50 protein-coding genes (1 of these 50 running past the window's edge) are annotated in these 56,444 nt (G+C 69.1%); 13 read left to right on the plus strand and 37 right to left on the minus strand.

All coding sequences use genetic code 11. The features are described 5' to 3' along the window. Positions 1-1,246 (plus strand): serine hydroxymethyltransferase (gene glyA / locus PARJ55_RS0115270; protein ID WP_028713778.1); only part of this gene is annotated, 1,246 nt, incomplete at its 5' end. An 18-nt stretch (positions 1,247-1,264) separates the two neighbouring features. Here the strand turns inward: glyA and PARJ55_RS0115275 are convergent. Then, positions 1,265-1,624, minus strand: a complete 360-nt coding sequence (locus PARJ55_RS0115275; protein WP_230376230.1) for a hypothetical protein — start codon at positions 1,622-1,624, stop codon at positions 1,265-1,267. A 100-nt stretch (positions 1,625-1,724) separates the two neighbouring features. On the opposite strand from PARJ55_RS0115275, the gene PARJ55_RS0115280 reads away from it, so the two are divergent. Continuing rightward, positions 1,725-2,492 (plus strand): alpha/beta fold hydrolase, encoded by a 768-nt coding sequence (locus PARJ55_RS0115280; protein ID WP_156929502.1) that lies wholly within the window; start codon positions 1,725-1,727, stop codon positions 2,490-2,492. Positions 2,493-2,519: 27 nt separating this feature from the next. Here the strand turns inward: PARJ55_RS0115280 and PARJ55_RS0115285 are convergent, their stop codons facing one another. Continuing rightward, entirely contained in the window at positions 2,520-2,822 is a 303-nt protein-coding gene (locus PARJ55_RS0115285) for a hypothetical protein (RefSeq protein ID WP_028713827.1), read from the minus strand. 112 nt (positions 2,823-2,934) lie between these two features. Here PARJ55_RS0115285 and PARJ55_RS0115290 point away from each other — a divergent pair, with 112 nt between their 5' ends. Next, positions 2,935-3,078: an entericidin A/B family lipoprotein gene (locus tag PARJ55_RS0115290; RefSeq protein ID WP_028713828.1), complete on the plus strand. Its 144-nt coding sequence runs from the start codon at positions 2,935-2,937 to the stop codon at positions 3,076-3,078. Between the two features lie 8 nt (positions 3,079-3,086). Here the strand turns inward: PARJ55_RS0115290 and PARJ55_RS0115295 are convergent, their stop codons facing one another. Next, the gene (locus PARJ55_RS0115295; protein WP_028713829.1) at positions 3,087-3,407 is read right to left on the minus strand and encodes a TraR/DksA C4-type zinc finger protein; all 321 of its coding nucleotides are present in this window, start codon (positions 3,405-3,407) and stop codon (positions 3,087-3,089) included. 263 nt (positions 3,408-3,670) lie between these two features. Between PARJ55_RS0115295 and PARJ55_RS22280 the strand changes: the two genes are divergently transcribed. Beyond that, entirely contained in the window at positions 3,671-3,865 is a 195-nt protein-coding gene (locus PARJ55_RS22280; protein WP_036714297.1) for an entericidin A/B family lipoprotein, read from the plus strand. 510 nt (positions 3,866-4,375) lie between these two features. Here the strand turns inward: PARJ55_RS22280 and lepA are convergent. Next, a complete protein-coding gene (gene lepA, locus PARJ55_RS0115305; RefSeq protein ID WP_028713830.1) occupies positions 4,376-6,175 on the minus strand; it encodes a translation elongation factor 4 in 1,800 nt (599 codons plus the stop codon). A 41-nt stretch (positions 6,176-6,216) separates the two neighbouring features. After that, entirely contained in the window at positions 6,217-7,122 is a 906-nt protein-coding gene (locus PARJ55_RS0115310) for a DMT family transporter (protein WP_036697533.1), read from the minus strand. Between the two features lie 103 nt (positions 7,123-7,225). On the opposite strand from PARJ55_RS0115310, the gene PARJ55_RS0115315 reads away from it, so the two are divergent. The 5 genes from PARJ55_RS0115315 to PARJ55_RS0115335 all read left to right on the plus strand — a co-directional run bounded on the left by PARJ55_RS0115315 (position 7,226) and on the right by PARJ55_RS0115335 (position 10,321). Beyond that, the gene (locus PARJ55_RS0115315; RefSeq protein ID WP_028713832.1) at positions 7,226-7,411 is read left to right on the plus strand and encodes a heavy-metal-associated domain-containing protein; all 186 of its coding nucleotides are present in this window, start codon (positions 7,226-7,228) and stop codon (positions 7,409-7,411) included. A 168-nt stretch (positions 7,412-7,579) separates the two neighbouring features. Then, positions 7,580-7,885 (plus strand): hypothetical protein, encoded by a 306-nt coding sequence (locus PARJ55_RS0115320; RefSeq protein WP_028713833.1) that lies wholly within the window; start codon positions 7,580-7,582, stop codon positions 7,883-7,885. A gap of 7 nt (positions 7,886-7,892) precedes the next feature. Continuing rightward, positions 7,893-8,573, plus strand: a complete 681-nt coding sequence (locus PARJ55_RS0115325; RefSeq protein WP_028713834.1) for an NAD-dependent deacylase — start codon at positions 7,893-7,895, stop codon at positions 8,571-8,573. Between the two features lie 165 nt (positions 8,574-8,738). After that, positions 8,739-9,881 carry an alpha-D-ribose 1-methylphosphonate 5-triphosphate diphosphatase gene (locus PARJ55_RS0115330; RefSeq protein ID WP_028713835.1) on the plus strand — a complete coding sequence of 381 codons (1,143 nt, stop codon included), beginning with the start codon at positions 8,739-8,741 and terminating at the stop codon, positions 9,879-9,881. Between the two features lie 101 nt (positions 9,882-9,982). Next, on the plus strand, positions 9,983-10,321 hold the full coding sequence (locus tag PARJ55_RS0115335) for a carboxymuconolactone decarboxylase family protein (protein WP_028713836.1): 339 nt from the start codon (positions 9,983-9,985) through the stop codon (positions 10,319-10,321). Between the two features lie 65 nt (positions 10,322-10,386). Here PARJ55_RS0115335 and PARJ55_RS0115340 read toward each other — a convergent pair whose 3' ends face one another. The 10 genes from PARJ55_RS0115340 to nadA form a co-directional block, all read right to left on the minus strand. Next, positions 10,387-12,018, minus strand: coding sequence for an alpha-D-glucose phosphate-specific phosphoglucomutase (locus tag PARJ55_RS0115340; protein ID WP_028713837.1), 1,632 nt, complete (start codon positions 12,016-12,018; stop codon positions 10,387-10,389). A 10-nt stretch (positions 12,019-12,028) separates the two neighbouring features. Then, positions 12,029-13,864 carry a 4-alpha-glucanotransferase gene (locus PARJ55_RS0115345; protein WP_028713838.1) on the minus strand — a complete coding sequence of 612 codons (1,836 nt, stop codon included), beginning with the start codon at positions 13,862-13,864 and terminating at the stop codon, positions 12,029-12,031. Next, positions 13,857-15,950, minus strand: coding sequence for a glycogen debranching protein GlgX (glgX, locus tag PARJ55_RS0115350; protein WP_028713839.1), 2,094 nt, complete (start codon positions 15,948-15,950; stop codon positions 13,857-13,859). Before glgX ends, PARJ55_RS0115345 begins: the two co-directional genes overlap by 8 nt. Further along, on the minus strand, positions 15,950-17,350 hold the full coding sequence (glgA, locus tag PARJ55_RS0115355; RefSeq protein WP_028713840.1) for a glycogen synthase GlgA: 1,401 nt from the start codon (positions 17,348-17,350) through the stop codon (positions 15,950-15,952). Before glgA ends, glgX begins: the two co-directional genes overlap by 1 nt. Beyond that, positions 17,347-18,609 carry a glucose-1-phosphate adenylyltransferase gene (gene glgC / locus PARJ55_RS0115360; RefSeq protein ID WP_084637880.1) on the minus strand — a complete coding sequence of 421 codons (1,263 nt, stop codon included), beginning with the start codon at positions 18,607-18,609 and terminating at the stop codon, positions 17,347-17,349. The genes glgA and glgC overlap by 4 nt, the downstream gene beginning before the upstream one ends. 43 nt (positions 18,610-18,652) lie before the next feature. Then, positions 18,653-20,848, minus strand: coding sequence for a 1,4-alpha-glucan branching protein GlgB (gene glgB, locus PARJ55_RS0115365; RefSeq protein ID WP_028713842.1), 2,196 nt, complete (start codon positions 20,846-20,848; stop codon positions 18,653-18,655). A 17-nt stretch (positions 20,849-20,865) separates the two neighbouring features. Beyond that, complete coding sequence (locus PARJ55_RS0115370; protein WP_028713843.1) at positions 20,866-23,262, minus strand: glycogen/starch/alpha-glucan phosphorylase; 2,397 nt, start codon at positions 23,260-23,262, stop codon at positions 20,866-20,868. Positions 23,263-23,508: 246 nt separating this feature from the next. After that, positions 23,509-24,360, minus strand: a complete 852-nt coding sequence (nadC, locus tag PARJ55_RS0115375) for a carboxylating nicotinate-nucleotide diphosphorylase (RefSeq protein WP_028713844.1) — start codon at positions 24,358-24,360, stop codon at positions 23,509-23,511. Then, a complete protein-coding gene (locus PARJ55_RS0115380; protein WP_028713845.1) occupies positions 24,357-25,922 on the minus strand; it encodes an L-aspartate oxidase in 1,566 nt (521 codons plus the stop codon). The genes nadC and PARJ55_RS0115380 overlap by 4 nt, the downstream gene beginning before the upstream one ends. 1 nt (position 25,923) lies before the next feature. After that, positions 25,924-26,976: a quinolinate synthase NadA gene (nadA, locus tag PARJ55_RS0115385; protein WP_028713846.1), complete on the minus strand. Its 1,053-nt coding sequence runs from the start codon at positions 26,974-26,976 to the stop codon at positions 25,924-25,926. A 271-nt stretch (positions 26,977-27,247) separates the two neighbouring features. On the opposite strand from nadA, the gene PARJ55_RS0115390 reads away from it, so the two are divergent. Next, the gene (locus tag PARJ55_RS0115390; protein WP_028713847.1) at positions 27,248-28,012 is read left to right on the plus strand and encodes an IclR family transcriptional regulator; all 765 of its coding nucleotides are present in this window, start codon (positions 27,248-27,250) and stop codon (positions 28,010-28,012) included. A gap of 5 nt (positions 28,013-28,017) precedes the next feature. Here the strand turns inward: PARJ55_RS0115390 and PARJ55_RS0115395 are convergent, their stop codons facing one another. The 14 genes from PARJ55_RS0115395 to PARJ55_RS0115460 form a co-directional block, all read right to left on the minus strand. Beyond that, complete coding sequence (locus PARJ55_RS0115395) at positions 28,018-28,653, minus strand: aminotransferase class IV family protein (RefSeq protein WP_028713848.1); 636 nt, start codon at positions 28,651-28,653, stop codon at positions 28,018-28,020. Continuing rightward, complete coding sequence (locus PARJ55_RS0115400) at positions 28,605-29,738, minus strand: aminodeoxychorismate synthase component I (RefSeq protein WP_028713849.1); 1,134 nt, start codon at positions 29,736-29,738, stop codon at positions 28,605-28,607. Before PARJ55_RS0115400 ends, PARJ55_RS0115395 begins: the two co-directional genes overlap by 49 nt. Positions 29,739-29,842: 104 nt before the next feature. Further along, positions 29,843-31,015, minus strand: a complete 1,173-nt coding sequence (locus PARJ55_RS0115405) for a Gfo/Idh/MocA family protein (protein WP_156929504.1) — start codon at positions 31,013-31,015, stop codon at positions 29,843-29,845. 66 nt (positions 31,016-31,081) lie between these two features. Further along, complete coding sequence (locus tag PARJ55_RS0115410) at positions 31,082-32,131, minus strand: Gfo/Idh/MocA family protein (RefSeq protein WP_028713851.1); 1,050 nt, start codon at positions 32,129-32,131, stop codon at positions 31,082-31,084. Continuing rightward, positions 32,131-32,916, minus strand: a complete 786-nt coding sequence (locus tag PARJ55_RS0115415; RefSeq protein WP_028713852.1) for a ThuA domain-containing protein — start codon at positions 32,914-32,916, stop codon at positions 32,131-32,133. The genes PARJ55_RS0115410 and PARJ55_RS0115415 overlap by 1 nt, the downstream gene beginning before the upstream one ends. 41 nt (positions 32,917-32,957) lie before the next feature. Then, positions 32,958-33,959, minus strand: a complete 1,002-nt coding sequence (locus PARJ55_RS0115420) for an ABC transporter ATP-binding protein (protein WP_028713853.1) — start codon at positions 33,957-33,959, stop codon at positions 32,958-32,960. Between the two features lie 3 nt (positions 33,960-33,962). Further along, the gene (locus PARJ55_RS0115425; protein WP_028713854.1) at positions 33,963-34,796 is read right to left on the minus strand and encodes a carbohydrate ABC transporter permease; all 834 of its coding nucleotides are present in this window, start codon (positions 34,794-34,796) and stop codon (positions 33,963-33,965) included. Beyond that, the gene (locus tag PARJ55_RS0115430; RefSeq protein WP_028713855.1) at positions 34,793-35,755 is read right to left on the minus strand and encodes a carbohydrate ABC transporter permease; all 963 of its coding nucleotides are present in this window, start codon (positions 35,753-35,755) and stop codon (positions 34,793-34,795) included. Before PARJ55_RS0115430 ends, PARJ55_RS0115425 begins: the two co-directional genes overlap by 4 nt. Positions 35,756-35,826: 71 nt before the next feature. Continuing rightward, positions 35,827-37,104, minus strand: a complete 1,278-nt coding sequence (locus PARJ55_RS0115435; protein WP_036697565.1) for an ABC transporter substrate-binding protein — start codon at positions 37,102-37,104, stop codon at positions 35,827-35,829. Positions 37,105-37,552: 448 nt separating this feature from the next. After that, positions 37,553-38,179, minus strand: coding sequence for an SCO family protein (locus tag PARJ55_RS0115440; protein ID WP_028713857.1), 627 nt, complete (start codon positions 38,177-38,179; stop codon positions 37,553-37,555). Beyond that, positions 38,166-39,143, minus strand: coding sequence for a DUF1775 domain-containing protein (locus tag PARJ55_RS0115445; protein ID WP_028713858.1), 978 nt, complete (start codon positions 39,141-39,143; stop codon positions 38,166-38,168). Before PARJ55_RS0115445 ends, PARJ55_RS0115440 begins: the two co-directional genes overlap by 14 nt. A gap of 66 nt (positions 39,144-39,209) precedes the next feature. Then, positions 39,210-39,620: a DUF2946 family protein gene (locus PARJ55_RS0115450; RefSeq protein ID WP_028713859.1), complete on the minus strand. Its 411-nt coding sequence runs from the start codon at positions 39,618-39,620 to the stop codon at positions 39,210-39,212. Between the two features lie 53 nt (positions 39,621-39,673). Continuing rightward, positions 39,674-41,242: an iron ABC transporter permease gene (locus PARJ55_RS0115455; RefSeq protein WP_232215722.1), complete on the minus strand. Its 1,569-nt coding sequence runs from the start codon at positions 41,240-41,242 to the stop codon at positions 39,674-39,676. A gap of 109 nt (positions 41,243-41,351) precedes the next feature. Then, positions 41,352-42,365, minus strand: coding sequence for a Fe(3+) ABC transporter substrate-binding protein (locus tag PARJ55_RS0115460; RefSeq protein WP_028713861.1), 1,014 nt, complete (start codon positions 42,363-42,365; stop codon positions 41,352-41,354). Positions 42,366-42,463: 98 nt separating this feature from the next. Between PARJ55_RS0115460 and PARJ55_RS0115465 the strand changes: the two genes are divergently transcribed. Then, entirely contained in the window at positions 42,464-43,579 is a 1,116-nt protein-coding gene (locus PARJ55_RS0115465; protein ID WP_028713862.1) for an ABC transporter ATP-binding protein, read from the plus strand. Positions 43,580-43,583: 4 nt separating this feature from the next. On the opposite strand, the gene PARJ55_RS0115470 is transcribed toward PARJ55_RS0115465, so the two are convergent. The 7 genes from PARJ55_RS0115470 to PARJ55_RS0115500 form a co-directional block, all read right to left on the minus strand. Continuing rightward, complete coding sequence (locus tag PARJ55_RS0115470; protein ID WP_028713863.1) at positions 43,584-46,187, minus strand: nitrate reductase; 2,604 nt, start codon at positions 46,185-46,187, stop codon at positions 43,584-43,586. 7 nt (positions 46,188-46,194) lie between these two features. Continuing rightward, entirely contained in the window at positions 46,195-47,043 is an 849-nt protein-coding gene (locus tag PARJ55_RS0115475; RefSeq protein WP_028713864.1) for a formate/nitrite transporter family protein, read from the minus strand. Between the two features lie 12 nt (positions 47,044-47,055). After that, complete coding sequence (gene nirD / locus PARJ55_RS0115480) at positions 47,056-47,391, minus strand: nitrite reductase small subunit NirD (RefSeq protein ID WP_028713865.1); 336 nt, start codon at positions 47,389-47,391, stop codon at positions 47,056-47,058. Next, positions 47,388-49,820, minus strand: coding sequence for a nitrite reductase large subunit NirB (gene nirB / locus PARJ55_RS0115485; RefSeq protein ID WP_028713866.1), 2,433 nt, complete (start codon positions 49,818-49,820; stop codon positions 47,388-47,390). The genes nirD and nirB overlap by 4 nt, the downstream gene beginning before the upstream one ends. 15 nt (positions 49,821-49,835) lie before the next feature. Then, positions 49,836-51,044, minus strand: coding sequence for a nitrate/nitrite transporter (locus PARJ55_RS0115490; protein ID WP_028713867.1), 1,209 nt, complete (start codon positions 51,042-51,044; stop codon positions 49,836-49,838). A 284-nt stretch (positions 51,045-51,328) separates the two neighbouring features. Further along, positions 51,329-52,501 carry a CmpA/NrtA family ABC transporter substrate-binding protein gene (locus PARJ55_RS0115495; protein ID WP_028713868.1) on the minus strand — a complete coding sequence of 391 codons (1,173 nt, stop codon included), beginning with the start codon at positions 52,499-52,501 and terminating at the stop codon, positions 51,329-51,331. Continuing rightward, the gene (locus PARJ55_RS0115500) at positions 52,492-53,082 is read right to left on the minus strand and encodes an ANTAR domain-containing response regulator (RefSeq protein ID WP_028713869.1); all 591 of its coding nucleotides are present in this window, start codon (positions 53,080-53,082) and stop codon (positions 52,492-52,494) included. The genes PARJ55_RS0115495 and PARJ55_RS0115500 overlap by 10 nt, the downstream gene beginning before the upstream one ends. Before the next feature lie 239 nt (positions 53,083-53,321). On the opposite strand from PARJ55_RS0115500, the gene PARJ55_RS0115505 reads away from it, so the two are divergent. Together PARJ55_RS0115505 and pdxY are read left to right on the plus strand one after the other, a co-directional pair. Further along, positions 53,322-54,074: an MOSC domain-containing protein gene (locus tag PARJ55_RS0115505; RefSeq protein ID WP_028713870.1), complete on the plus strand. Its 753-nt coding sequence runs from the start codon at positions 53,322-53,324 to the stop codon at positions 54,072-54,074. Next, a complete protein-coding gene (gene pdxY, locus PARJ55_RS0115510) occupies positions 54,071-54,907 on the plus strand; it encodes a pyridoxal kinase (protein WP_028713871.1) in 837 nt (278 codons plus the stop codon). The genes PARJ55_RS0115505 and pdxY overlap by 4 nt, the downstream gene beginning before the upstream one ends. A 66-nt stretch (positions 54,908-54,973) precedes the next feature. On the opposite strand, the gene PARJ55_RS0115515 is transcribed toward pdxY, so the two are convergent. Then, on the minus strand, positions 54,974-56,444 hold the 3' portion of the coding sequence (locus tag PARJ55_RS0115515; protein WP_156929505.1) for a Tex family protein. It continues 842 nt past the right edge of the window; only the last 1,471 of its 2,313 coding nucleotides appear in the window; its start codon lies beyond the right edge, outside the window; its stop codon occupies positions 54,974-54,976.

The raw sequence follows: 56,444 nt of genomic DNA on the forward strand, positions 1-56,444 counted from the left end.
CCGCGACCCTGCCATTTTCGGGGCGATCCGCCAGGAGCTTGGCCGCCAGCGCGACGAGATCGAGCTGATCGCGTCCGAGAACATCGTTTCGAAGGCGGTGCTTGAGGCGCAGGGCTCGGTCCTGACCAACAAATATGCCGAAGGCTATCCCGGCAAGCGCTATTACGGCGGCTGCCAATATGTCGACGTGGTCGAGGAGCTGGCCATCGAACGCGCCAAGCAGCTCTTCGATTGCGGCTTCGCCAATGTCCAGCCGAACAGCGGCAGCCAGATGAACCAGGCGGTGTTCCTGGCGCTGCTGCAGCCGGGCGACACCTTCATGGGGCTCGACCTGAATTCGGGCGGCCACCTGACGCATGGCTCGCCGGTCAACATGTCGGGCAAGTGGTTCAACGTCGTCAGCTACGGCGTGCGCCAGCAGGACCAGCTGCTGGACATGGAGGAGATCCGCAAAAAGGCCCATGAGACGAAGCCCAGGCTGATCCTGGCCGGCGGCACCGCCTATTCGCGGATCTGGGACTGGGCCGAATTCCGCAAGATCGCCGACGAGGTGGGCGCCTGGCTGATGGTCGACATGGCCCATATCGCCGGGCTGGTGGCGGGCGGCCAGCATCCCTCGCCGCTGCCGCATGCCCATGTGGTGACCACGACCACGCATAAATCGCTGCGCGGCCCGCGCGGCGGCATGGTGCTGACCAACGATGCCGAGATCGCCAAGAAGATCAACTCGGCCGTGTTCCCCGGCCTGCAGGGCGGCCCGCTGATGCATGTGATCGCCGCCAAGGCGGTGGCCTTCGGCGAGGCGCTGCGCCCCGAGTTCAGGGACTATGCCGCGCAGGTCGTCGCCAATGCCCGCGCCATGGCGGACGAGCTGATGCGCGGCGGCATCGACATCGTCTCGGGCGGCACCGACAACCACCTGTGCCTGGCGGACCTGCGCCCCAAGGGCGTGACCGGCAAGGCGACCGAGGCGGCCCTGGGCCGCGCCCATATCACCTGCAACAAGAACGGCGTGCCCTTCGATCCCGAGAAGCCCTTCGTGACCTCGGGCATCCGTCTGGGCGCCCCGGCCGGCACCACGCGGGGCTTCAAGGAGGAGGAGTTCCGCCAGATCGCCCGCTGGATCGTCGAGGTGGTGGACGGGCTGGCCGCGCATGGCGAGGCGGGCAATGCCGAGGTCGAGGCCCGCGTCAAGGCCGAGGTCGAGGCGCTTTGCGCGCGCTTCCCGCTTTACAGCGGCATGTGAGCCCGCCGCGGCGCAGGCTCAGACCAGCCCGCGCCGCACCATGATCCACAGCGCAACGCAGGCCAAAAGCAGCAGCCCGAAAAGAACGCTGGACGCCAGGGAGAGCGCGCCGCCCTGCAGCCGCGATCCCTGCCCCAGCGGCCGCAGATAGCCCGTCAGCGCCCTGTGCGCCCGCGCCAGCCGCTCGAAATCGACCTGCCGCGCCAGCTTCGGCTGGCCTGCCATGCGGTCGGCCTCGGCCATGAAGCGCGCCTCGCGCCGCAGGCGCCGCGGCAGCGCCCCGCCGCGCTTGCGCAGCATGCTTTCCAGATCGGCCTGCTGGCCGCGCCGCAGGCCGCCGAACCGCGCCGCCATCAGGCTGGCCACCTCGTCGGCCATCGGCCGGATCCTCTCGATGCCCATCGCCCCCACCAATCCCGTTTTTCGGCAAGGCTAACGCCTCTGGCGCCGCTTCGCCAGTGCCGTTAGGTTGCGGGCCATGATGCTGAACACGACCGTCACAGGAACAGATTCGGATCGGCCGCCGGTGCTGCTGGCACATGGGCTGTTCGGTTCGGGGCGCAATCTGGGCGGCCTCGCCCGCCGGCTGGCCGAGACCCGGCGGGTGATCTCGGTCGACATGCGCAACCATGGCGACAGCTTCCACGACGCCGATCACGGCTATCCCGCCCTGGCGGGCGACCTGGCCGAGGTGATCGCCGCGCAGGGCGGCCAGGCGGACGTCCTGGGCCATTCGATGGGGGGCAAGGCCGCGATGATGCTGGCGCTGACCCGCCCGGAGCTGCTGCGCCGCCTGGTGGTCCTGGACATCGCGCCCTTTGCCTATGGCCACAGCCAGAGCGACCATATCGATGCGATGGAAGCGGTGGACCTGACCGGCCTGCGCCTGCGCTCCGAAGCCGATGCGCGGCTGGCCGAACGGATCGCCGATCCGGGCGTGCGCGCCTTTCTGCTGCAATCTCTGGACCTGAAGGCCGATCCGCCGCGCTGGAAGTTCAACCTGCCCGCGCTGCGCGACCAGATGCCCCGGCTGACCGGCTGGCCCGACGTTCCCAAGGGCAGCTTTACCGGTCCGGCCCTGTTCCTTGCCGGCGCGGAGTCGGACTATTGCCGGGCGCCGCAGGTCCAGGCGATCCGCGAGCATTTCCCGCAGGCCGAGATCCGCGTCATTCCCGGCGCCGGGCATTGGCTCCATGCCGACCGCCCGGCCGAGATTGCCGAGGCGGTCGCGGAATTTCTGGACTGACCGGGCCGCAACGCCCCCGGTGCAGGTTCAGCCGCCGGGACAGCGCAGCGACAGCCGCGCCTCGCCGGTATCGCCGGGAATGCGGCTGCGCAGGCTGTTCGGGATCGCCGTGCAGCCGGTCGTGCGCTCGGCCGCGATCACCATGAGCGCCGGCACCGGCGCGCGTTCGCGGCGCGTCAGATAGCCCAGCCGGATCACCTCTGCCTGGGGGCCGTCGTGAAACACGGCGAAGCGGATCCCGTCCAGCGTGATGTCGTGCCGCGTGGCGCCCAGGAATTGCGGTGCCGGCGAGGCGCAGGCCGAAAGGAACAGGACAAGCATCAGAATCATACGCATGCCGCCTGTCTAGCAGCCCGCGGTTAAGAGGCCGTTAACGCCCGCCGGAACCGGCTTCGGTCGCGGGCGTTATAACCGGAAAGCAAACCCTGGCAGGAGATTGAATATGCAACGAATCCTTCATGCGGCGCCTGTGCTTGCCCTGCTTGCTCTGGCCGCCTGCCAGACGGTGCAGGGGGCGGGACGCGACATTCAGAGCGCAGGGCAGGTGATCACGCGGGAAAGCCACGAGGCCCAATCCGGCATGTGATCGCGGCCTTAACCCCGCGGCGCGCAGCCGGCGCAGAACGGCGTATCGGGCAGCAGGTCCAGCCTTGCCGGCTGGACGGTGTCGCCGCAGCGCGTGCAGAACCCGTATTCGCCCTCTTCCATGCGGCGAAGGGCGGCGTCGATCCGGCGCAACTCGACCTGTTCGGCATTGCCAAGGGCTTGAAGGACCTCGTCATCCTCCTGCTCGACGGCGGCCTCTCCCCACTCCTGCGGCAGCGGGGCGTCGAGCTCGTCCCGGATGCGGGCAAGATCGGCGACGATGGCCTCGCGGCGCGCGGCGAGAGTGGCCTTGCGGGCATTCAGATCCATGCAGATTCTCCTGTCGGCTGCCGATTCAAAGCATGATCCGGCGATGCCGCCTTTGATTTGCATCAATCCGCGACCTTTTTCCTGCGACCGGCCCGGTCCGGCAGGCGGCACCGAGCCGGGCATCGGCCGGGATCCGCCGGAAACCCCGCTGCGGGCGGGTCATTCCTTGCCGATTGCGGCGGGGGACGCCGCGCTCTGGCTTGAGGGGGTTCTTGGCTGGTTTAGGCTTCGCGCAGAAACGAGCAGCAAGAAAGGAACAAAAAATGCGTCGGATTCTGACGATCGGTTTGCTGATGGCAGGGATGGCGGTCGCAGGCTGCGAAACCATGCAGGGCGCGGGGCGCGACATGCAGACCGCCGGGCAACTGCTGAGCGAGCAGGCCGCCAACAGCCAGGTGCAGATGGGACAGGACCCCTATGCGCCGCCGCCAGTGACAGCGGCACCCGCGCCCTACTGACCCAGGATATCGCCGCCGCGAAAACGCTGGCGGGCGGTGCTGCGAAGCCGGGCAGGCGCGGCGGCGGCCATGCGGCCAACGCCGGCCGGTTTGCGGCATCGGCCGACGATGGCCGGCCCCTTCCGGGCAAGGCCAGGGTGTCCAACCGCGCTTCCGGCCGGCCGGGATCGAGATCCCCTTTCAGCGCCGCCGCGCGAGGTCACGAGCCATGGCGGGGATATCGAGGCGCAGCAGGCTGGGACGCCGAACGGGCCGCCCTCGCGGCGATGGGAAGACGGCGCCCCGCAGCACCCGGCGCGCCAAGGCCAAGGCTGCGCAGACCGCCACGCCGCAGCGGATGAACGGTGTGCCCGGCGGTCCCGAGCTGCCGCGAGCGGCAGGAGAGGCCAAGACCGGCGACCGGGACGATGGTGTCAGGTCGCGAAGGCCCGGAGCATGACGGCAAGAGGCATAGCGGGGGGCATGGCCTTGCAGCCTGGTCGAGAGAGAGGGGGACGCGGCCTTGTCTTCTCAGCCGTCCATCTTCAGCGCCTGGATGAAGGCGGTCTGCGGGATCTCGACCTTGCCGAACTGGCGCATCTTCTTCTTGCCGGCCTTCTGTTTCTCCAGCAGCTTCTTCTTGCGGGTCGCGTCGCCGCCGTAGCATTTCGCGGTCACGTCCTTGCGCATCGCCGACAGCGTCTCGCGCGCGATGACGCGGCTGCCGATGGCCGCCTGGATCGGGATCTTGAACATGTGCCGCGGGATCAGCTCCTTGAGCTTTTCCACCATCGCCCGGCCGCGCGATTCGGCGCGGTCGCGATGCACCATGATCGACAGCGCGTCCACCGGCTCATCGTTCACCAGAATCGACATCTTCACCAGATAATCCTCGCGGTATTCGCTGATCTGGTAGTCGAAGCTGGCATAGCCCTTGGTCACGGATTTCAACCGGTCGTAGAAGTCGAACACCACCTCGGCCAGCGGCAGGTCATAGACCACCATGGCGCGGTTGCCGGCATAGGTCAGGTCCATCTGGATGCCGCGCCGGTCCTGGCAGAGCTTGAGCACGTCGCCCAGGTATTCGTCCGGCACCATGATCGTGGCCTTGATGCGCGGCTCCTCGATATGGTCGACATAAGTCAGGTCGGGCATGTCGGCGGGGTTGTGCAGCTCGCGCACCTCGCCGTCGCGCATGTGCAGCCGGAACACCACCGAGGGCGCGGTGGTAATCAGGTCCAGGTCGTATTCGCGCTCCAGCCGGTCGCGGATCACTTCCAGGTGCAGCAAGCCCAGGAAGCCGCAGCGGAAGCCGAAGCCGAGCGCGGCCGAGGTCTCCATCTCGTAGCTGAAGCTGGCGTCGTTCAGGGCCAGCTTCTCGATGGCGTCGCGCAACGCCTCGAAGTCGTTGGCATCGACCGGGAAGAGGCCGCAGAACACCACCGGCTGGGCGGGCTTGAAACCCGGCAGCGGCTTATCGGTGCCCTTGCGCTCATGCGTGATGGTGTCGCCGACGCGGGTGTCGCGCACCTGCTTGATCGAGGCGGTCAGCACGCCGATCTCGCCCGGGCCAAGCTCGGCGATGTCCTGCATCTGCGGACGCAGCACGGCGAGCTTGTCGATGCCGTAGACGGCATTGGTCTGCATCATGCGGATGCGGTCGCCCTTGCGGATCACCCCGTCCATGACCCGGATCATCACCACGACGCCCAGATAGGGGTCATACCACGAATCGACCAGCATCGCCTTCAGCGGCGCGTCGCGGTCGCCCTTGGGGGCCGGCAGGCGGGTGACGATGGCCTCAAGCACGTCGGGGATGCCCAGCCCGGTCTTGGCCGAGATCTCGATGGCGTCATGGGCATCGATGCCGATCACGTCCTCGATCTGCTCCTTGACGCGGTCGGGCTCGGCGGCGGGCAGGTCGATCTTGTTCAGCACCGGCACGATCTCGTGCCCGGCATCGATGGCCTGATAGACATTGGCCAGCGTCTGCGCCTCGACCCCCTGCGTCGCATCCACCACCAGCAGGCTGCCCTCGACCGCGCGCATGCTTCGGCTGACCTCATAGGCGAAGTCCACATGGCCGGGGGTATCGATCAGGTTCAGCACATAGGTGCGCCCGTCCTTCGCCGGATATTCGATGCGCACGGTGTTGGCCTTGATGGTGATGCCCCGCTCGCGCTCGATATCCATGCTGTCGAGCAGCTGGGCCTTCATGTCGCGTTCGGCGACCGTGCCCGTCAGTTGGATCAGCCGGTCGGCCAGGGTGGATTTGCCGTGGTCGATATGGGCCACGATCGAGAAATTGCGGATGAGGTCAAGGTCGGTCATGGCCGGGCTATACTAGGGCTTTGGCGTTGCGGAAAGAGGGTTCATGCGGCGGTGACGAAACCGGCCTCGCGCAGCCGGCGGCGGCGCAACGCGGCCTCGCGCCACATGGTGTAGCAGCCCGAGGCGACGATGATCGCGGCGCCGGTCAGCGTCGGCGCATCCGGACGCTCGCCAAAGACCAGGAAGGCGAGGATCAGGGCGAAGACCAGCCGCGCATAGCGATAGGGGGCGAGCGCCGAGGCCTCGCCCAGCCGGGTGGCGGCCACCAGCAGCGCATAACCCCCGACGCCGACGGTGATGCAGGCCAGGAACAGCAGCCATTGCCGCAGGCTCGGCATGACGAAGTCCTGCCCCAGCACCAGCCCCATCAGCACCGAGGCGATCAGGATGGCGAAGAAGGCCGAGGCGGCGAGCTGGTCGGAATGGATATGCGCCGGCACGCGGCGGGTGGCGATGTCGCGGGCCGCCAGCCCCAGCACCGCCAGCAGCGCCATCAGCGACACCGGCTGGAACCCCGCCAGCCCCGGCCGGATCACCAGCAGCACGCCGAGGAAGCCGGCGATGATCGCGCTCCAGCGCCGCCAGCCGACCGGCTCGCCCAGAAACAGCGCCGCGCCCAGCACGATGGCCAGGGGCAGCGCCTGCATGATCGCCGAGGTCGATGAGAGTTCCGTCAGCGCCAGCGCCACGACGATGCCGATCGAGCCCACCGCCTCCATCAACCCGCGGAACAGCACGATGGGGCGGATCAGGTCGCGGGTGAACAGCCGCCCGCCCTTGAGCTTCAGCATGGCGCCGAAGGCGAGAAAGCCCAGCAGCCCGATCAGGCCCAGCACCTGCGCATAGGGCAGTTCGGCCGCAAGCAGCTTGATGAACATGTCCTCGAAGGCGAAGAGCACCATCGAGACGACCATCAGGATCGCGCCACGGAAGTTTTCGGTGACCATCGGTCGCAGCCTCATGAGGGGGAGTTGCGCCCGCGGCGCCGCGACGCGATCATAGGCTGGTTCCCGGGCAAGTGAAAGTCCGGGCGGGCAAGGGGATGAACCGATGAAATTCCGCGTCGAGGATATGAGCTGCGGCCATTGCACCACCGCCATCGAAAAGGCGGTGGCCGAGGCGGGGGGCCGGGCCGCCTGCGACCTGCCTTCGCGCAGCGTCGCGGTCGAGGGGCTGGATGCCGCCCGCGCCGAGCAGGTGATTCGCGAGGCGGGCTATACTCCACAGCCCGCCTGACGGCATATCTTGCGGTCCCGGCGGCCGCAGCCGCCATCCTTGGCACGGCCCGGCGTGCCTGCCGCAATTGAGAGGCAATGCGGCTTCTGCTAAGCTTTCCCGGATAAGATCCGCGGCCGAAAGAGGGTGCCCAGCCCCGCCGCCGCGGCATGAGCCGAGGAGACAGAGATGTTCAACCGAGTGATGATCGCCGCCGCGGCGGTGGTGCTGACCGCGCCGCTCGCCGTCGCCGGTCCGATCGATTCCGCCTGCGTGCGTTCCGAACGCGGCGCCCGCAACGGCCAGGCTTGCCGCTGCATCCAGCAGGTCGCCGACCAGACGCTGTCGCGCGCCGACCAGCGCCGCGCCGCCCGCTTCTTCCGCGACGCCGATGCGGCGCAAGAGGTGCGGATGTCGAAAAGCGACGCCGACAACGCCTTCTGGGCGCGCTACAAGAATTTCGCCGCCACGGCCGAGGCCTATTGCTCGAACTGAGGCGCCGATGCGGATCACCGTCCTGACCGGGGCCGGCATCTCGGCCGAAAGCGGGATCCGCACCTTCCGCGCCACGGACGGCCTGTGGGAAGCGCATCGCATCGAGGATGTGGCCACACCCGAGGGCTTCCGGCGCGACCCCGTGCTGGTGCATCGCTTCTACAACATGCGCCGCGCCGATGCCGCCCGCGCCCAGCCCAATGCCGCGCATCGCGCGCTGGCCCGGCTGGCGCAGCATCACCAGGTCACGCTGGTCACCCAGAACGTCGACGATTTGCACGAACGCGGCGGCTCGCCCGAAGTGATCCACATGCATGGCAGCCTGCTGGGCGCGCTCTGCGCCGGCTGCGGGCATCGCTGGCCGGCGGCGCTGGTGATGCGGGCGCTGGACCCCTGCCCCGGCTGCGGCAAGGCGCTGACCCGGCCCGACATCGTCTGGTTCGGCGAGATTCCCTATCACATGGAGCGGATCTGGGCGGCGGTCGAACAGGCCGAGATCTTCGCCGCCATCGGCACCTCCGGCCAGGTCTATCCGGCTGCCGGGCTCGCGCAGCACGCCCGCCGCGCCGGCGCCCGCACGGTGGAACTGAACCTGGCCGCCTCGGCCGTCGCAGGCGATTTCGCCGAGCACCGCACCGGCCCCGCGACCGAGATGGTGCCGGCCTGGGTGGACGCGCTCTGCGGCTGAGCCTTTCCGCATCTTCTCTGTTTTCCAAATACCCGGGGGAATGCCGGGCCGGCCCCGTCGAGGGGTCGGCCCGGCGTGGGGGCAGAGCCCCCGCCGCCCCCGCCGCGCTTGACCACGGCGCCGCGATCGGCCACCCCTTGCCTGCCGAAACCCGAAAGTCCGCAGATGACCCGAACCATCCTCGCCAATGCCCGCCTGATCCTGCCCGAGACCGTGACTCCCGGGGCCGTGGTGATCGAGGACGGCGCCGTCGCCGAGATCCTGCCGGGCGCGGCCGTCCCCGCCGGCGCCCTGGACATGGGCGGCGACTTCCTCGCCCCCGGCATGGTCGAGCTGCATACCGACAATCTCGAGCGCCACATGCGCCCGCGCCCGGGCGTGAACTGGCCCCATGCCGGCGCCATCCTGGCGCATGACGCGGAACTGGCGGGCTGCGGCATCACCACCGTCTTCGACGCCATGCGCGTGGGCTCGATCCCGAGCGAGGGGCCGGACGAGGATTACGACAAATATGCCCGCGAGCTGGCGCATGAACTGGCCGCCATCCGCGCCCGCGGCGTGCTGCGCATCAGCCATTTCCTGCATCTGCGCGCCGAGGTCTGCTCGCAGACCCTGCTGGCCGAGCTGGACGAGTTCGGCCCCGAAGACCGGGTCGGGATCATCAGCCTGATGGACCACACCCCGGGCCAGCGCCAGTTCCGCGACATCGCCAAGCTCGCGCAATACGTGCAGGGGAAATACAAGCTTTCCGACGCGGAATTCGCCGATCACGTCGCCCGGCTGAAGGCCCTGCGCACCCGGTTCGGCGATGCGCATGAGGCGGCGGCGGTCGAGATCGCGCATCGGCTGGGCGCGGTGCTGGCCAGCCATGACGACACCACCGCCGAACATGTAGCGGTCTCGGCCGGCCACGGCGTGCGTCTGGCCGAGTTCCCGACCACGCCCGAGGCGGCGACAGCCTGTCACGCCCATGGCATCATGGTGATGATGGGGGCGCCGAACCTGATCCGCGGCGGCAGCCATTCCGGCAATGTCTCGGCCGCCGATCTGGCGCGGGCCGGGCATCTGGATATCCTCAGCTCGGATTACGTGCCCTCGGCCCTGCTGGCCGGGGCGCTGATCCTGGCGCGGATCTGGGACGACCTGCCGCGCGCCATGGCGACGGTCACCGCCAATCCGGCCCAGGCGGCGGGGCTGGTGGATCGCGGCCGGATCGCGCCGGGGCTGCGCGCCGACCTGATCCGCTTCGCGATGATGGACGACACCCCGGTGATGCGCGAGACCTGGGTGCGCGGTCGCCGCGTCTGACTCCATCTTACTTGCGTAAATTCGCATATATCTTGATCTGGATCAAGCCACGCCGCTTCCGGCCGGGCTAGCACGGGCCTGCCGGAAAAGGAGGGCGATCCATGAGCTACAAGACCAAGATCGACGGAATGCGGGGCGAGTTGCGGGTGATGAACAGGGCCATCCCCGAGGCGATGCAGGGATTCGGCGTGCTGTCGAAGGCGGTGCATGACGGCGGCGCGCTGGACCTCAGGACAAAGGAGATGATCGCGCTCGGCATGGCCGTCGTGCAGCGTTGCGAGCCCTGCATCCTGTTCCATGTCGAGGCGTTGATGAAGGCCGGCGCCAGCCGCGAGGAACTGGCCGAGGTGCTGGCCATGGCGATCCAGATGAGCGGCGGGCCGGGCATGATGTATGCCGGCCACGCGCTGGCCTGCTGGGACGAACTGGCGGCGGGCTGATCCCGCCGCCGCATTTCCGACAAGGCCGTTTCGGCGTTTCGACCCGGGCCGAAGGCACCGCCCGGTCAGGTGATGACGTCGGGCTGGGTGCGGCCGGTGCGCTCGCGGATGCCGGCGATCTCGTCGGCGGCGGCGATGATGCCGGCCAGCGCGCCCTGCGGCTCGTCCTGCATCCGGGCCGGGTCGGTCTCGACCCGCTCCAGGTAGACGCGCAGCGTCGCGCCCTCCGTCCCGGTGCCCGAGAGCCGCAGCACGATGCGCCCGCCGCCCTCGGTCAGGATGCGCAGGCCCTGGCCTTCGGTGCGCGAGCCGTCCACCGGGTCGTCATAGGCGAACTCGTCCGCCGCCTCGATGCGCAGCCCGGCGGCGGTCTGGCCCGGCAGATCGGCCAGGCGCGCGCGCAGCGCCGCCATCAGCTCGCCGGCGGCGCCGGCATCCACAGCCTCGTAATCGTGGCGGGAATAGTAGTTGCGGCCGTATTGCGTCCAGTGGTCCTGCATGATCTCGGCCACCGACTGCCGGCGCTCGGCCAGCAGGTTCAGCCAGAACAGCACCGCCCAAAGCCCGTCCTTTTCCCGCACATGGTCCGAGCCGGTGCCGGCGCTTTCCTCGCCGCAAAGCGTGGCGCGGCCGGCATCGAGCAGGTTGCCGAAGAACTTCCAGCCGGTCGGCGTCTCGTAGCAGGCCACGCCCAGGCTTTCCGCCACCCGGTCCAGCGCCCGCGAGGTCGGCATGGACCGCGCCACCCCCTTCAGCCCGCCGGCATAGGCCGGGACCAGCGTCGCATTCGCCGCCAGCACCGCAAGGCTGTCCGAGGGCGTGACATAGCAGTTGCGGCCGACGATCATGTTGCGGTCGCCGTCGCCATCCGAGGCGGCGCCGAAATCCGGCGCGTCGGGGCCGAACATCGCATCCATCAGCTCCTTGGCCCAGATCGGGTTCGGATCGGGATGGCCGCCGCCGAAATCCGGGCTCGGGACGGCATTCACCACCGAGCCCGCGGGCGCGCCCAGCTCGCCTTCCAGGATCGCCCTGGCATAGGGGCCGGTCACCGCGTGCATGGCGTCGAAGCGGATGCGGAAGCCGTCCGCGAACAGCGCGCGGATCTTGCCGAAGTCGAAGATCGAGCGCATCAGCTCGGCATAGTCGGCGACGGGATCGACGACCTCGATCTCCATGCCGCCCAGGGTCGTGATGCCCGGCCGGGACAGGTCGACGTCCTGCGCGTCGAGGATACGGTATTCGGTCAGGGTCTTGGTGGCCCCGAAGATCGCCTCGGTCACCGGCTCGGGGGCCGGGCCGCCATTGCCGATATTGTATTTGACGCCGAAATCCTCGGTCGGGCCGCCGGGATTGTGGCTGGCGGACATGATGATGCCGCCATCCGCCCCGCGCAGCCGGATCAGGTGCGAGGCGGCGGGGGTGGAAAGCAGCGCGCCCTGCCCGACGATCACCTTCTTCGCGCCGCTGGCCGCCGCCATGCGCAGGATGACCTGCGCGGCGCGGTCGCCGAAATAGCGCCCGTCGCCGCCCAGCACATAGGTCTTGCCCGCGGCGCCGCCGGTGCCGTTCCAGATCGCCTGCACGAAGTTTTCCAGGTAATGCGGCTGCATGAAGACCGGGGTCTTCTTGCGCAGGCCCGAGGTGCCGGGCTTTTGCCCCGCGATGGGCTTGGTCGGGACGGTGTGAACGGTCATTGACCTCTCCTTAGCGTTCGTGGTCGCGCATGATGCTGGCAGTCCGCGCGACCGAGGGCAATGCCGGGAAATCCCCGGCCGCCACCGGCAGGCGCAGTTGCCAGTTCGGATATTCGCCGACCGTGCCGGGCAGGTTCGGCTGGTCGGCCATGTCGAGCAGCAGTTCCGCCTGCACCGCCACCAGACGCGACGGCGTGCGGGCCAGGAAGCCGTGCAGCGCATCGATACCGGGATCGGGCAGCAGCCGGTCGAAGGCGGCGACCTCCTCGGCGCGTTCTTGCTGCCCGGCGGCGGTTTCCTGCCCGGCGATGCGGGCGCGGGCCTCGACGTCGGCGCCCTGCCGCCAGCCGCGCCAGGTCGGCAGGTCGTGGGTCGAGAAGCTGGCGATGGCGTCCCGGTCATAGGATTCGGCCGGGCGGAAGGCGGGCGGATGCCAGCCCTCGCGCTCGAACATCGCCACGCGGCAGCCGAGGATGCCGGAAACCGCCAGCGCCTCGCGCAGGCCGTCGGGGATGTTGCCCAGATCCTCGCCGACGATCACCGCATTGCCGGCGCGCGCCGCCTCGATCCGGGCCACGGCCAGCATGGCGTCGCGCGGCATGGCGACATAGGCGCCGGGCGCGGCATCAGGCACCCAATAGGCGCGCTCGAAGCCCAGGATGTGGTCGATGCGCAGCACGCCGGCGAATTGCAGCTGGCGGCGCAGGGTTTCGGCCAGCGGCGCATAGGCTTGGGCACGCAGGCCCATGGGGTTGAAGGGCGCGAGGCTCCAGTTCTGCCCCTGCGGGGCGAAGGCATCGGGCGGCGCGCCGAGCGAGGCGCCGAAGGCGAAGCTCGCGCGGTCCACCCATGTTTCGGCGCCGAAGGGATGGGTGCCGACAGCGAGGTCCAGATAGAGCCCATGCGCCATGCCGCCGTCGCGCGCCGCCTGCCCGGCCGCCGCCAAGGCCCGCTCGGCCCGCCATTGCAGCCAGGCGTGAAAGCGCATCTCGCCGGCCAGTTCCGCCCGCGCAGCGATGGCGGCGGGCGTGTCGGGCGAGGCGAGGGTCGCCGGCCAGTCGCCCCAGAAGGCCCCCAGCCGGGCCGAGAGCGCCTGATGCAGGGCGAAGCGTTGCAGGCCCTCGCCCTCCGCCGCCTGCCAGGCGTCGAAACCGGGATCGCCGGGAAAGGCGTCGTATTCCGCCCGCAGCGCCGCCATGCGGGCCGGGATGTCGCGGGCATAGTCGATGCGCGGGCCGGGGGTGCCGGGGCCGCCGGGCAGGTGGATCACGTTCAGCCGCCGGCGATGCGAGGGGGTATAGGGGCTGAACAGCTGCGGCTCGGTCGGAAAGCCGGCATGGACCGGGTTGATGCCGAGGAATGCCGCCCCTTGCCGGCCCATCCCCTTGGCCAGCACCGCAAGGTCGGCATAGCTGCCGATCCCGCTTTCCGAGATGCCGTAGAGCGGCGCGACCAGCCCCCAGCAGCGCGCCGGCCCCGGCAGGCGCGGCGGCGCGGCGAGCAGCGTATAGTCCCGGCCCCCGGCCCGCAGGCGGTGGATGCCCAGCGGCAGCTCGGGCAGCGGGCCGTTTCCCTCGGCCTCGGTGCCATCCTCGAAGGTCAGCCGCCAGTCGCCGACGGCCAGGTCCGGGCGCGCACCGGCGGCGCAGATCACGTCCTGCGGCAGGCGGTCGGCATGGTCGTCCAGCGCCGCCTGCGCCTCGGCCGCGGTGGGCACGGCAAGGCCCATGGCAGCCAGCAGCGCCACCGCCGTCTCGACCGAGGTCTCGCGCCATCGCCCGGCAAGGTCGTGAAAGCCCGGCAGCACGCCCATGCGCCCGGCCAGGGTCAGGCGCGGATCAGTCATCCGCGCGCTCCAGATCGAAGGCGAGGGTCGACTGGCCGTCCACCGCCAGCCGCTCGGCCTCGACCACATGCGGGGCCAGGTCGGGGCGGCTGGTGTCCAGGTGCAGCCGCCAGCGCCAGCCCTCGGGGCGCTCGGGCAGCACCACATCCAGCGGGGCACCGTTGTTGAAGACCAGAAACAGCGCCTCCTCGCGCTGCGCATAGTCGGGGGTGCCGGCGGCCATGCGCAGCTCGGCGCAAAGCACGCGCAGCTCGGGGTTGCCCCAATCGGCCGGGGTCATCTGCGCGCCGTCCGGGCGCAGCCAGAACAGGTCGGGCAGCCCGTCGGTCAGGCGCGGCCGCGAATGCAGGAAGCGTTTCTGCCGCAGAATCGGATGGGCGCGGCGAAAGGCGATCAGCCGGCGGGTGAAGTCCAGGAAGGCCGGGTCGGCGCCCTGCCATTGCACCCAGCCGATCTCGTTGTCCTGGCAATAGGCGTTGTTGTTGCCGGCCTGCGAATTGCCCAGCTCGTCCCCGGCCAGCAGCATCGGCGTGCCCTGCGACAAAAGCAGCGTCGCCAGCAGGTTGCGGCGCCGCCGCGCGCGGGCGTCCAGGATCGCGGGGTCGTCGCTGGGCCCCTCGGCGCCCATGTTGTCCGAGAAATTCTCGGAATGGCCGTCGCGGTTCTCCTCGCCATTGGCGGCATTGTGTTTTTCGGAATAGCTGACCACGTCCATCAGCGTGAAGCCGTCATGCGCGGTCAGGAAGTTCACCGAAGCCGTGGCCGGCCGGCCGGAATGATCGAACTGCCGGGCGGAACCCGCCATGCGGTCGGCCAGTTCCGGCACCTGCCGGGCGTCGCCGCGCCAGAAGCGGCGGATGCCGTCGCGATACTTGTCGTTCCATTCCAGGAAGGGCGGCGGGAAGCCGCCCAGCTGATAGCCGCCGGGGCCGATGTCCCAGGGCTCGGCGATCAGCTTCACCCGCGTCAATACCGGGTCCTGCCGGATCGCATCGAAGAACGAGGCGCTGCGGTCGAAGCCGCCCCGCACCCGCCGGCCCAGCGTGGCGCAAAGGTCGAAGCGGAAGCCGTCCACATGCATGACCTCGACCCAATAGCGCAAGGAATCCATGACCATGCGCAGCACCATCGGGTGGTTGACGTTCAGCGTGTTGCCGGTGCCGGTGTCGTTGATGTAATAGCGCGGATCCTCTTGCAGCCGGTAATAGCTGCGATTGTCGAGGCCGCGGAAGCTCAGCGTCGGGCCAAGCTCGTTGCCCTCGCCGGTGTGGTTGTAGACCACGTCCATGATCACCTCGATGCCGGCGGCATGCATGCGGGCGACCATGTGCTGGAATTCGGCGATCTGGTCCTTGGCCAGATAGCGCGGATCGGGGGCGAAGAAGCCGAGCGTCTGGTAGCCCCAATAGTTCACCAGCCCCTTTTCCAGCAGGAAACGGTCGTTCAGGAAGGCCTGCGCCGGCAGCAGCTCCAGCGCGGTGATGCCCAGGGATTGCAGGTGATCGAGCACCGGGTCCGAGGCGAGGCCCAGGAATGTGCCGCGATGCGGCACGTCCGGGTGCAGCTGCGTCAGGCCCTTGACATGGGCTTCGTAGATCACCGTCTCGGCAATGTCGCGGTGCGGCGGCTGGTCGGGGCCCCAGGCGAAGGACGGGTCCTCGACCACGCAGCGCGGCATGAAGCGGGCGCTGTCGCGCTTGTCGAAGCTCAGGTCGCCCTCGGGCGCGCCGACCGTATAGCCCATCAGCGCGTCGTGCCAGACCGGATGCCGGGTCAGCCGCTTGGCATAGGGGTCGAGAAGCAGCTTGTGATAGTTGAAGCGGTGCCCCTCGGCCGGCGCATAGGGGCCGTCGGCGCGCAGCCCGTAAAGCTGGCCGGGGCGCAGGCCGGGGACATAGCCGTGCCAGACGTCGCCGTCGCGTTCCGGCAGGTCCAGCCGGTGCGTCTCGGCCCGGCCGTCGGGCGAAAACAGGCACAGCGTCACCCGCCGCGCATGTTCCGAGAACACGGCGAAGTTTACGCCCTCGCCGTCGAAGGTGGCGCCCAGCGGTTCCGCCCGGCCCTCGAGGATGCGCAGCTGGGTCATCAGGCGGCCATCGCCCCGAACAGATCGGCATAGGCGCGGGCGGAAGCGTCCCAGCCGACCGGTTGCGCCATGGCATTGCACATCATGCGCTGCCACACGGCAGGCTGGCGCCAGAGCGCGCAGAGCCGCGACAGCGCCCGGGACAGCGCCCGGGCATCGACCGGGTGGAATTGCACCCCGGTTGCCACGCCCGCAGCCAGCCCCGCCGCCGAGGCGTTGATGACGGTATCGGCCAGCCCGCCGGTCAGCGCCACCAGCGGCAGGGTGCCGAAGCGCAGCCCGTAAAGCTGCGTCAGCCCGCAAGGCTCGAAGCGCGAGGGCACCAGGATGGCGTCGCCGCCGGCGATCATGCGGCGCGACAGCGGCTCGTCATAGCCCAGCCGCAGCGCAACGCCGGGATGGCGGGCGGCGGCCTGCGAAAACGCCGCTTCCAGCCCGGGGTCGCCCGAGCCCAGCACCGCAAGCTGGCCGCCGTTTTCCAGCAGCGCCGGCAGCGCCTCGATCAGCAGGTCCAGCCCCTTCTGCCCGGTCAGGCGCGAGACGACCACGCAAAGCGGCCCCTCGGCCTCGGGCAGGCCGAATTCCTTGCGCAGCGCCGCGCGATGCGGCGCCTTGCCTTCGGGCGTGGCATAGGGCGGCTTCCAGGCGTCCAGATCGATGCCGTTCAGGATGCCGGTGAAATCGCCGGCGCGGTCGGCCAGCACGCCCTCCATCCCCATGCCGAATTCCGGGGTCATCAGCTCTTCGGCATAGGTCGGGCTGACGGTCGAGACCTTGTCGGCAAAGACGATCCCCGCCTTCAGCGCCGAGATCCGGCCCCAGTATTCGAAGCCGCGCGGGTTGAAGAGATGCGCCGGCAGTTGCAGCGCCGAGAGCATATGCGCCGGCGCGAGGCCCTGAAAGGCGATGTTGTGGATGGTCAGCAGCGTCCGCACGTCCCGCACCCCGGCTTGGCGCAGATAGACCGGGGCCAGCCCCGCCTGCCAGTCGTGCAGGTGCAGCACCTGCGGGCGCCAGTCCTCGACCCCCTCGGCGGCGATCAGCGCGGCGGCCTTGGACAGCGCGGCGAAACGCTGCGGATTGTCGGGCCAGTCGCGGCCGTCCGGCCCCAGATAGATGCCGCCCTGCCGGTCGAAAAGATGCGGCGCATCGAGGATGTAAAGCACCGCATCCCCCAGTGCGCCGCGCCGGATGCAGGCCGGAGCGCCGAACAGCTCCGGGATCTCGCGCACGACCGGCGCCTTGGCCGCGGCCCCCAGCACCGCCGGATAGCCGGGCAGCAGCACCCGCATCCCGACCCCGTGCCCGGCCAGCGCCGCCGGCAGCGCCCCCGCCACGTCGGCAAGGCCCCCGGTCTTGACCAGCGGCACGCATTCCGAGGCGACGGACAGAACCCTCATAAAGACGCTTCCCTTCGATCCAGCATGTCCTGCGTGATCAGCGTGACGCCGCCTTCCGAGACGCGGAACCATTTCGCGTCCTCGTCGGGGTCCTCGCCGACCACGAGCCCTTCGGGGATTCTGACGGCGCGGTCAATGACCACATTGGTCAAACGCGCGTGTCGGGCAACATTGGCGTAAGGCAGCACCACCGCGCGTTCCAGGCTGGAATAGGAATTGGTATGGACCTGGGTGAACAACAGCGACTCGCGGATCTCGCTGCCCGAGATGATGCAGCCGCCCGAGATCAGCGAGCTGACGGCGCTGCCGCGGCGATCCGGCTCGTCATGGATGAACTTGGCGGGCGGCACCAGCTCGGAATAGGTCCAGATCGGCCAGTCGCGGTCCCATAGGTTCAGGTCGGGGTTGAAGTCGGTCAGGTCGATATTCGCCCGCCAGAAGGCGTCGACCGTGCCCACGTCGCGCCAATAGACCGGATCCTCGGGCGCACGCACGCAGCTGTCGGCAAAGCGATGCGCCTGCGCCTTGCCATTCTTCACGATGGCCGGGATCAGGTCGTTGCCGAAATCATGGCTGGAATTGTCGTCCTGCATGTCGCGGATCAAGAGGTCGCGCAGGAAGTCCCAGCGGAACACATAAATCCCCATCGAGGCCAGCGTCACATCCGGGTCGTCGGGCGTGCCGGGCGGGTCCTTGGGCTTTTCCAGGAAGCTGGTGATGACGTCCTTGCCGTCCACCGCCATGACGCCGAAGGCCGAGGCCTCGGCCCGCGGCACGGTCAGGCAGCCGATGGTCACGTCCGCGCCCGCCTCGACATGGTGGCGGATCATCAGCTCGTAATCCATCTTGTAGATATGGTCGCCGGCCAGGATCAGCACATAGTCCACGCCATAGCTGTCGATGATGTCGATGTTCTGCGCCACCGCATCCGCCGTGCCGCGATACCACATCGATTCGTCGTAGCGCTGGGACGCGGGCAGGATGTCGAGGAATTCGTTGCGCTCGGCGCGAAAGAAGTTCCAGCCGCGCTGGACATGGCGGATCAGGCTGTGGGCCTTGTATTGCGTGGCCAGCGCCATCTTGCGGATGCCCGAGTTCAGCGCGTTCGACAGCGCGAAGTCGATGATCCGCGACTTGCCGCCGAAATAGACCGCGGGCTTGACCCGCTTGTCGGTTAGCTCGCGCAGGCGCGAGCCGCGGCCGCCGGCCAGAATGAAGGCCATGGATCGTCTGGAAAGCCTTTCCTCACGCTGGGCCATCTCTATCCCCTCCCTCTTTACCCGGCGCCTGCGCGCGGGATGGTTACACCGTATCGTCCTTCACGAAGATCAGCGTCGAAAGCGGCGGCAGCACCAGGTCGGCATGGGCGGGCTGGCCGTGGCTTTCGCCCGGCAGGGCGGCGACGTGGCCCAGATTGCCGCGCCCGGCCCCGCCATAGACCTCGGCATCGGTGTTCAGCACCTCGCGCCACCGGCCCGCCTGCGGAAAGCCCATGCGCCAGCCGCTGCGCTCGACCGGGGTGAAGTTGCAGACCACCACCACCTCGGGATCGCCCGGGCCGCCGCGCCGCAGCCAGGCATAGATGGAATGGGCGGCGTCATTGGCCTCGATCCACTGGAAGCCGGCGCCGTCGCAATCCTTCGCGTAAAGCGCGGGCGTTGCGCGATAGATCGCGTTCAGGTCGCGCACCAGCAATTGCATGCCGTAATGCAGCGGGTTGCCGATGCAGGCCCAGTCGATCTCGGCATCGTGGTTCCATTCCGAGCCTTGGGCGAACTCCTGGCCCATGAATAGCAGCTTCTTGCCCGGATGGCCCCACATGAAGCCGTAATAGGCGCGCAGGTTGGCGAATTTCTCCCATTCGCTGCCGGGCATCTTGGCCAGCATCGAGCCCTTGCCGTGCACCACCTCGTCATGGCTGATCGGCAGGATGAAATTCTCGGAAAAGGCGTAATGCAGGCCGAAGGTCATCTGGTGGTGATGGTGCTTGCGATGGATCGGCTCGCGCTTGATGTAATCCAGCGTGTCGTTCATCCAGCCCATGTTCCACTTGAAGCCGAAGCCCAGGCCCCCTTCATGCACCGGCCGCGAGACCTTGGGGTAGCTGGTCGATTCCTCGGCCACGGTCATGATGCCCGGTTCCTCGCCATAGGTCAGGCGGTTCATCTCCTGCAGCATGGCGATGGCTTCGTAATTCTCGCGCCCGCCGTCCTTGTTGGGGATCCATTGCCCCTCGGCGCGGGAATAGTCGCGATAGAGCATCGAGGCCACCGCATCCACCCGCAGCCCGTCGAGGTGATATTCCCGAAGCCAATAAAGCGCGTTCGAGGTCAGGTAGTTCATCACCTCGGCCCGGCCGTAATTGTAGATCAGGGTATTCCAGTCCTGGTGAAAACCCTCGCGCGGGTCGGCATGTTCGTAAAGCGCGGTGCCGTCGAACTGCACCAGCCCGTGCGGATCGGTCGGGAAATGGCCGGGCACCCAGTCCAGGATCACCCCCAGCCCCGCCTTGTGCGCCGCGTTCACCAGGTCGCGGAATTCGTGCGGCGGGCCGAAGCGGATGGTCGGCGCGAACAGCCCGACCGGCTGATAGCCCCATGAGCCGTCAAAGGGATATTCGCTGATCGGCAACAGCTCGATATGGGTAAAGCCCATGTCGCGGGCGTAATCGACCAGCTCCACCGCCGCCTCGCGATAGGAGATCGGCCGGCCGCCGTCCTTCCTGCGCCAGCTGCCCAGATGCACCTCGTAGATCGAGATCGGGCGGTCGATGCGCTGCGCCGCGGCCCGCGTGCCCATCCAGCCGCCATCCGACCAGCCATAGCCCGCGATGTCGCGCACCACCGAGGCGGTGGCCGGCGGATGCTGGGCGCCGAAGCCGACCGGATCGGCCTTTTGCGCCAGCCCGCCATAGGCGCCGAGGATCTCGTATTTATAGGCCGTGCCCTCGCCCAGGCCGGGCATGAAGATCTCCCACACGCCGGTCGCGCCGCGCCGGCGCATGACATGGCGGCGGCCGTCCCAGGCGTTGAAATCCCCGATCAGCGAAACGCGGCGGGCATTGGGCGCCCAGACCGCGAAATGCGTGCCGCGCGTGCCCTGCTGTTCGATCACATGCGCGCCGAGCGCCTGCCAGAGCCGCTGGTGCCGCCCCTCGCCCAGCAGGTGTTCGTCAAGCTCGCCCAGGACCGGGCCGAAGCGATAGGCGTCCTCGACCAGCCATTCCTCACCGTCGCGGCGGCCCCGCAACAGATAGGGCTTCGCGCCCGGCACCTTGCCGTGGAACAGACCGGGATAGCCCTCGACCGGCGCCAGCGGATGCGCCTTGCCGCCTACGACGGCCGCCATCTCCTGCGCGCCGGGATCGAAGGCGGTGACATGGCGGACGCGGTCCCGCAGATGCGGGCCAAGGACCGCGAAGGGATCGTCGAAGCGCCCCGCGACGACGCGGTCCAGCACCGCGGGGTCGGCGACGTCTTTCGGGTCGATCTGCGCCATGGTTCCCCCTTGCGGCATCACTCCTGCCCGAGCAGGCTTTGCGCGTTCCAGATGTCCTGCATGTAGCCGCGGATGGTGCGATCCGACGAGAACCAGCCCGAGCGTGCCACGTTCAGCGCCGCCATGCGCGTCCATTCCGTGCGGTTGGCATAGGCGAAATCGACCTCGCGCTGCGCCCGCCAGTAATCGGCGAAATCCGAGGCGACGAGGAAATAATCCGCCCGCGTCAGGTTCTCGACGATATTCGCATAGCGGTCGGGCTCGCCCGCGCTGAAGGCGCCGCTGCGGATCGCCTCGACGGCGCGGGGCAGGCGCGGGTCGCCGGCGACCGCCTTCGCGGCATGATCGGGGACGGCGCGGCGGGCCTCGGCCTCTTCGGCGGTCAGGCCGAACAGGAAGAAGTTCTCGGCCCCCACGCGCTCGCGGATCTCGACATTGGCGCCGTCGAGCGTGCCGATGGTCGGCGCGCCGTTCAGGGCGAATTTCATGTTGCCGGTGCCCGACGCCTCCTTGCCGGCGGTGGAAATCTGTTCGGAGAGGTCGGCGGCCGGAATCAGCCGCTCGGCCAGGGTGACGTTGTAATTCGGCAGGTAGATCACCTGCAGCTTCCCGTTCGTGGCCGGATCGGCATTGATGACGGCGGCCACGTCGTTGATCAGCCGGATGATGTCCTTGGCGAAGAAGTAGCCGGGCGCCGCCTTGCCGCCGAAGATCTTGACCCGCGCCGTCCAGTCGGCCGAGGGGTTCTCGCGCATCTCCTGCCACAGCGCGATGGCTTCGAGGATGTTCAGATGCTGGCGCTTGTATTCGTGGATGCGCTTGATCTGCACGTCGAACAGCGCCTGCGGATTCAGCGTCACGCCATGTTCGCGGGTGATCCAGTCGCACAGGTCGGCCTTGTTGGCGGCCTTCACGGCGGCGAATTCCTCCAGCCAGCCGGCATCGGCGGCATGGGGTTCCAGCGCCTGCAACTGCTCCAGATCGCCCACCCAGCCGTCGCCGATGGTCTGGGTGATCAGCCGCGACAGGCGCGGATTGCAGCCCAGCAGCCAGCGCCTTGGGGTGACGCCGTTGGTCTGGTTCACGATGCGGTCGGGCCAGATGCGGTGCTGGTCGGCAAAGACCGTGGTCTTCATCAACCCGGTATGCAGGGCCGAGACGCCGTTGACGCGGTTCGACAGGATGAAGGACAGCTCGCCCATCCGCACCTTGCCATCGCCGCGCGCCGTGTTGCGGCGGTCGGAATGTTCGCGTGCATCCTCAGCGTCGATGCGGTCGATGATCTGCAGGTGGCGCGGCAGCAGGTCCGAAAACAGCCCCTCGCCCCAGCTTTCCAGCGCCTCGGGCAGCAGCGTGTGGTTGGTGTAGTTCACGCAGCCGCGGGTAATCGCCAGCGCCTCGTCGAAGGGCAGGCCGCGTTCGTCATGCAGGATGCGCAGCAGTTCCGGCGCGGCGACGGCCGGATGGGTGTCGTTCATCTGGATCGCCACCTTCTGCGGCAGCAGGCGCAGGTCGGCGTGATCGGCCTCGAAGCGGCGCAGGATGTCACGGATCGAGGCGGCCGAGAAGAAATATTCCTGCGTCAGCCGCAGCCGCTTGCCTGCTTCGGTCGAATCCTCGGGATAGAGCACGCGCGAGATGGTGCGCGCCAGCGCCTCGGCCTCGGCGGCCGCGGTGAAGTCGCCGGCGTTGAAGCGGTCCAGGTCGAAGGGATCCACCGCCCGCCCGGCCCAGAGCCGCAGCGTATTGGCCCAGGCCCCGCGCCAGCCGATGACCGGCGTGTCATAGGCCTCGGCCTGCACGAAATTCTCGGGCTCCCAGACCGCGCGGCCGTCGCGGGTCGCGACCCGGCCGCCGAAGCCCAGGGTGAAGCGCGCCTCGGGGCGTTCGAACTGCCAGACGAAGGGCTGTTCCAGCCAGTCCTCGGGCGCTTCCACCTGCCGCCCCTCGGCGAAGCTCTGGCGGAACAGCCCGTGTTCGTAGCGGATGCCGTAGCCATAGGCCGGGCAGCCCAGCGTGGCGAGCGACTCCATGAAGCAGGCTGCCAGCCGCCCCAGCCCGCCATTGCCGAGCGCCGCGTCGGGCTCGTCCAGCAGCACGTCGGAATAGGCGAGGCCGAAGCTTTCGATCGCCGCCTGCGCCTCGTCGGCCAGTTGCAGGTTGACGATATTGTCCTGAAGCAGCCGGCCGATCAGGAATTCCATCGACAGGTAATAGACCCGCTTGGCATCGGCGCGATAGGTGGCGCGGGTCGACGCCATCCAGCGGTCCACGATACGGTCGCGCACCGCATGGCTCAGCGCCAGCCGCCAGTCGAAAAGCTGCGCGTGATCCGGGTCCTTGCCCAGCGTATAGGTCAGGTGCCACAGGATCGCGTCGCGGAAATCGCTCTTGGGCATCTCGTCCTTGGCCATGCTTTCCCCTGTCCAGTCATCGCGCCCGCAAGGAAATCCGGGGCTTTCCCTCGACTCTGCTTAAAGCACGACAGACTGCAAGCCGTGCAAGGGAAAATGTTAGCGTTAACCGATTTTCGGCGGAACATGGCAGAAACGCCCCGGCCGGGCGGGGCGCCGAAAAACCCGGCCGCGACCGGTCATTTTCGAGATATCGGCTTCACGCTGCTGAACAGGTTCGGAATTCGCGGCCTGCCGGAATTTTGGTCAGAAATCCAGCCCCAGATCCAGCGTGCGGGCGGAATGGGTCAGCGCCCCGACCGAGATGTAGTCCACCCCCGTCGCCGCCACCTCGGCCACGCGGCCGAGTCGCATGTTGCCCGAGGCTTCCAGCACCACGCGGCCCGCGGTCATCGCCACCGCCTCGCGCAGGTCCGCCGTCTCCATGTTGTCCAGCAGCACGATATCGGCGCCGCCCTCCTCCAGCACCTCGGCGAGCTGGTCGAGGCGGTCCACCTCGATCTCGACCCGCATCATATGCGAGGCGCAGGCCTTCACGGCTTGCAGGACCGGCCGGATGCCGCCCGCCGCGGCGATGTGATTGTCCTTGATCAGGATCGCGTCCGACAGGCTGAAGCGGTGGTTGAAGCCGCCGCCATGCAGCACCGCCTGCTTCTCGACCAGCCGCAGGCCGGGGGTGGTCTTGCGGGTGCAGGTGATGCGCGCCTTCGTTCCCGCCGTCTCGGCCACGAATGCCGCCGTCTGGGTGGCGATGCCGGACAGCCGGCCGGCGAAGTTCAGCGCCACCCGTTCGGCCGAAAGGATCGAGGCCGCCTCGCCCTCGATCTCGGCCAGCGTGTCGCCGGGCTGGAAACGGCTGCCGTCGGGACGCTGGGGCCGCCAGTCCAGCGCGGGGTCGATCAGGCGAAAGGCGATGCCGGCCAGCTGCATCCCCGAGGCCACGCCCGCCTCGCGCGCCACGATCCGCGCCCGGTAACGGGTGCCGGCCGGGATCACCGTGCGGGTGGTGATGTCGCCATAGGTGCCCAGATCCTCGGTCAGCGCGGCGCGCAGCAGCGGCTCCAGCACCAGGTCGGGCAGCGGGGGCATCTCGGTCATGTCGTCTCCGGTTCAAGCGAGGCGCGCAGGGCCAGCGCCTGCGCCAGCGTCAGGCGCGAGCGGCGGCCTTCGGGCAGGGTCTGCGGGAAATCGGTGCGGCAATGCGCGCCGCGGCTTTCTTGCCGCATCAGCGCCGCGGCGGCGATCAGCGTGGCGGTGGCGGTCATGTTCAGCAGCGCCGGGCAATCGGGCTGCGCCGCCTCGATGGCGGCGATCTCGCGCAGGCAGCGGGTCAGGCCCCCGGCATCGCGCAAGACCCCCGCGCCCTCGGTCATGGCGCGGCGCAGGCGGGCGACCAGCGCCGGGTCGGGCACCGGGCCGGGCGGCAGGTCGGGCAGCGACACCGGGTCCGCGCCCTGCGCCGGGCCCAGCCGCGCCTCGATGGACAGCGCGCAGCGGCGGGCATAGACCAGCGCCTCCAGAAGCCCGTTCGAGGCCAACCGGTTGGCGCCGTGCAGCCCGGTCGAACTCGCCTCGCCGCAGACCCAGAGCCGGTCGAGGCTGGCGCTGCCGTCGCTGTCCACCGCCACGCCGCCCATGTGGTAATGCGCGGCCGCCGCCACCGGGATCGGCTCGCGCGTCGGGTCGATCCCCGCCCGCGCGCAGGCCCCCGCCACGGCCGGAAACTCGGTCAGGATGCGGTCGCCCAGGCAGGCGCGGGTGTCCAGCATCGGCCGCAGCCCGGCCTGGCTTTGCGCATAGATCGCACGCGCCACCACGTCGCGCGGCGCCAGTTCGGCATCGGGATGCACCGCCAGCATGAAGCGTTCGCCCAGCCGGTTGACCAGATGCGCGCCCTCGCCCCGCAGCGCCTCGGTCGCCAGCGGCGCCGGATCCTCGCCGCAATCGATGGCGGTGGGATGGAACTGCACGAATTCCGCATCGGCAATCTCGGCTCCGGCCCGCGCCGCCATGCCGATCACCTGGCCGCGGATGCGCGGCGGGTTGGTGGTCAGCGCATAAAGCCCGCCCGAGCCGCCGCCCGCCAGCAGCACCGCCGGCGCCCGGATCAGCAGCGGCGCCGAGCCTTGCGGGCCGGAAAGCGCCACCTCGACCCCCGTGACCCCGCCGTCCTCGACCCGCAGCCCGGTGGCCATGACGCCCTCCAGCACCTGCACCGAGGGGGCTTCGCGCAGGCAGGCGACCAGCGCCCGCATGATCTCGGCCCCGGCCTGGTCGCCGCGCACCCGCACGACGCGGGCGAAGCTGTGCGCCGCCTCGCGCGACAGCACATAGCCGCCATCCGGCCTGCGGTCGAAAGGGGTGCCGAGCCGGGTCAGGTCGAGGATATGCGCCCGCGCCTCCTCCGTGACCAGCGCCGCGACGGCGGGATCGACGGTGCCGGCGCCGGCGCGGAGCGTGTCGCGGGCATGGGCCTCGGCGCTGTCGGTGGGGTCCATGGCCGCCGCCACCCCGCCCTGCGCCCAGGCCGAGCTTGCGCCCTGGCCCAGCACCTCGGGCGAGATCATCAGCACCGGGCGCGGCGCCAGTTTCAGCGCCGCGTAAAGCGCGCCCAGGCCGGCGCCCACGATGACGACGCGGCCGGTCGAAACCTCGCGCACCTCAGGCTGCCAGACGCTGCGACAGGTCGATCATCCGCTGCACGGCCAGCCGGGCGCGATCCGCGACCTGGGGATCGACCTCGACCACGCCGGTCATGGTGTGCAGCGACCAGAGCACCTTTTCCAGGGTGATCTTCTGCATGTAGGGGCACATGTTGCAGGGCCCGAGGAATTCGACCTCGGGATTGGCGTCCGAGATGTTCGAGGCCATCGAGCATTCCGTGACCAGCATCACCTGCTTCGGCCGCTCGGCCTCGACCCAGTCCTGGATATTAGCGGTCGAGCCGGCATAATCGGCTTCGGCCACCACCTCGGGCGGGCATTCGGGATGGGCGATGATCTTCAGCCCCGGATTCCAGTCGCGGAAGTCGCGCAGGTCCTGCGCCGTGAACTGCTCGTGCACGATGCAGGCCCCGTCCCACCAGACGATGCGCTTCTGCGGCACCTTGTTGGCGACGTTCTGCGCCAGCCACTTGTCGGGCGTCATGATGATCGTCTCGGCATCCAGCGCCGCGACGATCTGCGCCGCATTGGCCGAGGTGCAGCAGATGTCGGACGCCGCCTTCACCTCGGCGGTGGTGTTGACATAGCTGACCACCGGCGCGCCGGGATAGCGGGCGCGCATCTCGGCGATGCCCTCGGCGGTGATGCTTTCGGCCAGCGAGCAGCCGGCCTCCATGTCGGGCATCAGCACAGTCTTTTGCGGGTTCAGGATCTTCGAGGTCTCGGCCATGAAATGCACGCCGCATTGCACGATCACCTGTTCCTCGACCTTGGTCGCGGCGATGGCCAGCGCCAGGCTGTCGCCCACCACGTCCGAGATGCCGTGATAGATCTGCGGCGTCATGTAATTATGCGCCAGCACCACGGCATTGCGTTCCTTTTTCAGCTTGTTGATCGCCGCGACATAGGGCGCATGGATCGCCCAGTCCGGCCAGGGCATGACGCGGCCCATCCGCGCATGGACATCGGCCATGCGCTCGGCAAGCTCGAGCGAGGGCTCGAGATCGTAATGCGAGCCGAGCTCGCTGCGGATGGTCGTCAGATCGAGCATTGGTCCCCCCACTCTGCCCGCGTCGCTGTCACCCCCGGGATATAATGCGACCGGCCCCGGATACCAGAGCCGTCAGAGCCCGTGAGTCGGGTTTCCTAACGGAAGGATGACGTTGGGGCAACGCAAATGCTACAGCGCAGCGAAGGCATGGGCAGTCCCCGGCCCTTCGCGCCGGGCGATCGGCGCCAAACGGCGCGGTTCGGCCCGGGCCGTCTGGACCTCCCGCCGTCCTGCGGTAAAAAGAACGGCGAAGTGATCGGGTTCCCAGGCCATGCAAGAGTTTCAAGACAGTTCCCAGGTTCCCCCCAGCCTGCGCAACCTCCAGATCCTGGAAGTGCTGGCCCGCGAAGCCCGGCCGCTGACCGCGACCGAGATCAATGCCAGCCTGGGCCTGCCCAAGCCGACCATCCACCGCCTCGTCGCCACGCTCGAACACGAGGGCTATCTGTCGCGCCAGCTCGACGGGCGCAGCTATCTGCCCGGCGACAAGCTGCGGCAGATGATGCTGGGGGTGATGCATGCCGCCCAGTTCGACCTGCCGCGGCATGACGTGCTGGTGCGGCTGTTCGCCTCGGTGGGCGAAACCTGCTCGATCTCGATCCCGGAAGGGGATTCGCTGGTCTATGTGGACCGGGTCGAGACCAGCTGGCCGCTGCGATTGGTGATCCGCCTGGGCACCCGCGTGCCGCTGCATGCCACCGCCGCCGGCAAGGTCTGTCTGGCCCATATGAATCCGCAAAGTCTCGAGCATTTCCTGCGCCATGCCCGGCTGCAGGCGCATACCCCGAACACCTTCGCCACCGCCGAAAGCCTGCGCGAGGAACTGGCCCGCATCCGCGCGCAGGGCCATGCCACCGACGAGCAGGAGTTCATTCCCGGCATGATCGGCGTCTCGGTGCCGGCGCTCGATGCGCGGGGGCGGGTGCTGGCGGCGCTGACCTTCCACGCGCCGGTCGAGCGCATGCCGATGGCGGTCGCCCTGACCCATCTGCCGGCGCTGAAGCGTGCGGCAAGCGAGCTGGCCGCGCTGGCCTGAACGGCTCAGCCCGCCCAGACGGCCGGGATCAGCCCGCGCAGCGCATTGCCGACCCACAGCCGGACGCGCGGCAGATCCCCGGCCGGCAGCACTTCCTCGCGGCAGGCGCCCTCGGCCAGCATCCCCGCCCGCAGCACGCCCGGCAAAAGGCCGCAGGACAGCGGCGGGGTGCAAAGCCCCTGCCCGCGGTCGAAGAAGACGGTGGTGACGGTGCCGTCGCAGACCTCGCCGCGCTCGTTCAGGAAGATCGCCTCCTCGATCCCCTCGGGCAGCGCGGCGCGGGCGGCGTCGTAATGCGCCCGGCGTGTGGTCTTGAGCCGCAGCCAGGGATCGCCCGAGCGAAGCCGGGTGCCGGCCAGCGCCAGCCGCCATTCCGGGCGCGACTGCGGCAGGGGCGCACGCGCCACCTCGATCCGCCCCAGGCGGTCCAGCGTCAGCCGCAGCCGCGCCGGATGGCCCTCGGGCGCGACCAGCGCGGCGCGGGCGGCCTGCGCGTCGCAGGGCCAGCCGAGCGCCCGCGCCCCCGCCGCCAGCCGCGCCAGATGCCCCTCGATCCGCGGGCAGCCGGCGCCGTCCCACAGCACCGTCTCGATCAGCCGCAGTTCGGGGTCGTCAGATCCTGCGCGTAGCGGGCTTTCCATAGCGCCTCCTCCCATTCGCCTTCCGCGGTCGAATCCTGCACCACGCCGCCGCCGACATTCAGCATGACCTCGCCATCCGGCCAGACCGACAGCGTGCGGATCGCCACCGAGAAACAGGCCGCCCCGTCCGGGGCCATCCAGCCGATCGCGCCGCAATAGACCCCGCGCGGAAACGGCTCGACCTCGCGGATGATCTGCATGGCGCGGATCTTGGGCGCGCCGGTGATCGAGCCGCAGGGAAACAGCGCCCGCATCATCGCGCCCAGATCGGCCGGCTGCGCAAGCTGACCGACCACGCGCGAACTCATCTGGTGCACGGTGGCGAAGCTGTCCACGGCGAAAAGCTCGGGCACCCGCACCGAGCCCAGGCGCGAGATGCGGGCAATGTCGTTGCGCAGCAGGTCCACGATCATCAGGTTCTCGGCCCGGTTCTTTTCCGATGCCGCCAGCGCCGCCGCCAAGGCCGCGTCGCGCGCCGGATCGGGGTCGCGCGGCGCGGTGCCCTTCATCGGCCGCGCCTCGATCCGGCCCTGCGCATCGAGGCGGAAGAACAGCTCGGGCGAGCGCGAGACCACCACCGGCCCCTGTCCCAGATCGGCATAGGCGCCGAATCCGACCGGCTGGCGCGCGGCCAGCGCGGCGTAAAGCTGCAGCGCCGAGCCGGAGACCAGGCGCGAGCCGATGGGAAAGGTCAGGTTGATCTGGTAGCAGTCGCCGGCCGCGATATAGTCGCGGGTGCGGGCAAAGACGGCCGCGTAATCCTGTTGCGAGATCATCGGCTTCAACGGTGCCAGCCGGGCCGCGTCCCCCGCCGGCAGCGGCGGCGCCGGTTCGGGCGCGTCATGGACGGCGAAAGCCATAAGCGGCGTGCGCCGGTCCGCCGGCATCTCGCGCGCCAGCACCGGCTCCAGCGCATAGCCCAGCTCATAGGACAGGTAGCCCGCGATCCAGGCCCCCTGCCGGCGCCGGGCCTCGAGATGGCCGAGCGCGGAGGCCACATCCTCGGGGCGGGTCACCACCAGCAATTCCCGCGGGTCCCGGAACAGGACCGGCCCGCCGTCAGGACCGAATTCGCAAAGGATCACGCGCGCCTCCATTCTCGGGGCGCGAGGTAGCATAGGCGGGACGGCGGGAACAATGGCCGCGATGGGAGCGGCGCGACAATGCGGCGGAAGGCGGGGGTTCCGGGCTAGAGCGCCAGCGCCACCCAGGCGCCGTTGCGCTTGCCGGAGCGCAGGCAGGCATCGACGAAGGCCACGCCCTCCAACCCCTCGCGGATGCCGGGAAACGTCACCGCCGGGTCGGGCGCCCTGCCCTCGCGACGGGCGAGGATGGCACGCGCCGCCTCGGCATAGATATTCGCGAAACCCTCCAGATAGCCCTCGGGATGGCCGGCGGGAATGCGGGTCAGGCGCGCGGCTTCAAGCCCCGTGCCGGCGCCGCCGCGCGACAGCCGATAGCGCGGCCGGCCCAGCGGCGTGACCCACAGGGCATTCGGCTCCTCCTGCGCCCATTCGATGCCGGCGCGGCTGCCATAGACCCGCAGCCGCAGCGCGTTCTCGCAGCCCGAGGCGACCTGCGAACACCACAGCATCCCGCGCGCCCCGCCCTGGTAGCGCAAGAGCACATGGCCGTTGTCGTCGACCGCCCGGCCCGGCACGAAGCTGTGCAGATCGGCGGCCAGCGCCTCCAGTTCCAGCCCGGTGACGAAGGCGGCCAGGTTGAAGGCATGGGTGCCGATGTCGCCGATGGCCCCGCCCGCGCCGGATCGCGCCGGATCGGTGCGCCAGCCGGCCTGCTTGTTGCCCGCCTGCTCGATGGGCTCGGCCAGCCAGTCCTGCGCGTATTCGACCTGCACCAGCCGGATCTCGCCCAGCTCGCCTGCCAAGGTCATGGCGCGGGCCTGCCGCACCATCGGATAGCCGGTATAGTTGTGCGTCAGCACGAACAGCGCATCCGAGCCTTCGGCCGCCTTGGCCAGCTTGCGCGCCTCGGGCAGGGACGCGGTCAGGGGCTTGTCGCAGATGACATGGATGCCGCGCTTCAGGAAGGCGCGGGCGACGGGGGCGTGCAGGTGGTTCGGGGTGACGATGGCCACCGCCTCGACCCCGTCCTTGCGCCGCGCCTCACGCATCGCCATCTGCGCAAAATCGCCATAGGCGCGGCTCACACCCAGCTCTGCCGCCGAGGCCGCGCTTTTTTCCGGCGTCGAGGAAAAACAGCCCGCGACCAGCTCATACCGGTCGTCGATGCGGGCGGCGATGCGGTGCACCGCGCCGATGAAGGCGCCCTGCCCGCCGCCGACCATCCCAAGGCGGATGCGGGGCGCGCGGCGGGCCTGCGCGGGAACGGTCTGGGTCATGCCATGCTCCTTGCAAGGTGTCCGGCGGCGGCAGGGAGGAGAGGGCCGCCGCCGGATCGGTTGCGCCTAGACAGCGAGGCTGAGCCCGGCCTCGACCGAGGATTCCTCGGCCCGGTCCAACAGGCGTTGCAGCGCCGCGCCGCGGGCGAAATCGGGATCGGCCGCGCCCTCGCCCCGGATCGCGGCGATGAAGCGCTGGTAGATCGTCGGCACCGGCGGGCAGTCGACCTCGTGCCAGGCGGCGATCTCCAGGTCCGGCGACAGGCAGGCGCGCAGCCGGCTGACGCGGTTCTCGAAGCAGACCTCCAGCCCGCCCCGGTCGCCGTAGATCCGCAGCCGCAGGTCGTTCAGGTGCCCGGTGGCGAAGCGCGTCGCCGCCACCGTCCCCAGCGCACCGTTTTCCAGCACGATCTGCATGGTGGCGCTGTCATTGGCGTCCAGCACATAGTCCCCGATCCGCCCCTCCGGCGCCTTGTCGAAGGTCTTGAGCAGGCAGGAAACCTGCGCCGCGTCCTGCCCGGCGATGAAGGTGGCGAAATCGAGGATGTGGATGCCGACGTCGCCCAGCACCCCTTTGGAGCCATGCGCGGTTGAAACCCGCCACAGCCATTTCGGGTCGGTCCGCCAGTCGCCCCAGCTGGGCTGCGTCAGCCAGCTTTGCAGGTAGCTCGCCTCGAAATGCCGCACCGCGCCGATCTCGCCCGCGCGGACCATGGCCGCGGCCTTTTGCAGCGCCGGCACGTCGCGATAGCTGAGATTGACCATGTTCACCACCCCGGCCCGCGCCGCCGCATCGGCCATCGCTTCCGCATCCGCGGCATTGGTGGCCAACGGCTTTTCGCACAGCACATGCTTGCCCGCCGCCAGCAGCGGCATGGTGGTCGGATAATGCGCGGCATCCGGCGTCACGTTGGTCGCGGCGTCGAACCCGCCCCAGGCCAGCGCCTCGTCCAGGCTGGCAAAGCCGCGCGGAATGCCATGCTCGGCATTGAAGGCGGCCAACGGCCCGGGCCGCGGATCGACGCCGCCCACCAGCTCGACGCCGGGGATGGCGGCGAAGGCGCGGGCATGGTTCGCCGCCATGCCGCCGGTGCCGATGACGAGAAGCCGGACCATCAGCGATAGCCCTCCTCGCCGGCGGCGTGCAGCCTGGGACCGCGTTCCTCGATCGGCTCCAGCGCCTGCTCGACCGGGACATTGGGCGCGACGGTCGGCTCGGCCAGCCGCGCGGCCGGGTTATGCGCCCATTTCACCGCGTTCAGGATCACCCGCTGCACATTGGCGTCGTGATAGGTCGGATAGGTTTCGTGGCCGGGGCGGAAATAGAACACGTTGCCGGCCCCGCGCTTGTAGGTCAGGCCCGAGCGGAACACCTCGCCGCCCGCGAACCAGCTGACGAAGACGGTCTCCAGCGGCTCGGGCACGCCGAAGGGCTCGCCATACATCTCCTCGTGCTCCAGCTCGAAATGATCGGGCAGGCCGGCGGCGATGGGATGGTTGCGCGAGGTCAGCCAAAGCCGCTCACGCTCGCCCGCCTCGCGCCAGGTCAGGTTGCAGGGCGTGCCCATCAGCCGCTTGAAGGGTTTCGAGAAATGCGCCGAATGCAGGAAGATCATGCCCATGCCGGACCAGACCGCCTCGGCCACGCGCTCGACCACCGCGTCCTGCACCTCGCCATGGGCGCAATGGCCCCACCAGATCAGCACGTTGGTTTCGGCCAGCCTCTCGGCCGTCAGCCCATGCTCGGGGTCCTGCAGGGTCACGCTGCCGGCCGCGATGCCGGCGTCGCGGTTCAGCGCCGCGGCGATGGTGTTGTGCATGCCGTCCGGGTAGATCCCCGCAACGGTCTTGTTCTTCTGCTCGTGGACGTTCTCGCCCCAGACAGTGACTCGGATGGTCATTCATCGCTCCTTGTTGCTCCCCTGCGGGAGCGGTGGTGATTTCAGCGGATCGGCGCGTCGTTGGCGTCGAAACGGTGCAGGTGGCCCAAGCGCGGCGCCAGGCTCAGCCGCGTGCCCAGCGGCCGGGCCAGCTTGCCGGGCTGGCGCACGACCAGGGGCTCGGCCGCGCCGATCTCGACGAAAAGGTAATGGTCGGCGCCCAGATCCTCGGCATGGACGACCTCGCCCGACCAGGGGCCAGCCTCGACGATGTCGATATGCTCGGGGCGGATGCCCAGGGTGGCGCAGTCATGCGCATGCGCGAAACCGTCGGTCAGGAAGTTCATCCTGGGACTGCCGATAAAGCCGGCGACGAAGGTGGAGTTCGGCCGCTCGTAAAGCTCGGCGGGCGTGCCGACCTGCTCCAGCCTGCCGTCGCGCAGCACGGCGATGCGGTCGGCCAGCGTCATCGCCTCGACCTGGTCATGGGTGACGTAGATCATCGTCACGTCCTCCATGCCGTGATGCAGCCGGGCGATCTCCAGCCGCGTCTGCACCCGCAGCGCCGCGTCGAGGTTCGACAGCGGCTCGTCGAACAGGAACACGCGCGGGTCGCGGACGATAGCGCGGCCGATGGCGACGCGCTGGCGCTGGCCACCGGACAGCTGCTTGGGCAGCCGGTCCAGCAGATGCTCGATCTGCAAGAGCCGCGCCGCCTCGCGCACGCGGCGGTCGATCTCGGCTTTGCCGGCCTTGGCCAGCTTCATGCCGAAAGCCATGTTGTCATAGACCTTCATGTGCGGGTAAAGCGCATAGCTCTGGAACACCATGGCGATGCCGCGATCCGAGGGCACCAGGTCGTTCACCCGCTGCCCGTCGAAGAGCATGTCGCCGCTGGTGATCTCCTCCAGCCCCGAGACCAGCCGCAGCAGCGTGGACTTGCCGCAGCCGGACGGGCCGACGAAGACCATGAACTCGCCCTTGCGGATCTCCAGGTCGATGCCCTTGATGACCTGCAAGCCGCCATAGGATTTGGTGACGTTCTTCAACTCGATCTTGGCCATGGTTCAACCTTTCACGCCGCCGGCGGTCAGGCCCGCCACGATCTTGCGCTGGAAAATGAGGACGAGGACGATCAGCGGCACCGTGACGATGACCGAGGCGGCCATGATCGGACCCCAGGGGATCTCCTGCTCGGAGGCGCCCGAGAGCAGGCCGATGGCCACCGGCACGGTGCGCATGCTTTCGGTGCTGGTGAAGGTCAGCGCGAACAGGAACTCGTTCCAGGCGCCGATGAAGGCCAGAAGCCCGGTGGTCACCATCGCCGGCCACAAGAGCGGCAGGAAGACGCGGGTGATGATGATCCAGGGGCTGGCGCCGTCGACGATCGCCGCCTCCTCGATCTCGACCGGCAGGTCGCGCATGAAGGTCGTCAGCACCCAGACGGTGAAGGGCAGCGTGAAGATTGTATAGGACAGGATCATCGCCCAATGGGTGTTGAAGATGCCCAGAAAGCGCACCAGCTCGAACAGCCCTGCCAGAACCGCGATCTGCGGGAACATCGACACGGCCAGGATGGTCATCAGCAGCAGCCCCCGCCCCCGGAACCGCACCCGCGCCAGCGCGTATGAGGCGGTGACGCCCAGGAACAGCGACAACCCGACCGTCAGCGTCGCGATGATCAGCGAGTTGCCGATGGAATAAAGGAAGTTCCTCGACCCCAGCACCGCCTGGTAGTTGCGCAGGTCGAATCCCGAAGGCAGGTAGTTCACCCGAAACAGCGCCGTCCCCGAGGCGAAGCTGGTCACGACGGCATAGTAGAAGGGAAAGACCGAAAAGACGACGATCACCACGACCAGCGCGTAAAAGCCGATCTGTTTCAGCAGCTTGTGACGGGTCATTTCGAGCCCTCCCCGCCCAGGTCCACGCGGCCGAGCCAGATATAGGCGCTGACGAAGACGGCGATGATCGCGAAGAGCAGCGTCGATTGCGCCGCGCCATAGGCGAACTTGTCGAAGTCGATCATGTTCTCGCGGCTGATGACCGACATGGTCTTGGTGGCCGAGCTGTTCGGCGTCAGCACATAGATCAGGTCGAAGATGCGCAGCGCGTCCAGCATGCGGAAGATCACCGCCACCATCAGCGCCGGCTTGATCAGCGGCAGGGTGACGCGGAAGAACACCTTGACCGGATGGATGCCGTCGATCCGCGCCGCCTCGTAGATGTCGCGCGGCACCATCTGCAAGCCGGCCAGGATCAGCAGCGCCATGAAGGGCGTGGTCTTCCAGATATCGACGATCAGCACGGCGGTCATCGCGGTCTCGGTGCTGGCGGTCCAGGCGATCTTTTCGCCGATCAGCCCCAGCCGCAGCAGGATGTCGTTCAGGATCCCGAACTGGTCGTTCAGCATCCAGGCCCACATCTTGGCCGAGACGATGGTCGGGATCGCCCAAGGGATCAGGATGGCGGCGCGCACCAGGGCGCGGCCCTTGAACTCGGCATTCAGCACCAGCGCCACGATCAGGCCCAGCACCGTCTCGAACCCGACCGAGATCAGCGAGAAGCGGACGGTGTTCCAGACCGCGTTCCACCAGGCCGGATCGACCAGCGTGCCGCGCCAGACCACCCGCCCCGAGGACAGCGTGCGCATCGACAGGTAATTGTCGAAGCCGATCCACTCGCCGCCGTAAAGGTTCGACAGCGTGGTGTTGGTGAACGAGAACCAGATGGTGCGCGCCAGCGGCCAGGCCGCGACGCAGAGCAGCGCGAAAAGCATGGGGGCCAGGAACCAGAAGGCAGCCCTTTGCCGACGCTGCCGCAGGCTGGGACCGCCGGGGCGGCCCGCGATGGGGTCAGTCATGGGGGAAACTCCTCATCGGCCGCAGGGGCCGGTCGGGGCCGGCGCGAACCCGCCAGCCCCCGCAACGCGCCTTACCAGCCCGAGCCTTGCAGATCGGTCAGATCCAGCTCCAGCAGTTCCAGGTTCTCGGCCGCCGTGCCCTTGCCCGACAGCGTGTCATGCACGGCCGACCAGAATTTCGACGAGACCTCGTTATACTTGCTCTTGACCGGCCCGGAGGGGCGCGGCACGGCATTGGCGAAGACCTCTTTCCAGCGCGGGATCAGCGGCACCGCCTCGGCGATCTCGGGGTCGTCGTAGAGCGCGACCACGGTCGGCAGGTTGCCGTCCAGCAGCGCGCGGCGCTTCTGCGCCTCGGCCGAGGCGAGATAGAGCGCCAGATCGACCGCCGCCTCCTGCTTGGTCGAGAATTTCGACACCGCGACGTTCCAACCGCCCAGCGTCGAGGCCGATCCGGTCTCCTCCGAGCCCGCCGGCAGCGGCGCCACGTCGAACTTGCCCTTGACCGCGCTGTCCGCGCCCGCGCTCAGCGCGAAGGCATAGGGCCAGTTGCGCATGAAAACGGCGTTGCCGGTCTGCCAGACGCCGCGCGCCTCTTCTTCCTTGTGCGCCAGCACGCCGCGCGGGCTGATGGTGCCGATCCAGCTGGCCGCCAGTTCCAGCGCCGCCACTGCCTGCGGATTGTTGATCGAGACGGCGCCGTCCGCCTCGACGATCTGGCCGCCGCCAAAGGATTTCACCCATTCCAGCGCGTTGCAGGTCAGCCCCTCATAGGCATTGCCCTGCCAGACGAAGCCCCACAGGTCGCCCTGCCCCGCGGCCCGCTCGCCGTCCTGGATCAGCCTGGCGGTTTCGGTCAGCTCGGCCCAGGTGCCGGGCACCTCCTTGCCGTATTTCTCCAGCAGGTCCGCGCGGTAGTAAAGCGCCGGGGCATCGGTATAAAGCGGCAGCGCCACCAGCTTGCCGTCCGTGGTCTGGCTTTCGATGACCGAGGGGAAATGTTCGCCGACGATGTCCTTGGCCGCCTCGGACAGATCGACGAAATATTCGGAAAGCTGCGGCGCCCAGATTACGTCCGTCTGATACAGGTCAACGTCCCTGGTGCCCGCCGCCAGCCACAGCCGGTATTGCGCGAACTGGTCCGAGCTGGACTGCGGCATCGGCACCAGCGTCACGGTATGGCCGCTGCGTTCCTCCCAGGGCTTCACAAGCTCCTTGAAGTGCTGGGCCTGCTTGCCGACGCCGCCTGCGACATAGAACAGCTCGTCCGCCACGGCGGGCAGCGCGATGCCGCCCATCAGCGCGGCCAATACCACCGGACGCAGCGCCCCCCGGCTGAATTTCCCCATGAATTCCTCCCCTTTTTCAAGGTGCCTCCCCAGCACCAGCTTGCAATCCGGGCGCCTGCGCGCCTTTCTCAAATGCGATCCGAAACCTTTCGGTAATTCCTAGCGCATCGCGCTGTTCCGGTCAAGAATTCCGCCGGCACGCGAGCAGAAGCGGGCGGAGAACCGCAAGAGAGCGGCAAAAAACCATCGATTCCCGGGAAAAATTCGCTAAGGCGGGGCGAGATCGGCGGACCGGGATGCACACCCTTATGTCATGCGCTAACATCACCCTGATCGTTTCGGATGCCAGGTCGCTTTCGCGGCGCGAATCGGCCACAGCCTCGTCAAACCGGCCGCATCGGTGCGTTCCAAAACATTTCGGATATCAGAAGAAGCGACTTCGGGCAGGCCGCATGGAAGCGGCACCGCCCAGGGATCCTCGGCGCGGGGCGGGCCGGCGCCGCGCGCGTCAGCTTTCCAGCAGGCGCCGCAGGCTGGCCATGGCCCGCTCGCGGTCCTCCTGATAGCCGATCAGCCCGGCATAATCGCCGTCGCGGTCGAACAGCAGCAAGGTCGAGGAATGGTCCATGCTGTAATCCCCGCCCTCTTGCGGCGATTTGCGGGCATAGATGCGGAAGGCCTTGACCGCCTTGGCGACCTCTTCCGGCGCGCCCGAGACGCCGACCACGCCCGGCACCCACGAGACATATTCGCGCAACGCCTCGACCGTATCGCGCTCGGGGTCGACGGTGACGAAGAACACCCGCAGATCCTTGCCGGCCTCGCCCAGCTCCTCCTGCCAGCTCGCGACGTCGCCCAGCGTGGTCGGGCAGACGTCCGGGCAATGGGTGAAGCCGAAGAACACCGCCGAGGGCTGGCCCTGCAGCGTCGCCTGGGTGAATTCCGTGCCGTCCGTGGCGGCGAGGCGGTAATCGCCCCGACCCAGCGAGGCGGTGCCGGCATCGCTCAGCGAGCCCGAGCCCGCACGGGGCGCGACGAACTGGAACCAGCCCAGTCCGGCCAGCGCCAGCACCACCAGCGCCCAGAGCGCATAGCGCAAGGGACGCAACCCCGAGCCCCGCTTAATGTCCGCCATGTCCACCATCCTTTCCGCCGTGCTTGCCGGCATTCATCGGCCCGACCGTCATCGGCACCTCGACCTCGCCGGCCTTCTCGAAATGCAGCGTGACATTCACGGTCTCGCCCTCGACCAGCGGCTGCTTCAGCTCCATGAACATCAGGTGATAGCCGCCGGGCTTCAGTTCAACCGTCGCCCCGGCCGGGATCGGCAGGCCCTCGGCAAGCTGGCGCATCTTCATGACATCGCCCTCCATCGCCATCTCGTGGATCTCGGCCCGGCCGGCGAAATCGACGCTGGCCGAGACCAGCCGGTCGTCCGCGCCGGCATTGGCGACGGTCAGGAAACCGCCCGCCACCGGGGCCCCGGGGGGCGTGGCGCGGGTGAAGGACCCGCTCAGCGTCAGGTCGCCCAGCGTGATCGGCCCGGCCTTCGCATGGTCGCCGTGATCATGGCCGTGGCCATGCCCGACCTTGCCCGCCGTGACCGTCACGCCCGGGGCGGGGTTCGGGACTTCCTTGCTGCCGGTGACATCGATCCATTCCTCCTTGCCGTCCGCGCATTCCTGCACGGTCGAGAAATACAGCACCGTTCCCGGAGTCACATCGGCGCCGACCGTGCCGCGGATGACGAATTCGTCATACCAGTCGTCCTGCAGATCGCCGCCCGACCAGACCACCTCCCGCGTGCCCTCGGTCATCGGCGTGCCGTAATTGTCGAAGGGCTGGGCATAGGGGCCCTTGACCGTTTCCAGCGTCCAGCCGGCCTTGGGCATGGGCTTGGCATTGTAGAAGCCCTCGGGCAGCTGCACGCGCAGGGTGTTGGTCGCCTGGCCGTCGCAGCCATGGCCGATGCGGATCACCGCGCGATAGGCGGCGCCGGCGCGGGCCTCGGACTGCTCCAGCGTGGCATGGGCAAGGGCGGGCGCGGCGGCAAGGGCCAGCGCCGAGGCGCAGAACGCGCCAAAGACAGGGTTCTTCATGATCGTTCTCGTCTGAATAAGGGCGTGAACCGCCGGCCCGTGGCCGCGCGGATCGGAAAGCTCGGATCAGACGCGTGCCGGCGGTCCCCGCGCCGAGGGGACCAGCATCTCGACGCGATGCGGCGGGCCGGGCCGGTCCAGCGCCCGCGCCATGCGCAGCGCCTGCAACAGCGGCGTCGCAGCCGCCTGCATGGTGCCCTCCAGAAGCGGCTGGCCATGCGGTGCCCAGTCGCAGCCATGCGGATCGCCATGCGAGGCCTTGCCGGCCGGGACCAGGCTGCCATCGGCGGCCACGGCCATCTCGACCGGCCCCTCGCCCGAGCAGAGCACCACGGTGATGCTGCCCTGCGCGTCGCGGGCGACCATGGTGCCGGGCAGGATCAGCGAGAACAGCAGGAAGGGCAGCACCGCCAGCCAGCGGAACAGCCGTGCGCCGCGCGTCAGCCCTGCATTACGATATGCGCCCCGAACCTGCATGCGCGCAGCCCTGTCAGAAATCCGCGCCGCGCGAAAGGGACAATCTGCCGCAGTCATCGCCGGATCGTCCGCGCCAGCACCATGACCGGCAGGATGCCGATGGCCACGATGATCAGCGCGGCGATGGCGGCGTCCTCGTAGGTGCCGCGCGCCGCCTCGCCGTAAAGATGCGTCGAGAGAGTCTCGAAGTTCAGCGGCCGCAGCAGCAGCGTGGCGGGCAGTTCCTTGACGCAATCGACGAAGATCAGCAGTCCCGAGGCCGCCAGCGCCGGTCGCGAGATCGGCACATGCACCTCGCGGAACACCTGGCCGGGGCTGCGGCCCAGCGTCCGCGCCACATGGTCGAGCGAGCGCGGCACCCGGCTCAGCCCCGCCTCGATGCCGCCGGTGGCGATGGCAAGGAAGCGCGCGACATAGGCATAGATCAGCGCCGCCCCCGAGCCGAGCAGCAAAAGCCCCGGCCCCACGCCCAGCAGCGCCTGCGAGGCGGCGGCGATCTGGCGGTCGGCCAGCGCGATCACCGGCAGAAGCCCGATGGCCAGGATGGTGCCCGGCACCGCATAGCCCAGCGTCGAAAGCCGCGCCATGGTCTGGGTCAGCCGTCCGGGCCGCATCCGCGCCGCGCCGGTTACCACCAGTCCCAAGAGCAGCGCGACCAGCGTCGCCAGCGCGGCGAAGAAGGCGGTGTTGCCGGCCTCCTCGAGGATGCGCGGCGACAGGCCGGCGAAGCGGTATCGCGCCCAGGCCGCACCGACCAGATACCAGGCCGGCGCCGCGAAGCCGAAGGCGACCGGCAGCGCGCAGACCAGCGTCGCACCCCAGGCCCGCCAGCCGCGCAGGCGCGTGCGCCGCAGGGGCTGCGCGCCGGCCGCGTAACGCTGGCGCTTGCGGCCGCGCCGCTCCAGCATGACCAGCGCCATGGTGATGGCCAGCATCGCCAGCGCGATCTGCGCCGCCCCCGGCAGGTCCGAGCGGTTGATCCAGGTCGAATAGACCGAGACGGTCAGGGTGCGCACGCCCAGGAACTCGGCCGCGCCGATATCGTTCATCGCCTCCATCAGCGCCAGCGCCGTGCCGATGGCGACGGCGGGCCGGGCCAGCGGAATCGCCACGCGCAGGAAGGTGGCGACCGGCCCCGCCCCCAGCGTGCGGCCCGCATCCAGCAGGTTGCCGGCCTGCATGGCGAACAGCGCCCGCACCGGCAGGTAGACATAGGGGTAAAGCACCAGCCCCAGCAGCAGGATGCAGCCCGGCATCGAGCGGATGTCGGGCAGGCGGAACTCGCGCGGGCTGGCATAGCCCAGCCAGCCGCGGATCGCGCCCTGCACCGGGCCGACCGGATGCAGAAGGTCCAGATAGGCATAGGCGACGATATAGGTCGGCACCGCCAAGGGCAGCAGCAGCGCCCAGCCGAAAATGCGCCGCCCGGGAAAGTCGCAGGCCGCGACCAGCCAGGCCGTTACCGTGCCCAGCGTCGCGACGATGAAGCCGACGCCCAGAAGCAGGATCACCGTCTGCCGCGCCGCGACCGGCAGCACGTTGCTGACCAGATGCGCCCAGAGCCCCGGACTGCCCCGAAGCGCGAACAGCCCCAGCGCCAGCACCGGCAGCAGAACCAGCACGGCGACAGCCAGAGCTGCCGCCTGCCAGCCACCCCCCGCGCGGAGGCGGGAGCTTCGTGCCAGTTCCGGGGTCATGGGGCCTGCGCCGGCCACAGGTTCAGCGACGGGATCAGTTGTCGAAGCCCACCGCCTCGGCCAGCTCGCTCGCCGCCTTGCGCTGGCGGGCGATCTCGGTCAGGTCGGTGCCGTCGGCATTGAGATCGGCAATATCCTCGATCACCGGGCTGACCGCGACGCCGGGCTTGACCGGATATTCGAAATTCGCCTCGGCATAGATCTTCTGCGCCTCGTCCGAAACCAGGTATTCCAGCAGCTGCACCGCCTGGTCCTTGTTCGGCGCGTGCTTGGCCACCGCCGCCCCCGAGACGTTCACCTGGGTGCCGCCGCCCTCGAAGGTCGGCAGGACGACCTTGATCGCCTTGACCCATTCCTCCTGCTCGGGACCGCCGGCGCCGCTGCGCATCAGGCCGACATAATAGGAATTGGCGATGCCGATCTCGCAGATGCCGCCCATGATGTCGCGGGCCACATCGCGGTCGCCGCCGCCGGCGGTGCGGGCCAGGTTCGCCTTGACGCCTTCCAGCCAGGTCTTCGCGGCTTCCTCGCCATGATGCACGATATAGGAGGCGGTCAGCGCCACGTTATACGGATGCTGACCCGAGCGGATGCAGACCTTGCCCTGCCATTCCGGCTTGGCGAGATCCTCATAGGTGAAGCTGGACAGGTCCAGGTCCTTATCGGCGTAAAGCACCCGCGCCCGCTGCGACAGCGCGAACCAGTTGCCGTCCTTGTCGCGCAGGTTCTCGGGGATGGCGGCGGTCAGCGCCTCGGATTCGACCGGCTGGGTCAGGCCGCGATTGACCAGATCGACCAGGTTGCCGATGTCCACGGTCATCAGCACGTCGGCGGGCGAAGCCTCGCCCTCCTGCTCGACCCGCTCGGCCAGCCCGTCCTTGAGGAAGATGGTGTTCACCTTCACCCCGGTCGATTCGCTGAAAGAGGCCAGCAGCGGCTCGATCAGATTCGGCTCACGCGTGGTGTAAAGATTCAGCTCCTGGGCGCTTGCGGCAACCGCCTGCGCAGCCAGCACGGCACCGATCAGTCCAGATAGTCCAACACGCATCAGCCTGTCCTCCTTGCGATTTCTCGACATGTTTACTAAACTAATTAGCAAAGTAAACAAAGATCATCCGGTTACGGTCGCCAGACGAAGGGATGCCGATGAACCAATTCGCCAGCCCTCCCCCCTGGGCCAGCCAGATGGACGCGCGGGACGACGCGCCTGATGCCGCGCCATTCCGGCCCATGCTGGAGGTTGAGGCGCTGTGCCGCCGCTTCGGCCCGGTCTCGGCGGTCGAGGATGTCGGCTTCCGCGTGGCACGGGGCGAGGTGACCTGCCTGCTCGGCCCTTCGGGCTGCGGCAAGTCCACCACGCTGCGGATGATCGCCGGCATCGAGCGGCCCGATTCCGGCGCCGTCCGCATCGGCGGCCAGGCCATGTCCGATGCCGGCGCCTTCCTGCCGCCCGAGCGGCGGCCGGTGGGGCTGGTGTTCCAGGATTTCGCGCTGTTCCCGCATCTGGACGTGGCGGCCAATGTCGGTTTCGGCCTGCAGGGCCCGGCCCGGCAGAACCGCACCCGAATCGGGGAACTGCTGGAGCGGGTCGGCCTGTCCGGTCATGCCGCGAAATACCCGCACGAGCTTTCGGGCGGCGAGCAGCAGCGCGTCGCGCTGATCCGGGCCCTGGCGCCGCGCCCCTGCCTGATGCTGATGGACGAGCCTTTCTCGAGCCTCGACCACCGGCTGCGCGACGGGGTGCGCGACGCGGCGCTGGACCTGCTGCGCGAGACCGAGACCACGGTGCTGATGGTCACCCACGACCCCGAGGAGGCGATGCTGATGGGCCATCGCATCGCGGTCATGCGCCGGGGCCGGCTGATCCAGGAAGGCCGCCCGGACGAGCTTTACGACCGCCCGGCGGATCGCGGCGTGGCGGCATTTTTCTCGGACCTGAACATCGTCTCGGGTCGGGTGGCGGGCGGCCGGGTGCAGACCGCGCTGGGCAGCTTTCCCGCCCCCGGCCTTGCCGAAGGCAGCCGGGCCGAGGTCGTCATCCGCCCGCAGCACCTGGTCCCGGCCGAGACCGGCGGCACCCCGGCGCGGGTCGAGCGCGCTCGCTATCTGGGCCGCGAAAGCCTGATCGAGACCCGGCTGGAGCCCGGCGGGGCGGCGATGAAATCCCGCATTCCCGGGCTGGTCCTGCCCGCGCCCGGCAGCATGATCCGGCTGGCCGCCCTGCCCGGCAGCGCCATGGTCTTTGCCGGAGACGGCGCCTAGGGCCCTACTCAGCCGCTGCGCGGCAGGCGGTGCCTGCGTCCAGCAGCGCCCGGATCTCGGGCCGGCACGAGCCGCAATTGGTGCCCGCCCGCAGCGCCTGCCCCACCGCCTCGACCGTGGTCAGGCGCTGGCTGGCGATGGCCTGCACGATGCTGTTCACGCCGATGCCGAAACAGGCGCAGACCAGCGCGCCTTCGTCCGGTCGGTCAGCGCCGGGACGCCCGGCCAGCGCCCCCGCGCCCTCCTCGCCCAGCAGATCCGCGACATGGCTGCGCGACAGGCCCACCGGCCCGGGCGCCACGAACAGCGCCGCCTGCAGCCGGCCCTCGCGCAGGAAGGCCAGCCGAACCTGTCCGCGGGCGCGGTCGTGCAGCACCAGCGGCTCGTCCGAAAGGCCGAACAGCGCGCGGGCATGGGCAGTCCAGTCCTGCGGCACCTCCAGCCCGGCCAGTTCGGCCTGCTCGCCGCGCGGCAGCGTGGCCCGCGCCCAATAGGCGCAATCCGGCCGGATCGCACCCGCCGAGACGGCAAAGCCGAACCAGCGCGCGGCAAAGGGCCGGATCGCCACCGGTGCCGATTTCAGCGCCGGCTGGCCCGAGACCGGATCGGTCAGCCCCGGCACCAGCGCATCGACCCGGCCCAAGGGCGCGGTCTCTCCCGTCCAGTGCATCGGGGCGAAGGGATGGCCCGGCGCCACCCGGTCGGTCACCAGCACCCGCAGCACGGCCCGGCCCTGCGGGCTTTCGACCTCGGCCAGACTCGCGGGTGCCAGACCCAGCCGGGCCGCGTCGCTTGGGTGCAGTTCCAGGAAGGGCTCGGCCAGATGGCGGGACAGGCGCGGCGACAGGCCGGTGCGGGTCATGCTGTGCCAATGGTCGCGCACCCGGCCGGTGTTCAGCCGGAACGGATGATCCCCATCCACCGGCTGCGGCGTGCGCGGCGTGACCGCGACCATCCGCCCCCGGCCCGAGGGCGTATGAAACCGCCCGTCGCCAAAGAACCGCCCGCCCTGCCTGCCCGCCGATTGCGGCCACAGGAAGGGTTGCAGCACGTCATATTCCGCCGGGGTGATGCCGGCATGGGCCGAGATGTCGAAATCGCTGCCCAGGCTGCCTGCGACGCCGGACAGCACCGCGTGTTCGGCAAAGACCTCGGCCGGGCTGGTCCAGCCGAAAGCCTCGGCCCAGCCCATGCGGCGACCGACCTCGGCCAGGATGCGCCAGTCGTCGCGCGCCTGCCCGGCCGGGGCCAGCGTCCGGCGCTGGCGGCTGATGCGGCGCTCGGAATTCGTCACCGTGCCGTCCTTTTCGCCCCAGCCGGTCGCCGGCAGGGCCACATGCGCCAGCCGCACGGTGTCGGTCCGCGCCATGATGTCCGAGACCACGGTGAAATCGCAGCCGGCGATAGCGCGGGCGACGCGATCGGCCTCGGGCATGGTCGCAGCCGGGTTGGTGCAGACGATCCACAGCGCCTTGATCCGGCCGTCCTCGACGGCGCGGAACATGTCCACGGCCTTCAGCCCCGGCCGCCCGGCCATGCGCGGGGCGCTCCAGAAGGCGCGCACGGCCTCGCGATGCGCGGGGTTCTCGATCTCCAGATGGCAGGCCAGCATGTTGGCCAGCCCGCCGACCTCGCGCCCGCCCATGGCATTGGGCTGGCCGGTGACGCTGAACGGCCCCATGCCGGGCCGGCCGATGCGGCCGCTGGCGAGATGGCAGTTCAGGATCGCATTCACCTTGTCGGTGCCGCTGTCGGACTGGTTCACGCCCTGCGACCAGACCGACATCACCTTGTCGCTGTGCAGCCACAGGTCGAAGAACTGCCGCAGCTGGCTATGCGCCAGCCCGGTTGCCGCGGGTGATGTCGCGCGCGCAGCGGCCACCGTATCCTCGACACCGTCGAGGTTATCCATGCAGTGGTCTGAATTTCTGGCTATTTCTGCCAGAAGCAGGTTGAACAGCGCCGCATCCGAACCCGGCGCCAGCGGCAGATGCAGGTCGGCAATGTCGCAAGTCGCGGTGCGGCGCGGATCGACCACCACGACCCGCGTGCCCCGCGCCTCGCGCGCCGCGGCCAGCCGCTGGTAAAGCACCGGATGGCACCAGGCCAGATTCGAGCCGACCAGCACCACCGTATCGGCCAGTTCCAGATCCTCGTAGAGCCCCGGCACCGTGTCGGTGCCGAAGGCCCGCCGGTGCCCCGCGACGGCCGAGGCCATGCAAAGCCGCGAATTGGTGTCGATATTGGCCGAGCCGATGAAGCCCTTCATCAGCTTGTTGGCGACATAGTAATCCTCGGTCAGCAGCTGCCCCGAGACGTAGAAGCCGACCGAATCCGGTCCGTGCTCGGCGATGGTTTCGGAAAACCGGCGGGCGACCAGATCCAGCGCCTCGTCCCAGCCGGCCTCTCGGCCATGGATGCGCGGGGTAAGCAGCCGACCGGCATGGCCGACCGTCTCGCCAAGCGCCGAGCCCTTGACGCAAAGCCGGCCCCGGTTCGCCGGATGATCGGGGTCGCCCGCGATGCCCAGCCCGCCCTTGCCGTCGGGCGTCGCCAGCACGCCGCAGCCCACGCCGCAATAGGGACAGGTGGTGCGGATGGTCTGCATGGGCCCCTCACTCGGCAGGAACGGCGGCGGGGGCTTCGGCGGGCGTATCCGCCGCACGCCGGGGCGAGGTCTTGTGATGCGTGGCATAGATCATCGCGCCGACAAAGGTCAGCCCGCCGACCAGGTTGCCCAGCACGGTCGGGATCTCGTTCCAGATCATATAGTCCATGATGGTGAACTGCCCGCCCAGCAGCAGGCCCGCCGGGAACAGGAACATGTTCACGATGGAATGCTCGAACCCCATGTAGAAGAAGATCAGGATCGGCATCCACATGGCGATGACCTTGCCCGAGACGCTGGTGGACATCATCGCCGCCACGACGCCGGTCGAGACCATCCAGTTGCACATGACCGCGCGGACGAACAGCGTCAGCATCCCCGCCGCGCCATGGGCGGCATAGCCGAGCGTCCGCCCCTCGCCGATATGGCCGATCTTTTCGCCCACCGCATTCGGCGCCTCGGAAAAGCCGAAGGTGACGATGATCGCCATGAACACCGCGACGGTGAAGGCGCCGGCGAAATTGCCGGCAAAGACCAGGCCCCAGTTGCGCAGCATGCCCTGGACCGTCACCCCCGGGCGCCGGTCGATCAGCGCCAGCGGCACCAGCGTGAACACCCCGGTGAGCAGGTCGAAGCCCAGCAGGTAGAGCATGCAGAAGCCGACCGGGAACAGCAGCGCGCCGATCAGCGGCTCGCCGGTGTTCACGGTGACGGTCACGGCGAAGGCGGCGGCCAGCGCCAGGATCGCTCCGGCCATATAGGCGCGGATCAGCGTGTCCTTGGTGGACATGAAGACCTTGGCCTCGCCGGCATCGATCATCTTCTTCGCAAAATCGGCAGGATTGACATAGGACATGAGCGTGCTCCTTCAGGCGGCGCGGGGGCGCGAGACGAGTTCGGCGCTGATCAGGACGCGGCCCTGTTCGACGCGGACGGGCCAGGTGCGGACCGCGCCCTCGTCGGCGCCCTGCGCAGCGCCCGAGTTCATGTCGAACACCCAATTGTGCAGCGGGCAGGTCACGCGATCGCCATGCACGATGCCCTCGGACAGCGGACCGCCCTTGTGCGGGCAGCGGTCGTCCAGCGCAAACACCCGGTCGTCCAGGGTGCGGAACACGGCGACGCAGCCCTGCGCGGTGCGGATCACCCGCGCGCCCTGCCGGGGAATGTCCTCCAGGGCTCCGATATCGATGAAAACGGTCATTCCGCGGCCTCCAGGGTCAGATCGGCAAGGGGCGCCCATCGGGGCGTCTCGGTGGTGGTGGAATGTTCGGCCCAGGGGTCGCGGCGATAGACCGACTGGCTGATCTCGAAGCGCTCGACCAGCGCGCGGCGGGCCGGCAGGTCGGCGATCTGTTCCTTGACCCAGTCGAGCCCGACCTTGGCCACCCATTTATAGGGCCGGTCCAGATAGCGCGCGTGCTCGCGGTAAAGCTGGACGAAGGCGGTGATGATCTCGACCGCCTCGTCCTCGCAGGGGGTCGAGGCCAGGGGCTCGGTCTCCTTCACCTCCATCCCGGCGGCGCCGGCGACGCTGATCTGGTAGCCGCTGTCGACGCAGATCACGCCCACATCCTTGCAGGTCGCCTCGGCGCAGTTCCTGGGGCAACCCGATACGCCCAGCTTGACCTTGTGCGGCGTCCACGAACCCCAGAGCAGCTTTTCCAGCCGGATGCCGAGGCCCGTCGAATCCTGGGTGCCGAAGCGGCAGAACTCGCTGCCGACGCAGGTTTTCACCGTGCGCAGCCCCTTGGAATAGGCATGGCCCGAGACCAGCCCGGCGGCGTTCAGGTCGGCCCAGATATGCGGCAGGTCCTGTTTCTTGACACCCAGCAGGTCGATGCGCTGGCCGCCGGTGACCTTGACCATGGGAACGGCATATTTTTCGGCCGCGTCGGCGATGGCGCGCAGCTCCTGCGGGGTGGTGACGCCGCCCCACATGCGCGGCACCACGGAATAGGTGCCGTCCTTCTGGATATTGGCGTGGTTCCTTTCGTTCACGAAGCGCGACTGGCGGTCGTCGCGATAGTCCAGCGGGTATTCGGCCAGCAGGTAATAGTTCAGCGCCGGGCGGCAGGAATGGCAACCGCCCACGGTCTTCCAGCCCAGTTCCTGCATGACCGCCGGGATCGACTTCAGCCCCATGGACTTGATGAGCCGCCGCACGTCCTCGTGGCTGTGGTCGGTGCATTTGCACATGCCGGCGGGCGCGGGCGCGACGAAGCCGTCGCCCAGTGTCAGCTTCATCACCTGCTCGACCAGCCCGGTGCAGGTGCCGCAGGAGCCGCTGGCCTTGGTGCAGGCGCGCACCGCATCGAGCGTATGCGCGCCGCCCTGCACCGCGGCGACGATGGTTCCCTTGCAGACGCCGTTGCAGCCGCAGATCTCCGCTTCAGGCGGCAAGGCTGCAACGGCCGCCATAGGGTCCAGCGCGGTCCCCCCCTGGAAGGCCGGGCCGAAGATCAGCGTGTCGCGCATCTCGCTGATGTCGGTTTCGTCCTTCATCAGCCCGTAGAACCAGTTGCCGTCGGCGGTGTCGCCATACATGACCACGCCGATGATGCGGTCGTTCTCCAATACCAGCCGCTTGTAGATGCCGCGGCCGGGGTCGCGGAACACGATGTCCTCGCGCCCCTCGCCTTCGGCGAAATCGCCGGCGCTGAACAGGTCGCAGCCCGTCACCTTCAGCTTGGTCGCGGTCTGCACCGGGCGGAACGCGGCCTCCTCGCCCAGCAGGGTCCGGGCCAGCACCTTGGCCTGGTCGTAAAGCGGCGCGACAAGGCCGAAGACCTGGCCACGATGCTCGACGCATTCGCCAAGCGCGAAGATATGTGGGTCGCTGGTGCGCAGGGCGTCGTCGACGACGATGCCGCGCTCGACCTCCAGATGCGCGTCATTGGCCAGCCGCACCTCCGGACGGATGCCGACGGCCATGCAGACCAGGTCGGCGGGGTGGACGGTGCCGTCTTCCAGCAGCACCGCCTCGGCGCGGCCATGGCCCAGGATCGCCTTGGTGGCGCCCTTGCAATGCACCTTGATGCCGCGCCGCTCCAGATCGCGCTGCAGCAGGTAGCCGGCGGCGGGGTCCAGCTGCCGCTCCATCAGGTGGCCCATCAGGTGGACGACGGTGACGCGGGCCCCACGCGCCGCCATGCCGGCCGCGGCCTCAAGGCCCAGCAGCCCGCCGCCGATCACCACGGCATCCTTGCCGGCGATACCGGCCTCGATCATCGCATTGGTGTCTTCCAGGTCGCGATAGGTCACCACGCCCGGCAGGTCGCTGCCCGGCACCGGGATGATGAAGGGCGCCGAGCCGGTGGCGATGACCAGAGCGTCATAGGGCGCACCGCCCGAATTGGAATAGACGGCGCGATTGGCGCGATCGATCCGCACCACCGGCTCGCCGAAGCGGCAATCGACGCCATGGGCGGCATACCAGTCCGCGTCGTGGGTGACGATCTGCTCATAGGTCTTTTCGCCCGACAGGACCGGCGAGAGCATCAGCCGGTTGTAGTTGCCGCGCGGCTCGGCGTTGAACAGGGTGACATGCCATTCGCCGGGCGCGGCCTCGAACAGCTGCTCCAGCAGGCGGCCCGAGGCCATGCCGGCGCCGATGACGACAAGTTTCTTCATCGCGGGACTCCTTTCTCAGGCGGTTTGCAGGGGCGCGCGGCCCATCTGGCGGATCGAGGCGTGCATCCAGAGCGCGCAGAGCCCGACCAGCAGGAACAGCGCCATGAAGCAGCTGGACCACAGCCCGGTCTGGTCGCGCAGCCAGCCGAACAGCAGCGGCAGCGCAAAGCCGCCCAGGCCGCCGATCATGCCCACGAGCCCGCCGACCGCGCCGACATGGCCGGGGTAATAGCTGGGGATGTGCTTGTAGACGGCGGCCTTGCCCAGGCTCATGACGAAGCCCAGCACGAAGATCACCGCCAGGAAGACCGGCACCGGCACGCCCGCCGGGATCGACAGAATCGCCGTCGCGGCCAGCGAGACGAGGAAGGTCGCGTACATCACCGCCCGCGCGCCGATCCGGTCGGAAAGCACCCCGCCATAGGCGCGGAAGATCGAGCCGGGGATGGAATAGGCCGCGCCGATCATGCCGGCAGTCCCGACACCGAAGCCGTAGACCTGCGTCAGGTAATGCGGCAGCCACAGCGCCAGCGCCACGAAGCCGCCGAAGCTGAAGAAGTAATAGGCCGAGAAGCGCCAGACCCGCATCTGGCCCAGCGGCGCGAGCTCGGCCCGCAGCGACGTCTTGCGGCCTTGCCCGGCGGCGGTGACCGGGTCGTCCTTGCTCAGCAGCCAGAACAGCACGGCGGTCAGTGCCAGCGCGCCGGCCCAGATCTGCGCGGTCGCCTGCCAGCCCAGGGCCAGCATGACGAAGGGCGCGGCGAACTTGGTCACCGCGGCGCCGACATTGCCAGTGCCGAAGATGCCCAGCGCCGTGCCCTGCCGTCCCTCGGCATAGAAGCGCGAGACATAGGCGACGCCCACGGCGAAGGAGCCGCCGGCCAGCCCGACGCCCAGCGCCGCCAGCAGCATCTGCGGCCAGGTGCTGGCCCAGGACAACAGGAAGGTCGCGCCGGCGGCGGCCAGCATGGTCAGCGTATAGACGCGCCGCCCGCCCAGCCGGTCGGTCAGCACGCCCAGCGCGATGCGCACCAGCGAGCCGGTCAGGATCGGCAGGCCGATCAGCAGGCCGAACTGGGTCTCGGTCAGGGAAAGCTGCTCGCGGATCTGCAGGCCGATGATCGAGAAGATCGTCCAGACCGCGAAGCAGATGGTGAAGGCGAAGGTCGAGAGGCCCAGAGCGCGGCTGGCCTCGGAGGGCGGAACGGGGGGAACGGCGGGCATGGTGGCTCCGATGCGTTGCTGATGGCGAAGGCTGTCGGAAAGCGCGGCCGGGCGGCGGAAGGCCGCAGCGGATTTGCACTTTCGGAGGAGAGGATCTCCGCGCCCTTGCGGAAACCCGTGCCGCATCATTGCGAGCGGGCCGTTGGCGCGCCGTTGCGCCGGGCCATGAGGCAAGATTGGGTCAGGGCGCGGGCCGGATCAAGCCTTGATGCGGCATCGCAGCATCCGCGGCAGCCTGCGCCCGAAAGCCGGGCAACCCCGCGCCCGGCCTGCCTGCAAAACACTCAACCGGCGAAGGGCGGCTCGAAGACGGTGCCGTCGAAAAAGGCATCGGCGCGCAGAATCATCTGGCCCTTTTCCGCCGCGACCTCGCGGTCCTCGGCCAGCGCGCCTTCCAGCCGGGCCGAGGCACCGGGCAAGGCCGCCCCCGCCTCGCGCAGATGCCGGCGGTAAAGATCGGTGCGGAAATGCGCCATCGCCTTTTCCATCGCCGGCGCCGGCTCCAGCCCGTGGCGCAGGGCGATGCGCTGCGCAAAGAATGCAGCCAGGCTTTTCCAGGGAAAATTCGCCGCCCCGGCATGGAAGGCGACGAAGCCCGGCACATGGCGGATCTCGCCCGAGGGCGTCACCTGCAGCCGCCCGGTCAGCCCGCGCTCGGCCAGCTCGGCCGGCAGGTCCAGATATTCGCGCCGCGACAGGATCTCGGCGGCGGTGTCGCGGTTCTCGGGTTCGTCGAGCCAGCGCCCGGCGCGCCAGACCGCCCGCATCAGCGCGCCGGTCAGCTGCGGCTGGCTTTCGGTGAAGTCGCGGCGCAGCACCAGCCCCTTTTCCGGCGGCGAGGCCCAGATCGCCGTGCCGGGCAAGAGCAGCGCGGCCAGCCCCCGGTCCACCGCGCTCGACGCCCAGGGCTCGCCGACGCAGAAGGCATCGACCTCGCCCGCGGCCATGGATTCGGCCATCAGCGGCGGCGGCACGGTGACGACCTCCAGCGCCGGGTCGAAGCCGCAGGCGCCGAGCCAGTGGCGGATCAGCTCCAGCTGGGTCGAGAAATGGAACGGCACGCCCACCCGCAACCGGCCGGGCGCGGCGCGGTGCAGCGCGAGCCCCGCCTTGCGGGCATCCCAGAAATCGAAATCATGCCCCTGCTCGCGCATGCTGGCGGCCAACGCGGCGCTGACCGCGACCGCCTGCCCGCCCTGCGACAGGAACATCACCAGATCCAGGTCCGGCAACGCCGGCCCCAGCCCCAACGCCTGCGCCACCGGCATCGGCACCAGCATATGAGCCGCCTCGATCAGCCCGGCACCCAGCATGTCGCGGGCCTGCGCCCAGGCGCCCAGCCGCAGCAGCTGGAAGTCCAGCCCCTCCTCGGCGGCAAAGCCCAGCTCGCGCGCCACGATCAGGGGCGCGGCGTCGATCAGCGGCACATAGCCCAGGCGCAGGGGCGTCAGCGGCATGACAGCAACCCCGCGGCCAGGACCAGCTGCTGCGCGATCTCGGCCACGCGCTTGCCCTGATCCATCGCCGTCTTGCGCAACAGCGCATAGGCGGCCTCCTCGTCGATGCCGCGCGCCTTCATCAGCACGGCCTTGGCGCGGTCGATCACCTTGCGCTCCTCCAGCGCCGCGCGGGTGGCGGCCAGTTCGGCCCGCATGCGCTGGAACATGTGAAAGCGCGCGACGGCCGCGTCCAGCACCGGCTTGATGCGGTCCGGCCGCAGCCCGTCCACGACATAGGCCGAGATCCCGGCTTCGACCGCCGCCCGGGTCAGGTGCTCGTCCGAACGGTCCACGAACATCGCCACCGGCCGCTCGGTCGGGCCCGAGGCCAGTGCCAGCTCCTCGAGCACGTCGCGCGAGGGGTTGGCCAGGTCGATCAGCACGATGTCGGGCCGGCATTCGGCGATATGGCGCGCCAGCCCGGTCTCCTCGGAGATGATGCGGATATCGTGGTCGCCGATCTCGCGCAGCCCGTCCACGATCGGGGCGGCGCGCTCCGGGTCGGGCTCGATGACGACGATCGAAAGGCGCTTGTCCATCTGCTTCCTGCTCTTTCCCGTCCCAGCAGGTGCCAGCGGAACCCCGCGCCTGCAACGCATCCGACGCCTCCCCCACCGCGCAGCCACAATCTGCGCAGGAAGCGGGCAGATGCGCAGGGCCGCGCGCAGAGAACGGGCAGAGCGGCAATCGGGCCGAAGCCGGCGCGCTCGGGCCATGATCCCTTGAGCCTGCCGGTTCCTCGGCTAATCTGGCCGCATCCAGACAAGCCGGGGGAACCATGGCCCAGATCATCCTGCTGACGGGCAAGGCCGCCCCCCTGCCCGGCAGCGACCAGCTCAGCGGCATCGACAAGCGCCCGGCGGACCGGCCGCTGGCGCTTGGCCCCGAGGGATTCGAGGGCGACGAACAGGCCGACCGCCGCGTGCATGGCGGGCCGGAAAAGGCCGTGCATCACTATCCGTTCGATCATTATGCAGCCTGGCGCGTGGAGCTTGGACGGCCGCGCCTGGCCGAAACACCGGGGGTTTCACACCCCCGGCCCCCCGTGGAGTATTTAGAAAACGGAGAAATCGGGGGATTGCTGGAGGCGCCCGGCGCCTTTGGCGAAAACATCTCTACCCGGGGGCTGATCGAGGCGGATGTCGCGGTGGGCGACATCTTCCGGCTCGGCTCGGCCTTGGTGCAGGTCTCGCAGGGGCGCCAGCCCTGCTGGAAGCTGAACCGCCGCTTCGGCGTCGAGGACATGGCGCGGCGCGTGCAGCAAAGCGGCCGCACCGGCTGGTATTACCGCGTCCTGCAGCCCGGCATCGTCGCCCCCGGCGACCGGCTGGAGCGGATCGACCGCGTGGCGCCCGACTGGACATTGCGCCGGCTCTGGCATGCGCTCTACGTGGACCGGCTGAACCTGGACGAGCTGCAGGGCATCGCCGCGCTGGAGGTGCTGGCCGAGGGCTGGCGGCGCTATGCCGTGCGCCGGCTGGAAAGCGGCCGGGTCGAGGACTGGTCCAGGCGACTGGAGGGCAGCGCATGAGCCGGCCGCTGATGATCTCGATCCAGAGCCAGGTGGTCATGGGCCATGTCGGCAATTCGGCGGCGGTGTTCCCGATGCTGGCGGCGGGGCTGGAGGTGGCGCCCGTCCCGACGGTGATCTTCTCCAACACCCCGGATTATCCCAGCCTGCGCGGCCGGCCGCTGCCCGGCGATTTCTTTGCCGATCTCCTGCAGGGCCTCTGGGATCGCGGCCTGCCCGGGCGCGCGGATGTCCTGCTGACCGGCTATATCGGCTCGGTCGAGGTGGCGCAGCTGACGGCCGATTTCGTCGCCCGGGCCAAGGCCGCGAACCCGCGCCTGCGCTATTACTGCGACCCGGTGCTGGGCGACGAGCAGCCGGGCCTCTATGTGCCCCGGGAAATCGCCGACACCTTCCGCGACCGGCTGCTGCCCATGGCCGACATCGCCTCGCCCAACCCGTTCGAGGTCGCCTGGCTGACCGGCCAACCCATCGCCGAGCTGGCCGATATCCACCGTGCCGCGCGAGGGCTGCGCATGGCGCCCGAGGCCCAGCTGATCGTGACCGGCTGCCGGCTGCGCGAAACCGCGCCCGGCATGCTGGAAAGCGTGATCCTGGGACCGCAAGGGCTGACGCGCCATCCAACCCCGCATCTGCCGGTGGCGCTGGCCGGGACCGGAGACCTGTTCGCCGGGCTGATCACCGCTGCGCTGGGGCAAGGCCGCAGCCTGGCGCAGGCGGTCGAATTCGCACAGATCCAGACCGCGCGCGCGCTCCGCCAGGCGGCGGAACTCGGCACGAAAGAGGTCGTGCTGTCCGATCCGGCGTTTCGCGCCGCTCTGCTCACCCCCTGATCGGCTTCTTTCTTGCCCAAATATCCCGGGGGAGTCGCGCCGCAGGCGCGGCGGGGGCAGAGCCCCCTAATCCTTGCGCAGCGCGTTCAGCAGCGCCGCGCCCAGGGCGCCGGGCTGCTCCTTGCCCGCAGGGGCGGCGGATTTCGGGCCGCGTCCCGGCTGCGCCTTGGGTCCGCGCTCCTTCTGCGCCTCGCGGGCGGCGGCACCGCCATCCTTGCGCATGGTCAAGCCGATGCGCTTCCTGGCCACATCCACCTCGGTCACCCGCACCCTGACCACGTCGCCGACCTTCACCACCTCGTTCGGGTCCTTGACGAAACGGTCGGCCAGCTGGCTGATATGCACCAGCCCGTCCTGATGCACGCCGATATCGACGAAGGCGCCGAAGGCCGCGACATTCGTCACCGTGCCTTCCAGCGCCATGCCGGGGCGCAGGTCCTTGATATCCTCGACCCCCTCGGCAAAGCTGGCGGTAACGAAGCTCGGGCGCGGGTCGCGGCCGGGCTTTTCCAGCTCGGAAAGGATGTCGCGGATGGTCGGCAGGCCGAAATGCGCGTCGACGAAGGCCTCCGCCCGGATGCCCTTCAGCGCCGCGCCATTGCCCATGATCTGGCGGATGTCGCGGCCGCAGGCGGCGACGATGCGGCGGGCGACGCCGTAGGCCTCGGGATGGACGGCCGAGGCGTCCAGCGGCTCCTTGCCGTCGCGGATGCGCAGGAAGCCCGCGCATTGCTCGAAGGCGCGCGGGCCAAGCCCGCCGACCTTCTTCAGCGCCGCCCGGGACGGGAAGGCGCCGTTCTCGTCGCGCCAGGCCACGATGTTCTGCGCCAGCGACGGTCCCAGCCCGGCCACATGCGCAAGCAGGGGCGCCGAAGCGGTGTTCAGGTCCACCCCCACCGCGTTCACTGCATCCTCGACCACCGCCTCCAGCGTCTTGGCCAGCTGCCGCTGGTCCACGTCATGCTGATACTGGCCGACGCCGATCGATTCGGGCGGCACCTTGACCAGTTCCGCCAGCGGGTCCTGCAGGCGCCGGGCGATCGAGACCGCGCCGCGCAAGGACACGTCGAGCCCCGGGAACTCCTTCGCCGCCAGCTCCGAGGCGGAATAAACCGAAGCCCCGGCCTCGGAGACGATCACCTTCACCGGCGGCTTCACGCCTTCGGGCAGGCGCTTGAGCACCTCGGCCACGAAACGCTCGGTCTCGCGGCTGGCGGTGCCGTTGCCGATGGCGATCAGCTCGATCCTGTGCTTGACGATGGCGGCGGCCAGCGCGGCCTCTGCCCCGCGCAGGTCGGATTTCGGCGGGAACGGGTAAAACGTCGCAGTCTCGACCAGCTTACCCGTGCCGTCCACCGCCGCCAGCTTGACTCCGGTGCGGATGCCGGGGTCCAGGCCGATGGTCGGGCGCGGCCCGGCGGGCGAGGCCAGCAGCAGGTCGCGCAAGTTGCGGGCGAAAACCCGGATCGCCTCTGCATGGGCACGCGAGCGCAGTTCGGTCAGCAGGTCGATATACATGGTGTTCGACAGCCGCACC

This window comes from Paracoccus sp. J55 (assembly GCF_000513975.1).
GTDB lineage: Bacteria > Pseudomonadota > Alphaproteobacteria > Rhodobacterales > Rhodobacteraceae > Paracoccus.

Excerpts from the sequence above, each read along its gene's own strand:
- PARJ55_RS0115505 (WP_028713870.1), top strand. The coding sequence starts at position 53,322 with ATGGCCCAGATCATCCTGCTGACGGGCAAGGCCGCCCCCCTGCCCGGC.
- PARJ55_RS0115450 (WP_028713859.1), bottom strand. The coding sequence starts at position 39,620 with ATGCAGGTTCGGGGCGCATATCGTAATGCAGGGCTGACGCGCGGCGCA.
- PARJ55_RS0115420 (WP_028713853.1), bottom strand. The coding sequence starts at position 33,959 with ATGGCCAAGATCGAGTTGAAGAACGTCACCAAATCCTATGGCGGCTTG.
- PARJ55_RS0115325 (WP_028713834.1), top strand. The coding sequence starts at position 7,893 with ATGCGGATCACCGTCCTGACCGGGGCCGGCATCTCGGCCGAAAGCGGG.
- nirD (WP_028713865.1), bottom strand. The coding sequence starts at position 47,391 with ATGACCGTTTTCATCGATATCGGAGCCCTGGAGGACATTCCCCGGCAG.
- PARJ55_RS0115320 (WP_028713833.1), top strand. The coding sequence starts at position 7,580 with ATGTTCAACCGAGTGATGATCGCCGCCGCGGCGGTGGTGCTGACCGCG.
- nadC (WP_028713844.1), bottom strand. The coding sequence starts at position 24,360 with ATGACCGAGATGCCCCCGCTGCCCGACCTGGTGCTGGAGCCGCTGCTG.
- PARJ55_RS0115470 (WP_028713863.1), bottom strand. The coding sequence starts at position 46,187 with ATGCAGACCATCCGCACCACCTGTCCCTATTGCGGCGTGGGCTGCGGC.
- nadA (WP_028713846.1), bottom strand. The coding sequence starts at position 26,976 with ATGCTCGATCTGACGACCATCCGCAGCGAGCTCGGCTCGCATTACGAT.
- PARJ55_RS0115340 (WP_028713837.1), bottom strand. The coding sequence starts at position 12,018 with ATGACCGTTCACACCGTCCCGACCAAGCCCATCGCGGGGCAAAAGCCC.
- PARJ55_RS0115410 (WP_028713851.1), bottom strand. The coding sequence starts at position 32,131 with ATGGTCCGGCTTCTCGTCATCGGCACCGGCGGCATGGCGGCGAACCAT.
- PARJ55_RS0115405 (WP_156929504.1), bottom strand. The coding sequence starts at position 31,015 with ATGACCCAGACCGTTCCCGCGCAGGCCCGCCGCGCGCCCCGCATCCGC.
- PARJ55_RS0115275 (WP_230376230.1), bottom strand. The coding sequence starts at position 1,624 with ATGGCCGACGAGGTGGCCAGCCTGATGGCGGCGCGGTTCGGCGGCCTG.
- PARJ55_RS0115430 (WP_028713855.1), bottom strand. The coding sequence starts at position 35,755 with ATGACTGACCCCATCGCGGGCCGCCCCGGCGGTCCCAGCCTGCGGCAG.
- PARJ55_RS0115285 (WP_028713827.1), bottom strand. The coding sequence starts at position 2,822 with ATGATTCTGATGCTTGTCCTGTTCCTTTCGGCCTGCGCCTCGCCGGCA.
- PARJ55_RS0115310 (WP_036697533.1), bottom strand. The coding sequence starts at position 7,122 with ATGGTCACCGAAAACTTCCGTGGCGCGATCCTGATGGTCGTCTCGATG.
- PARJ55_RS0115280 (WP_156929502.1), top strand. The coding sequence starts at position 1,725 with ATGATGCTGAACACGACCGTCACAGGAACAGATTCGGATCGGCCGCCG.
- PARJ55_RS0115335 (WP_028713836.1), top strand. The coding sequence starts at position 9,983 with ATGAGCTACAAGACCAAGATCGACGGAATGCGGGGCGAGTTGCGGGTG.
- PARJ55_RS0115500 (WP_028713869.1), bottom strand. The coding sequence starts at position 53,082 with ATGGACAAGCGCCTTTCGATCGTCGTCATCGAGCCCGACCCGGAGCGC.
- PARJ55_RS0115395 (WP_028713848.1), bottom strand. The coding sequence starts at position 28,653 with ATGGAAAGCCCGCTACGCGCAGGATCTGACGACCCCGAACTGCGGCTG.
- glgB (WP_028713842.1), bottom strand. The coding sequence starts at position 20,848 with ATGGCGCAGATCGACCCGAAAGACGTCGCCGACCCCGCGGTGCTGGAC.
- glgC (WP_084637880.1), bottom strand. The coding sequence starts at position 18,609 with ATGGCCCAGCGTGAGGAAAGGCTTTCCAGACGATCCATGGCCTTCATT.
- PARJ55_RS0115425 (WP_028713854.1), bottom strand. The coding sequence starts at position 34,796 with ATGACCCGTCACAAGCTGCTGAAACAGATCGGCTTTTACGCGCTGGTC.
- PARJ55_RS0115295 (WP_028713829.1), bottom strand. The coding sequence starts at position 3,407 with ATGGATCTGAATGCCCGCAAGGCCACTCTCGCCGCGCGCCGCGAGGCC.
- PARJ55_RS0115495 (WP_028713868.1), bottom strand. The coding sequence starts at position 52,501 with ATGCCGCTGACGCCCCTGCGCCTGGGCTATGTGCCGCTGATCGACGCC.
- PARJ55_RS0115490 (WP_028713867.1), bottom strand. The coding sequence starts at position 51,044 with ATGCCCGCCGTTCCCCCCGTTCCGCCCTCCGAGGCCAGCCGCGCTCTG.
- PARJ55_RS0115330 (WP_028713835.1), top strand. The coding sequence starts at position 8,739 with ATGACCCGAACCATCCTCGCCAATGCCCGCCTGATCCTGCCCGAGACC.
- PARJ55_RS0115290 (WP_028713828.1), top strand. The coding sequence starts at position 2,935 with ATGCAACGAATCCTTCATGCGGCGCCTGTGCTTGCCCTGCTTGCTCTG.
- lepA (WP_028713830.1), bottom strand. The coding sequence starts at position 6,175 with ATGACCGACCTTGACCTCATCCGCAATTTCTCGATCGTGGCCCATATC.
- PARJ55_RS0115465 (WP_028713862.1), top strand. The coding sequence starts at position 42,464 with ATGAACCAATTCGCCAGCCCTCCCCCCTGGGCCAGCCAGATGGACGCG.
- PARJ55_RS0115475 (WP_028713864.1), bottom strand. The coding sequence starts at position 47,043 with ATGTCCTATGTCAATCCTGCCGATTTTGCGAAGAAGATGATCGATGCC.
- glgA (WP_028713840.1), bottom strand. The coding sequence starts at position 17,350 with ATGAGGGTTCTGTCCGTCGCCTCGGAATGCGTGCCGCTGGTCAAGACC.
- PARJ55_RS0115440 (WP_028713857.1), bottom strand. The coding sequence starts at position 38,179 with ATGGCGGACATTAAGCGGGGCTCGGGGTTGCGTCCCTTGCGCTATGCG.
- PARJ55_RS22280 (WP_036714297.1), top strand. The coding sequence starts at position 3,671 with ATGCGTCGGATTCTGACGATCGGTTTGCTGATGGCAGGGATGGCGGTC.
- PARJ55_RS0115460 (WP_028713861.1), bottom strand. The coding sequence starts at position 42,365 with ATGCGTGTTGGACTATCTGGACTGATCGGTGCCGTGCTGGCTGCGCAG.
- pdxY (WP_028713871.1), top strand. The coding sequence starts at position 54,071 with ATGAGCCGGCCGCTGATGATCTCGATCCAGAGCCAGGTGGTCATGGGC.
- PARJ55_RS0115345 (WP_028713838.1), bottom strand. The coding sequence starts at position 13,864 with ATGACTGATCCGCGCCTGACCCTGGCCGGGCGCATGGGCGTGCTGCCG.
- PARJ55_RS0115315 (WP_028713832.1), top strand. The coding sequence starts at position 7,226 with ATGAAATTCCGCGTCGAGGATATGAGCTGCGGCCATTGCACCACCGCC.
- PARJ55_RS0115445 (WP_028713858.1), bottom strand. The coding sequence starts at position 39,143 with ATGAAGAACCCTGTCTTTGGCGCGTTCTGCGCCTCGGCGCTGGCCCTT.
- PARJ55_RS0115390 (WP_028713847.1), top strand. The coding sequence starts at position 27,248 with ATGCAAGAGTTTCAAGACAGTTCCCAGGTTCCCCCCAGCCTGCGCAAC.
- nirB (WP_028713866.1), bottom strand. The coding sequence starts at position 49,820 with ATGAAGAAACTTGTCGTCATCGGCGCCGGCATGGCCTCGGGCCGCCTG.
- PARJ55_RS0115370 (WP_028713843.1), bottom strand. The coding sequence starts at position 23,262 with ATGGCCAAGGACGAGATGCCCAAGAGCGATTTCCGCGACGCGATCCTG.
- PARJ55_RS0115415 (WP_028713852.1), bottom strand. The coding sequence starts at position 32,916 with ATGACCATCCGAGTCACTGTCTGGGGCGAGAACGTCCACGAGCAGAAG.
- PARJ55_RS0115435 (WP_036697565.1), bottom strand. The coding sequence starts at position 37,104 with ATGGGGAAATTCAGCCGGGGGGCGCTGCGTCCGGTGGTATTGGCCGCG.
- glgX (WP_028713839.1), bottom strand. The coding sequence starts at position 15,950 with ATGACCCAGCTGCGCATCCTCGAGGGCCGGGCGGAACCGCTGGGCGCC.